This is a genomic window from Mesorhizobium sp. 113-3-3, from assembly GCF_016756495.1.
Lineage (GTDB): Bacteria > Pseudomonadota > Alphaproteobacteria > Rhizobiales > Rhizobiaceae > Mesorhizobium.
Genome location: NZ_AP023243.1, coordinates 4168221 through 4223582 on the forward strand (window position 1 = coordinate 4168221; position 55362 = coordinate 4223582).

A 55362-nucleotide genomic window follows, 5' to 3' on the forward strand; every position below is an offset into this window, starting at 1 on the left:
CGCCGGCATGGGCTTCGATCAAGGGCAGATAGGACAGGAATGTCGCGTCCGGCTCTCTCTTCAAATGCACGGCTGCCCAGGCCAGCATGGCAAAGGCCGTGCGGCGGACGAATTCGCGCTCATCGGCCGCGAATTCCGCGATCAGATCGCGCCAGAACGGCGTATCGACGAACAGGTCGGAGACGGTATCGACAACTTCCCATGAATCAAAGTCGCCGGCCCAGCGGCGGCAGTCCTCTCTGGTGATCTTCTTGGCCTCGCCGGTGAACGCAGCCAACAACCGGGCTTCGCGAATGCCGCTGGCCCACAGCGCCAGGGACCGCTCGTGATTGCGCTTCAGCTTGCGCGCCAAGGGCCGCAAATCCGTGTTGCCGACACCAAGCGCCGTTGCCGTGTTGATGCCGAACCGCGCCATGCCGGCGCGATTTTCCTCGGAGCCGATCGAACGCAGATGCGCGACGATGTCCTGCGCGGTCCAGCCTGGAGCGGGCAGGGACATGGCCGCCTACTTCTCCAGCCGCGCCAGCAGCGAGGACGTATCCCAGCGCTTGCCGCCCATGGCTTGCACGTCCTTGTAGAACTGGTCGACAAGCGCAGTCACCGGCAGTTTGGCGCCGTTGCGGTCGGCCTCAGCCAGGCAGATGCCGAGGTCCTTGCGCATCCAGTCGACGGCGAAACCGAAATCATACTTGCCGGCATTCATGGTCTTGTGGCGGTTCTCCATCTGCCAGGAGCCAGCCGCCCCCTTGGAAATCACCTCGATCACCTTCTCGATGTCGAGCCCGGCCTTCTTGCCGAAATGGATGCCTTCCGACAGGCCCTGCACCAGCCCGGCGATGCAGATCTGGTTGATCATCTTGGTGAGCTGACCGGCACCCGCCGAGCCCATCAGCCCGACCATGCGGGCATAGGCATCGATGATTGGCCTCGCCTTGTCGAAGGCAGCCTGGTCGCCGCCGACCATGACGGTCAGAACGCCGTTCTCGGCGCCGGCCTGGCCACCCGAGACCGGCGCGTCGAGAAACGAGAAGCCGCCGGCTTGCGCCGCTGCAGCCAGTTCGCGCGCGACTTCCGCCGAGGCCGTGGTGTTGTCGATGAAGACCGATTCTTTCTTCATCGATTTGAAGGCGCCTTCGGGACCTGTAGTCACCGAGCGCAGATCGTCGTCATTGCCGACGCAGGAGAAGACGAAGTCCTTGTCCCTGGCTGCCTCTGCCGGCGTGACAGCAAGGCTGCCGCCATGCTGGCCAACCCACTGCTCGGCCTTGGCCCTGGTGCGGTTGTAGACGGTGACGTCGTGGCCACCCTTGTTCTTCAAGTGACCGGCCATTGGATAGCCCATCACGCCAAGACCGAGAAATGCCACAGATGCCATGAGCTTGCCCTTCAGACGAAACGAAATTGCTGCGAAAGCTCTATGCGCTGCGCATAATTCGTCAAGACGCCTGTGGCGCGATCGACTGGTGCAGTGTGGGAACTCGTCAGCGTTTCAGATGGATGGTGATCCGGCGCTCGATCCATTCGATCGCATGGCGCAACAGCTCGACCATCACGAGGTACACCAGCGCGACCCAGATGTAGGCCTGGATGTCGAAGGAATTGGCGAAGGCGAGTTTTGCATTGCCCATCAGGTCGTAGACCGTGATGATGGCGACGATGGCGGAGGCCTTGACCATCAGGATCAGCTCGTTGCCGTAAGGCCGCAAGGCCACGACCAGGGCCTGCGGCAGGATGATCCTGCGCAGCGTCTGCAGCTTGTGGAGGCCGAGTGAGGCAGCGCCTTCCCATTGGCCCTTAGGTACGCTTTCGATGGCGCCGCGCAGGATTTCGGCCTGGTAGGCGGCGGTGTTGAGCGCAAAGGCGAAGACGCCGCAGTTGAAGGCGTCCTTGAAAAAGTCCCAGAGGCCGACCGACTGGAGTTCGACGCGGAACGAGCCCAATCCGTAATAGACCAGATAGGTTTGGACCAGCAGCGGCGTGCCTCGGAAGAAATAGACGTAGCAATAGGCGAGGCCGGACAGGATGCGGTTTCTGGACATACGCCCATAGGCGACAGGCACCGACAGGATAGCGCCGAGCACCATCGATATCGAAACCAACGCGAGCGTTACCCCAAGCCCTCGCAGATAGGCCGGTGCATATTTGGCGAAGAAGTCAGCATTCCAGGCAAAGACGAGATAGCTGACGATGCCGATGCCGAATAAAACCCATAAGCAGACCAGCGCATAACCGGCGATACGCCTGCGCGGCCAACCGCGCGCCCGCGGCGGGGGCCGTTCGACCAGGGTGGCTGTGGCGCTCATCGCTGAGCCTCCCGCCGGCCAAGCGAGCGCAGTATCGCGCTGCTTGCAAAGGACGACACTACGGCCAGGGCAAGAAAAACCAGTGCCGCAACACCATAGAAAAGAAATGCGTGCTTGGTGACCCGGGCAGCGGTGTAGGCATTGCGCAATGTCTCCGCGAGGCCAACGACAGACACCAGCGACGTGTCCTTCAGCAGGCTCAGCCAACAGTTCTCCAGTCCGGGAAACGCGATGCGCAGCAGCTGCGGCACGATCACCTTGCGCATTGTCTGCCCGTAGGAAAGACCGATGGCATAACCGCCCTCATACTGGCCTTTGGGGATGGCGCGGAAGGCCGAGAGGAAAACCTCGCTGGCATAGGACGAAAAAATCAGCGCCAGCACGATCATGCCGGCGACGAAGCTGTTGACGTCGATGGTCGCTTCGGGTCGAAAATAGTGGATGAGATGCTGTAGCAAGATCGGCACGCCGAAGAAGAACAGGAAGAGCGTCACCAGTTCAGGCAGGCCGCGAAAGACCGTGGTGTAGATGTTGGCGGCCAGGCGCAGCGAAGGTTCTTCGGACTGCTTGGCGAGTGCAATGAAAAAGCCGATCGTCAATCCGATGGGCAGGGTGGCAAGCGCAAGCGCAACGGTGATTAGTGCGCCATAAACAATATCGTCACTCCAGCCATCGGGTCCCCAACTGAGAAGTGTCCATATGCTTTGGGCTGGCATCGACAGGTCTTATCCCCACAGCGTTCCTAAGATGAATAGAAAGACGGCGGGGATTTCCCCGCCGTCTTGATCCTGTCTATCAGGACTCGGCGCCGTAGACGTCGAACTTGAAGTACTTGTCGTTGATTTCCTTGTATTTTCCATTCGCGCGGATGGCGTCGATGGCCTCATTGAGCTTGTTGACCAGGTCGGTCTCGCCTTTGCGCACGGCGATGCCGGCGCCCGGCCCGAAGATCTCGACCGGCTGCGGCGAGGGCTGGCCGAGAATCTTGCAGCAGGCGCCATCAGGCGAGTCCAGCCACTGCTGCAGCACGACGATATCGTCCTCGATAGCGTCGAGACGGCCATTGGCGAGATCTGCCTGCTCCTCGGGGCTGCTCGGATAACCCTTCACGGTGCTGTCGGTGTAGGTTTTCGAGGCATAGTTGAAATGGGTGGTCGTCGTGGCGACACCGATGGTCTTGCCGGCGAGATCTGCCTTGGTCACACCCTTCAGGGTCGAGTCTTTCGGCACGGCGAGTGCCGAGGGCGTGTTGTAGTATTTGTGGCTGAAGTCGACCTTTTCCTTGCGCTCCGGGGTGATCGACATCGAGGCGACGATGGCGTCGAACTTGCCGGCCTGGAGTGCAGGAATGATGCCGTCCCAATCCTGGGCGACGAAGGTGCACTTGACCTTCATCTGGTCGCAAAGCGCTTGGGCGATGTCGATGTCGAAGCCGACGAGCTTGCCGTCGGAGGTGAGGTTGTTGAACGGGGGATAGGCGCCTTCCGTGCCGATCCTCAGGGTCTTTTCCTGGGCCTGGGCTACGCCGAGCGTCAGCAGCGCAGCCGATGCGGCGAGCGCGATACGCAGTGCAATACGCATGATAGTCCTCTCTTTTTGGTCCCGGCCGTCGTTCCGAAACGGCTCTGTGGGGCGGTGCTTTTGACCGCCCGCTGAGGGCGATACTCCCACTCTTTCCAAGAAAAAAGCAACTGCAAAACCACCGAAATCGGCAATGGGGTTCTGCCGTTACGTTACATCTCAAGCAACGAGGCCGGTGGTGCGCTCGATGAAGTCGACTATCGATTTTGCGTCATCGAGGTCGAATGCCGGCAGGCTCTTGTCCGTGACGGCGAAATCGGCGGCGATGGCGACAATATTGGGATCACCTGCTGAAAGCGGCGTCCGGTCCTTCGCTTCCAGGCGCCGCGTTTCGATCTTGCGGTGGGATTCGCGCTTGTAGCCTTCGACCAGCACGATGTCGCATGGGGCGAGTCGCGAGAGGATGCTCTCCAGCGGCGGCTCATCCTCGCCGCGCAATTCGTGCATCAGCGCCCAGCGGTTGCCGGACACGATCGCAACCTCGGTGGCGCCGGCCTGCCGATGGCGGAAGCTGTCGGCGCCCGGCTTGTCGATGTCGAAATCATGGTGAGCGTGTTTGACCGTCGAGACCCTCCAGCCGCGCCGCACAAGTTCGGCGACCAGCTTTTCGGTCAAAGTGGTCTTGCCGGAGTTTTTCCAGCCGGTGATGCCGAAGATGTTCATGATGTCATGCTCTGCAACAGCCGCCCGGCCTCGGCAAGATCATCAGGCACATTGATGTTGAAGAATGGATCGAGACCCGCCGATTGCAGGACCGGGAATTCCACCTCGACATAACCAAGGCGCTCGATGAACGTCGAAACCCGCCTGTTGTCCTCATCGACCAGGAAATGCCGCAAGGCATCGCGGCATTCGGTCGGCCACAATGCGAAGGTCGGGTGCCGCCTGCCGGCCGAGGAGGCGATGGCAATCGAACCGGGATGGTCGCCAGCCGCCGCCGCCAGGCGGTCGACGAGATCGAGCGGCAGGAAAGGCGTGTCGCCGGCGGCCGTGACGACAGCCTTGCAAGGTGTGCTGGCCACGGCCCATTCGAGGCCTGTCAGAATCCCCGCAAGCGGCCCAGCGAAACCTTCAACGGTGTCGGCAAGCACGGGCAGCCCGAAACGGGAGAAGCGGTCGGGATCGCCATTGGCGCTCAGCGCCAGGGTTTCGATCTGCGGGCCAAAGCGCGACAGGACCTGGTCAAGCACGCTGCCGCCGCCGAGAGGAAACAGGCTTTTGTCGCCGCCTCCCATCCGCCTCGACTGGCCCCCAGCCAGGACTATCCCTGCAATATCTCGCTCCATGCATCGAGCCTGTACGCCAGCCGCCAGAAATCACAAGACCCGGCTAGATTCCATCCGGCGCCATGGCCGGCCCGGTTGTTTCGGCGACAATCCTTCGCCGGCCAACCACCCGTTCGCGATAGAGCGCATAGAGACCCGAACCGACGACGATCGTCGCGCCGACAATCATCGGCATGTCCGGTATGTCGCCGAAGACGATCAAGCCAAGCAGGATGGACCAGAGGAGCGCTGTGTAGCGGAACGGCGCGATGAAGGAGATTTCGCCCGAGCGCATCGCCATGATGATGAATTGATAGCCGATGAGCACGAGCACGGCAGCCAAAGCCAGAAGCGCCGTGCTTTTGCCGGTCATCGGCGTCCAGCCACCCATGGGCGACAACAGCACCGCGCCGACGACGGTCATCGCCAGCGCGGTGGCGGTCGAGACCAGCATCGTCGGTGTGGTTTGGGGGATGCGCTTGGTGGCGAGATCGCGCACGGTGCAGCAGGCGACGCTGGCCAGCGTCCAAAGGGAATAGATGGTGAAGCCGTCGAAACCCGGCCGCACGATGACCATCACGCCGGCAAAACCGGCGGCGATCGCGAGCCAGCGCCGCCAGCCGACCGCTTCGCCGAAAAACAGTGCTGCTCCCATCGTCACCGCCAGCGGCAGCGCCTGGAGAACGGCCGACACGCTGCCGATCGGCAAATGGGCAAGCACCACGAGAAATGACACGGTGGCGCCGGCTTCGCCCACGACACGGACTGCCACCAGCGGCTGCAGCATCAGGCGCGGCCGCGCAAGCGCGCCACGTTGCCAGGCCAGCAGGCCGACGAAGAGCGAGGCAAAGGCTCCCCTGATCAGCATGACCTGCGCCATGTTCATCGACTGCGACGAGTATTTGGTGATGGCGTCGTTGAGCGTGAAGCCGACCATCGCCACCACCATGAACAACGCGCCGCGAAGATTTGGGGAAATAGGCAAGACATCTACCGGTTGCTTGGACAACCAGCCTGTAACAGCCCGCGACGAAACAGCAATGGCAAAGGGCTGGGCCAGGACCGGGCGCATTCGTCATCGCCGGCGTGAAATCGATCCCGGATTCGGGTGCGAATCCGATAGGGAGGCGGATTCGCCTCCCGGAAGCTGTGCGGCCGTGGGATGTCTATTTCTTCGGCGTCAGGATCTCGGTGCCGTTGCCTTCCTTGCCGGCGATGGTCCAGAGGCCATGCAGCGAGCCGTCATCCTCGACCTTGTAAACAACAAGGCCGATGTCCTTGCCCATGACATAGCCGGCGGAGAACGCGTCGTCGTTGCGCATGCAGATGCCGTCCGAGGAAGAGCCGCCGGTTTCCCAGTGGATCGTGCAGGTGGTGCCGCTGGTCAGTGTGATGGTGGCTTCGCCGCCATAGGCCGATCCGTCGAAATTGGTGCCGGCGACGGTGTAGGTGCCACCGATCGACTGCGCCGCCGCGGGCAGGGCCGTGAAGCCAAGCAATGCCAGAGAAAGAATGAGTTTGCGCATGACGTTTCCCCCTATCAGCGAAAAACCGCTTTCAGGGGAAGGCTAGGCCGGAACAAGCCGGCCGTAAATCCGGCGACGGTTCGCGAAGAAGACTTTTTCTGGGGTGTGATCCGAAATACTCACTGTCCCCTGAGACTGCCGGCAATGGCGCCGACCAGCGGGTCATATTTCGCCTTCAGGGCCGGCGGGTATTCGATCCAGACCGTGCGGATGACGCCGTCCCTGCCGAACAGGCGCCGCTCGTAAAAGATCTTGCCATCCTTCACTCCCGACAGCACCGCCCAGTCCTTGCCGACCTTGCTGTAGGTGACCGTGTAGCCCGGTTCCTTGCTTGCCTTTTCGTCGGCGACAAAGCCTTTCGGCGTGTCGTCGTCGACGTTGAGGATGCCGGAGCAGATCAGGCTGGCGCCATCGGCACTCAGCCAAACCTGGCCGTCGCCATTTTCGGGCTCGGGCTGACGATCGGTGAAGATCTCATCGGGAAATGTGCAGACGGTGCCGAAGCGCGCGTTCACATAGGTGAAGGGCTTGGCGATTGCCGTTGTTGTAACGATGGTCGCCAAGGACATCGCTGCGGCCAGCGACGGTGAGCCGATCCGACAAACACGCAGCATGATGCCCCCTCGGCCCAAGTAACCAAAGACAGTCTTGCACCAAATCGGAGAAAAAATCAGCCGCCGGTGACGCTCATATGCCGGGACACCGCGGGACGGCTGGTGCGCCGGTCGATGATGAAATCATGGCCCTTCGGCTTGCGGCCGATGGCCTCGTCGATCGCGTCGGCGACAAGCTCGTTGCCTTCGGATGCACGCAACGGCGCGCGCAGGTCGGCGGCATCTTCCTGGCCGAGGCACATATAGAGCGTGCCGGTGCAGGTCAGCCTGACGCGGTTGCAGCTTTCGCAGAAATTATGCGTCATCGGCGTGATGAATCCGAGCTTTCCGCCGGTTTCTGCGACCTGGACATAGCGGGCAGGGCCGCCGGTCTTGAAGGGAATGTCGGTCAGCGTGAACTGGCGCTCCAGCGAAGCGCGCAGCAGCGACAGCGGCAGGTACTGGTCGGTGCGATCGGCGTCTATCTCGCCCATCGGCATGGTTTCGATGACGGTGAGATCCATGCCACGACCATGCGCCCAGCGCATCATGTCGGGCAGTTCGACGTCGTTGAAATCCTTCAGCGCCACCGCGTTGAGCTTGACCTTCAGCCCGGCCGCCTGAGCGGCATCGATGCCTTGCATGACCTTGTCGAGATGGCCCCAGCGGGTGATCTGGTGGAACTTGTCGGCGTCAAGCGTGTCGAGCGAGACGTTGATGCGCCTGACGCCGCAATCGGCGAGTTCGGCGGCGAAGCGCGACAGCTGCGAGCCGTTGGTGGTCAGCGTCAGTTCTTCCAGCGCACCGCTGTCGAGGTGGCGCGAAAGCTGGCGCACCAGATGCATGATGTTCTTGCGCACCAGCGGCTCGCCGCCGGTGAGGCGCAGCCTCTTGACGCCCTTTTCGATGAAGACGGTGCAGAGCCGGTCCAGCTCTTCCAGCGACAGCAGGTCCTTCTTCGGCAGGAAGGCCATGTCCTCGGCCATGCAATAGGTGCAGCGGAAATCGCAGCGGTCGGTGACCGACACTCTGAGATAGCTGATCGTGCGACCGAAGGGGTCGATCATGTTCATGTTCGAGCGTTTCCGTGGCCGTTAGCGGGCGCCGTTATATACAGCTATGTGATACGATCCAGCCCGCCATTCAAGATACCGCTTCTCGATCTTTGGTAACATCCCGGAGCCGACACGGCGTGTCGGTCGTCTATCAGGACTTTTCCCCTCTCGCGAAGCGGCGTAGGGAAGGGCAATCGATATGGGATCAACAGCATGACCGCGCCAAAAGAACTCAGGGTCTCCAAGGACCGCAAACTGCTGTCGGTCACCTTTCCCAACCACCAGCCATTCGAACTGCCGGCGGAGCTGTTGCGCGTCGCCTCGCCATCGGCCGAGGTGCAGGGTCACTCGCCCGACCAGCGTGTGACGGTTCCCGGCAAGCGCAATGTGGCCATCCTCAAGATCGAGCCGGTCGGCAACTATGCTGTGCGCATCACCTTTGACGATTTCCACGACACCGGCATTTTCACCTGGAACTATTTGCATACGCTCGGCCATGAGAGGGATGAGCGTTGGAATGCCTATCTGGCCGAGCTTGCGGAAAAAGGCTTGAGCCGCGATCGCTAGATCAGGATGACGTTTGGTTGGATCGTCACCCTGATCTAGCTTTTTTGTTGGAGCATGATCTTTTCCGAAAACCGGTTCCCACTTTTCGGGATCTTGCTCTGATCCCGCCGCTGTCGTCAAAACGTCATCGATGTGGGGTAGCGCCGGCAAAGGTTCGGAGACAAAGAAGATGCCGCTCATCACCACGGTCGAACAGCTCGAGGCGCTCTACGGCGTTCCTGGCGAAGCCTCACTGGTCAAGGAACTCGACCACGTCATTCCTGAATATGCCGCCTTCATTGAGGCCTCGCCCTTTGTCGCGCTTGCCACCAGCGGCCCGGAGGGGCTGGACTGTTCGCCGCGCGGCGATCTCGCCGGCTTCGTGCGCATCGTTGGTCCCAAGACATTGATGATGCCGGACCGGCGCGGCAACAATCGCGCCGATTCGCTGCGCAACATCATCCGGGATCCGCGCATCGGGCTGCTGTTCCTGGTTCCGGGCTCCGGCACGACGCTGCGCATCAATGGCCGGGCACATATCACCACGGATTCCGCGCTTTGCGCGTCCTTCATGGTCGACGGCAAGGCGGCGCGGTCGGTGACCGTCATCGACGTCGATTCGGTCTATTTCCAGTGCGCCCGCGCCATCGTCCGGTCGGAGCTCTGGAACCCGGCCAGGCATGTCGATCCGAAGTCGCTGCCGACGCCCGGAAAAATCCTCGAAATCACCAGCCGCAAGAACATCGACGGAGAAACCTACGACAAGGAATGGCCCGAGCGGGCGAAGAAAACAATGTGGTAGCCGGTTCGCCCTCCTGCGAATTGTGTCGCGGGGCTATTGTCCCAACGTGACGAACAGGACCGACCCCAATTTGTCGCCCATCTGCGCGATGATCATGGTGTCGTTGGAAGCCCAGGTGAAAGGCTGCTGGCCGCAACAGACTGTTGGGAAAAATCCTCCGCCGATGAGCAGCCGGGCCGGCTTGCCAGGCGCCTCGGCGAGAAACAGACCTCCGGGCATATCGGCGTTGGCTCTGTCATATGTGATATAGGCCAGCGCTGATCCGGTCGGCGACCATGCCACCCCGACGACGTTCTGGACAAGATCGACCGGCACGATCTCGCCGCTCGCCAGATCTATTACCCTGGCGTCGATGCCACTGGCAGTTCGCCCGAGCAACAACAGGAACTTCCCGTCGGCCGAAAAAGCCAGGCTCGCCGGCTGGCCCGCGTCGCTCATTGCCGCGACGCGCTTCGGCGTCGCTTCGCCGAGCTTCAACAGATATATGCCGGCCCTGTCGGCGTTGTCCTTGTCCGCGAGGCTGTAAGCCACTTGCTTGCCATCCGCCGAGACTGTCATCGCCCAGACCCGAAAACTGCTTTTGGAGGCGATTTCGAATGCGACGCGAGGATCGCCGCCACCGGCTTCGATCGTCATCAGGCTCGTCGAACCGCCTTGCTTGATGCCTCCGTCCGGAACGGCGTAGCGCACGAAAGCGATAGTGTCGCCGTCGATCCAATGGGCGAGAATGTCCAGGTTCGCCGGTCCTTTGCCGTCCAGAAAACTGCCGGCGAAGCCATCCTCGGTCAGGTTCCTGACGGTAAATGTCGCAGGATCGAACAGCCGGATGTCCGTATCGCGAAAGAACTCCAGCCCGTAAGTGTATGTCGGCATCAGCAGGTGGCTGCCCGCGGGGGACCAGAACATGTCAGCCGCTTCACCTGGGCTATTGTCGGGCGTGGATTGCATGCAGGCGACTTTTGCCCAGGATCCCATCTGGGACGGAGCCAGCAGACAGAACTCGCTGCCGTTGAGATGAAGCACCCGACTGCCATCCGGCGAAAGCAGCGCCGCCTTCTGACCGGCACTGGTCCACATGTCCTCGATGACCTTGGTGTCGAGGACGCGAAACTTCGCATAATCCTGTGCGGCAGCGCGGCCGCATAGAGCCGCAACGATGCCGAGTACAAGCATGGGCAAATTGCGCAGGGTCGGGGTCATTTCGATCGTCCCTCAGGCGAAACGCAAGAATCCCGCATAGTTCTGAGTTTTTCAACAGCCTTCGCGAGGGGATAGCGATGATCCTGCCGTTCACGCTTCCTTCAGCACCTCATAGATCTTGCGCATCTGATCGCCGATCATGTCGCATTGTTCCGGCGTCGACTGGCTCATCGCCTTCTCGATCAGCGCCATATGCACTTTCAGCGCCTGCATCAGCAGCGCCTCGCCGGCTTCGGTCAGGGCGAGCCGCAGGATGCGCTTGTCCTTCTCGTCGCCTTCGCGGCGCAGCAGGCCGCGCGTCTCCAACTGCGGCAACAGCATCGTGATGTTGGAGCGGCCGACGAGCAGCTTGCGGGCAAGGTCGTGCTGCGACATGCCGGGATGGCGGTAGAGGTTCATCAGCACGTCGAGCTGCGCTGGCTTCAGGTCAAGCGGCGCGAGTTTCACCGCCAGCGTGCGCTCCAGCACATGGCAGGCGCGCGCCACCGCGACCCAGTTGCGAAAACGCGGGTTGTCCCAGGGTAGCTCTTGTTTATTGTTCATCTTTGAACTATTATGTTCATGCTTGAACGTATGGATGGATTCTCACTATGGCATCAATCGGGCTGAAGGTCATCCGGAGCGTATTTGGTGCGGCCGAGCATATTGCGCCACGCATCACCGGGCGCGCGGCTTTCGAACTGTTCTGCCGCACGCCGAGCGCCAAGGCGCTGACCGACGGCGAGCGCCGCGCCATAGGCCGGGCCGCGGAGTTCATGACCGAGGCGCGCCATCACCGGCTGAAGACCAGGACCGGCTGCGTGATGGTGCACGAGTTCCGGCCGGAACCGGGCAGGGCCGCACTTGGCACCGTGCTGGTCGTCCATGGCTGGCGATCGCGCACCGAATATATGCGCGCCTTGATCGAGGGCTACCGCGCGGCCGGCTACAGGGTCGTCTCCCTGGACCTGCCGGGACACGGCCATTCGCAGGGCCGGCACCTGAACATGGTCAATGCGGTCGACGCGGTGCGCGTCGCCGGCGAATGGTTCGGCCCGTTTGTCGCGGCGGTGGGTCATTCCTTCGGCGGCGCCGTTGCCGCCAATGCCATTGCCGGTTCGGTCAAGGACATTCCGCCACTGGCGGCCGGACGTCTTGTGCTGATTGCAGCCCCAAGCTCCTTGCCGACGATCTTCGCCGATTTCAGCCGCATGCTCAATGTCGGGCCGCGTTCACAGGTCGCGATGGCGGATCGTGTCCAGCATTTGTCCGGACGGCCGCTGCATGAATTCACAGGCGACCGCCAGCTCGCCCAGGCGCCGGTGCCGACGCTGGTCATCCACGCGCCTGACGATCGCGAGGTATCGGCCGAGCACGCAAAGCGCTATGCCGGCGCCGGCGGCCATGTGCGGTTGCACTGGGCCGACGGGCTCGGCCACCGCCGCATCCTCGCCGACAAGGGCGTGGTCGCGAGCGCAGTCGCCTTCGTCGCGGAGCACCGCGAACCGTCCTTCCTGCATTGAGCTGCGGTCAGGCTATTTTCTTCTTCTCGCCGGGCTCGACCGGCAGTCCGGCCGCCTTCCAGGCGGTGTAGCCGCCAAGGATGTGCTTGACCGGCGACAGGCCCATATCCTGCGCCGTCTTGGTGGCGAGCGCCGAGCGCCAGCCGCCGGCGCAGAAGAACACAAAACTCTTGCCCGAGGCGAAGAACGGCTTGTGGTAGGGGCTTTCCGGATCGATCCAGAATTCCAGCATGCCGCGTGTGACATGTTTGGCGCCGGGAATCCTGCCGTCGCGCTCGACCTCGCGCGGGTCGCGCAGGTCGACGAAGATGGTGTCTTCGTCCTCGAGCAATCCTGCGGCTTCTTCAGGCGAAACCACTTCGATCTCGGCGTTGGCTTCATCCAGCAGTTCGCGATAACCCTTTTTCACCGACGTTCCTCCCGGCCTTGCTGGCAGGTCGGAATTTCGAGCACAACGGCCTGCGTTTGTCACGCTCTCTCGGGGCCTGCCAGCGTCTGCCAGGCAGCCATCGCGCCAGCGACGGTCGCCATAAGCGCGGAGCACGACGCGCCGTCGCGCGCCTGGATGGACATGCCGTGCTGCACCGTGGCGTAGAAGGTCGCCACGGCACCGCAGTCGAAGCCGGCCGGCAATTCACCCTCGGCCACGCCGCGCTCCAGGCGCTTGCGAAGGGCCGTGAGGTTTTCGGCGCGGCGGCGACGCAAATCGCTGCAGATGGCACCGCTGCTTGAATCCTCATGCAATGCGCCCAGCGCAATCAGGCATCCCTGTGGGCGATCGGTCTGCGAATAGGCCCTGGCTGTCCGCCGCAGGAAGTTCTCGATCGCCTGGCATGCCGTCGATGCCTCATCCAGGGCGGCCCAGATCTCCGTTCCTTCGGCTTGCGTGTAATATTCGGTCGCTTCGAGAAACAGCGCCTCCTTGCTGCCGAAGGCGGCATAGAGGCTGGGCGAACTGATACCCATCGCCGTCGTCAGCTCGGCGATCGACGTACCCTCATAGCCCTTGGCCCAATACAGCTCCATCGCGCGCCGCAGGGCGGCGGTTCGATCGAAGGTGCGGGGACGGCCTCTTTCCGACATGTTCTTCTTTTCTGTGTTGATCGATACATAAATGAGTTGACGCGGTCCAGCAAGGCTGCCAGATATTTATGTATCAATCACTACATAAATGGAGAAACAGATGTCTTCCAGCGATTTGAACGGCAAGGCGGTGCTCGTCACCGGCGGCAGCCGCGGCATTGGGGCGGCGATTGCGCGAAGGCTCGCGGCCGAGGGCGCAGATGTGGCGCTCACCTATGTGCATGGCGAGGAACAGGCCCGTTCGGTCGTCGCCGAGATAGAGGCCAAGGGCGGCCGCGCCATCGCCATCAAGGCGGACAACCGCGACGCCGAGGCGATAGACAGGGCCGTCGATGACGCCGTCGCGGCATTCGGACGGCTCGATATTCTGGTCAACAGTGCCGGCATCTGGCGTGCGGCGCCCATCGACACATTGTCGTTAGCCGACTTCGACGAGACCATGTCGGTCAATCTCAGAGCCCCTTTCATTGCCTCGAAGGCGGCAGCGGCGCATATGGGCGAGGGCGGCCGGATCATCTCGATCGGCAGCAATCTCGCCGAGCGCGTCACCGACACCAGCCTCGGCGCCTATTCGGCAAGCAAGGCGGCGCTGGTCGGCCTGACCAAGGCACTCGCACGCGACCTCGGTGCGCGCGGCATCACCGCCAATGTCGTCCATCCCGGCTCGACCGACACCGACATGAACCCGGCGGACGGACCGCATTCCGACCACCAGCGCCAGAAGATGGCGACGCCGCGATTCGGCAAGGCCGAGGATATCGCCGGCATGGTTGCCTGGCTTGCCGGCCCGGAGGGGCGTTTCGTCACCGGCGCCGCGTTGACCATCGATGGCGGCGCCAACGCCTGAATTCTGGGGCGTTCCTCAGGCTGGAGCGAAACACCCGCGCTCCAGCCGTCACGATCTTGTGAAACCGTTCTGCAACAGGCTTTCCAAAATTTATGAAAGCTTAACGAAATCGGTATGAATCGGTATAGTCGCGCCTTACATCCGCCATGCGGTGAGCGAGACGGTCTAGCGTGCGGAACGGGAACCGGTTGCGGCCGGAGCGGGTGATCCATGAAATTCCTCGGTAAAAAAGCAACCGCGATGCCGCTTGTGGCGATCGCGGCAACGCTCGCCCTCGGCGCGCCTCAGGCAAGTGCGCAAGGGCTGTTCGACATGCTGTTTGGCGGCGGCATCCGGCATGAGCCGGAAGGCGAGTTTCCGCCTCCGCCAAAGCACAAGCCCAAGCCGAAAGTCCCGGCTGGCGGCGGCACGAAGATCAGCAGCCCGTCCTACTACACCTACAAGGCAGACAAGCTCGTGCGCGTCGATTTCTCGACGCTGTCCGCCGCGCCCCAGCCGGCGGCGCCACAGGACGCGGCGTTCGTTCCGTCGGCCACCGGGGCTGCTTTCCACGATGCCATTGCCAGTCTCAGCGATTACGAACTCTACGCCGAGCCCGACATCGCCAAGGCGCTGATCGCCTATTACTCGGCCAATCCGGACTTCATCTGGGTGAACGGAACCAGCCTCAACAGCCGCGCCCAGGATGCGGTGCGGGTGCTGGGCGAGGCCGCGAGCTACGGGCTGACGCCCGCCGACTACACGGTCGATGTGCCGGCCACGACTGCGGCCTCGGTGGATGACGCGGCCAAGCTGAAGGAGCTCGTGCGCTTCGAGATGGCGCTGTCGGCGCGCGTGTTGCGCTACGCCCATGACGCCCAGAACGGCCGTGTCGAGCCCAACCGGATGACCGGCTACTATGATTTCCCGGCCAAGCCGCTCGACATGGTCGGCGTGCTGAAGACGCTGGCGCATACGCAGGAAGTGCGCACCTATCTCGAATCGCGGCATCCGCAGAATGCGGAATATCAGGCGCTGCGCGTCGAGCTGGAGGCCTTGCAGGCCAGTGCGGAAAACGAGATCGTCGTCGACCCCAAGCTGCTGCTGAAGCCGGGCGAGACCAGCCCCGAACTGCCAAAGCTGCTGTCGCTGATTGCGCGCAGTCTCGATGACGAGATGGGCGGCACCTATGGCGAGCTGCTGTCGCGGCTGGCGACCAGTGAAGTCTACGTCCCCGAGCTGGTGCCGCTGATCAAGGCGGTGCAGGTGAAGGAAGGCATGAAGGGCGACGGCGTCATCGGTCCGCGCACCGTCGCCTTGCTGGCCGGCACGTCGAAGGCCGACAGGCTGCTCAAGGTGCAGGTGGCGCTGGAGGAACTGCGCTGGCTGCCTTCCGATCTCGGCAGCCCGCGCGTCTTTATCAACCAGCCGGCGTTCACCGCGAGCTACATCGACAACGGCGAGGAGAAGCTGAAGACGCGCGTCGTCGTCGGTCGGGTCACCAACCAGACGGCGTTCTTCTACGACCAGATCAAGCAGGTCGACTTCCATCCCTATTGGGGCGTGCCGCAGTCGATCATCGTCAACGAGATGCTGCCCAGATTGCGCAACGATCCCGGCTATCTCGACCGGGCCGGCTACGAGGTGACGGATTCGCGCGGCAAGCGCATTCCCTCGTCGGCGGTCAATTGGGGCGCCTATGGCGCCAACATCCCCTACAGCGTGCGCCAGCAGCCGAGCGAGGCCAATGCGCTGGGTGAACTGAAGATCCTGTTCCCCAACAAGCACGCGATCTACATGCACGACACGCCGCAGAAATCGTTCTTCAAGCAGGACATGCGTGCGCTCAGCCACGGCTGCGTGCGCCTGCAGGACCCGCGCGGCATGGCGGCGGCGGTGCTTGGCACCTCGGTCGACTATGTCGCCGAGAAGCTGAAGCACGGCCATTCGACCGAGGATGTGACGCGCAAGATTCCGGTCTATGTCGCCTATTTCACCGCATGGCCCGACCTGTCCGGCAAGGTCGAGTATTTCAATGACGTCTACGATCGCGATACACGGCTGAAGCAGGCCCTGGACGCCACAGAAGCGGTTCGCTCGCCCTCGAGCTGATCGTTTAGAATTGCGACAATGGGCGACGGAAACCCGCCTCCCGACCGGCGATCAGCCAGTAGATCAATCCGGCGACGAGGCCGGCGGCGGCGATGATGCCGATATCGGCCCAGCGCTCCGGATCCATATCCTCCGTCGGAACCGGCCAGATCAGGAAGAAGCCGCCGGCGGCGGCAGCGGCGCCGAAAAACATGTGCATCAGGACATTGCGCAAGGAGAAGAACTCGGCGATCAGCGCGAAGATCAGCGTTTGCAACCCGGTCACGACAATCGTCAGGAAATAGACGAACATGCCGAGCGGCGGCACCACCAGGACAGCGATCGGGCTGACGCCCATCATGTCGAAATAGGCCGGTGCGTTGGGCAGGGAACTGAGCGCGGCATAGATCGCCACCACGGCGACCAGGCCGACCAGTATGGCGACCAGATAACCAGCGAGCATCATCAGGATGCGCTTCAACACATGCTTTGCCGTCGCCATGCCCATCCCCCCATGCGGCGCAGTCAACCGTTGCAGTCAGCCATCAAAGACGATCTGGCGCAAGGGGAGCGACCGAGCGGGCCCTTTTGCAGGCATTCGTGGATCGCGAGGCAGGGCTGATCAGGCGCCGCCACACAGATGCTGGGAGTCCGGCAAGGCCCAGGAACCTTTCGCAACCAGATCGATCGAATAATAGACCCGGCCACGGTCATCATCCCTAGGACAATCCCTGGGAATCGCGATCAGGCACATCTCGACGGGGTCGCCGACCTTCGAGGCGGCGAGGCCGGGTTCGCGATCATAGGAAACGGACCCGCCGCCATTGGTGAAGGTGGCGGCGCTGCCTGCGTCGGGCGTGGCCGTTTCCAGCGGATCGTCGCCAACCCGCGTGGTCAGCGTCTTGATATGGGTGGACGCGCATTGCCCGACTGCCGAGGGCAGGGGCTGATCCTTGTTGCCGGGGTTGCGCGCGGCAGCGTCAAGCGCCTTCTTGCCGATCAGGGCGATATTGTAGTCCTGCACCCAGGCCGGCGCATTGCCATAGGTCTGCAAGGCATTGTTCAGCGCGCTGACGATGCAGGCGGTATCGCTCTTGCAGGCGTTGCGGTCGGCGATCAGCCCGCGGGCGATCTTGCGCTTGTCGCCGCCGAAGGCCGGCTCGAAGCCCTTGTAGGCCTTGGCGACCAGCAGATCGATGGCCGACAGCTGCGGATCCGCGCAGATCGCCTTCTCCGCCGGCAGGCTCGCCTTGGCGCAGTCGAAGGACGGCCCGTCGGCCCGCGCCGAAGGTGCCGCAAGCATGCCGCCGGCCATGATGATGGCGAGGACGAGCATGACATCGGTACGAACGGAAAATCGCATGCTTGCCCCCAAGCCAACGCATTGCCCAAGGCGCTGCCCCACGCCAGACATGGATATCATACTCCAACAATGGACATTTTGCGGCATGTCCGGTCGGCCAAAAGCGGCGCCCGGACAAACGGGCTTCTTCGTCGAATGGAGGACGTCTTCCGGCGGCGCTATTTGGGCTCAGCCGTCACCGGATCATAGGTGATTTCGACCTTTGCCTTGTCCGACGTGTAGTAGGTGACGGTGTAGGCGTCCTTGTCCCAGTCGACCTCTTTCACATAGCGAAAGCCGTCGCGCTGCTCGACCTTGGCAAGGATCTCCGATAGCTTCTTGGCATTTTGTGGCGGCAGCGGCGCTTCATCCGCGGCAAAGGCCGGCCCGGCGGCGAGAAGAACGGCGACGCTGGTCGCCTGCAGAAATCTGGACATGGCTTTCCCTCAAGTTTCGACGCAAGGAAACGAGCTGGCGCGGTGGTTGGTTCCAGATGGGATGCCATGCGTGCCCGGCGAATGTTCGCACGAGCGGCTGTTTGCCGCGCCGTTACCAAGAGAGCGTCAACGGGCTAAGGCTGGAAAACCATTTGGGAAAATGGTGGGCGATGCAGGGATTGAACCTGCGACCCCACCCGTGTGAAGGGTGTGCTCTCCCGCTGAGCTAATCGCCCGCTCGTTGCCCGAAGGCCAAGCGAGCCGCGATATAAGGGAGGCCGGCCGGTTAAGTCAAGGCGCTGTCTGGCGTTCTTTCTGAGATCGGATTCTGCGCCATTTCGGGATCGTCCCGACGGTATTCTCGTTGCTGTCCGTTCAGTGTCCCGCGGCCTTGATCAGCCGCTCCGCCAGATCCACGGTCAGCGCGTCGAAATGCGAAATCACCGCCGAGGGCTCGAATTCACGGACATGCCGGTCGGTGTAGCCGAAATCGACTGCTACAACAGGAATGCCGGCGGCCTTGGCGGTGTCGATGTCGGTTTGCGAATCGCCGACCATCAGCGCGCGGTGCGGATCGCCGCCGGCGAGCTTGATGGTTTCGGTCAAGTGGCGCGGATCGGGCTTGCGGAAGGCGAACGTGTCCTGGCCGGCGATCGCCGCGAAATGCCTGGTCAGACCTAGCGCCTCGATCAGCGCCAGCGAGTTGGCCTCGTATTTGTTGGTGCAGATGGCCAGGAGATAGCCGGCCTTCTTGAAGCGCGCGATGGCCTCGATGACACCGGGGTAGGGGCGGGATTTGCCGGGAATGTTGTCGGTGTAGTGATCGAGGAACAGTTTGAGCAGCCGGTCATGCTCGGCGACGTCGAGTGAGCGCTGCTGGGCGGCGTGTGCCCGCTCTATCATCACGCGGCCGCCATGGCCGACGAAGCGCCTGAAGCCGGCCTCGTCGACGGCCGTGAGTTCGCTGGCGGCCAGGCTGTGGTTGAGGCTGTCGAGCAGGTCCGGCGCTGTGTCAATCAGCGTTCCGTCGAGGTCGAACACGATGATCGGGCGACTCATGATCCATCCTGCGCAGATTTGTGCATCGGCAGGCGATAGCGGCTGCGGCGCGCCAAGGCAAGCAGAGCGGTGGACAGGCGCCCAAGGGCTTTGACCCGACCGGCAAAAATGCTAGGAGCCCGCAACACTAAGTTTCATGCATGTCGTTTCCCCAAAACCGAGGTCACTTTTGGGCGACATGCAGAAGGTTCCCGGGGCAGCAAGCGGCATGGATGCAAGACAATTGAAGGTCGAGGCCGCGCGGGCCGCCCTTGCCCATGTCAGCGACGGCATGCGGCTCGGCATCGGCACCGGCACCACGGCGGAAGAATTCGTGCGGCTGCTCGCCGACAAGGTCGCCACCGGCATGACTGTCATCGGTGTGCCGACGTCGGAGCGCACCGCAGCACTGTGCCGTGAACTTGGCGTGCCGCTGTCGACACTGGAGGAAACGCCCGAGCTCGATCTCACCGTCGACGGCGCCGACGAGGTCGATCCGGAACTGACGCTGATCAAGGGCGGCGGCGGCGCGCTGCTGCGCGAAAAGATCGTGGCCGCGGCCTCGCAGCGCATGATCGTCATCGCCGACCGGTCGAAGATGGTCGAGACGCTCGGCCGTTTTCCGCTGCCGATCGAAGTTAACCAGTTCGGCCTGCGTGCCACCGAGATCGCCATAGCCAAGGCGGCTGCGGAACTCGGCCTTTCCGGTCCGATTACATTGAGGATGACGGGAGGCCAGGCTTTTGTTACAGACGGCGGCCATTTTATCCTCGATGCATCTTTTGGCCGCATTCCGGATACAAGAGCGCTTTCGAATGCTCTCCACGCCATTCCGGGCGTGGTCGAGCATGGTCTTTTCATCGGGCTGGCGTCAGCGGCCATCATCGCCGGCGGCGACGGTATCCAAACCGTCCATGCCGCCCGAAAACCAGGGAGTTCTACCGATCATGATGTTGCATAACCGGGTTCGCGGCCTTTGCGCCGTTCTGGCGGCTTCGGCCGTTTTCGCCTTCTCTTCGCCGGCGTTTTCGCAGGACGTGACGGAATCGCACCTGAAGGCGGCCCGCGCCGCGGTCGCGGCGATCCATGCGACCGACCCGTTCGACAACATCCTGCCGCAGGCGGCCGCCGCGCTCGAGTCGCAGCTCATCCAGAAGAACCCGGACATGCAGGAGCTGATCGGCAAGACGATCAGCGAGAAGGCGCTGGCGCTGGCCTCGCGCCGCGCCGATCTCGAGAAGGAAGCCGCCCTTGCCTATGCGAAGGTGTTTTCCGAAAAGGAACTCAACGACATCGCGGCCTTCTACAACTCCGACTCCGGCAAGAAGCTTCTCGACAGCGGCCCGACCGTGACGCGTGATCTCGTCAAGGCTGCGGACATCTGGCAGAACGGCCTTGGCCGCGACCTCGCCCAGCAGGTTGGCGAAACGCTGGCCGCGGCCGCCAAGGCAAAGGCGAAGGCAGCCCCTGCGCCCGCTGATGGTGCAGCTCCCGCCGACAATGCGGCTCCGGCGGATGGCGCTGCCCCGGCCGATGGTGCGGCTCCCGCCGACGGCACGCAGAACTGATCCTGCGTTTTCAAATGCGGCCTTGCGGCCATCTGTGAAGCCCGGCTTGTCCGGGCTTTTCTTTTGGCCTTTGGCGGCCTACCTGTCACTCGCATTTTCCGACGTTCAAGGAGCCGCCCCATGGCTGGTTATGACTACGATCTTTTCGTCATCGGCGGCGGCTCGGGCGGGGTGAGGGCGGCGCGCGTCGCCGCGGCACTCGGCAAGCGCGTCGGCATCGCCGAGGAATACCGCTTTGGCGGCACCTGCGTTATCCGCGGCTGCGTGCCGAAAAAACTCTATGTTTACGCCTCGCAATTTCCGGAGCATTTCGCCGATGCCGCCGGCTATGGCTGGACGGTGCCGGAAGCCAGTTTCAATTGGCAGACGCTGGTCGCCAACAAGGACCGCGAGATCAGCCGGCTGGAGGCGATCTACAAGAAGAATGTCGAGGGCGCAGGTGGCGAGACCTTCCATTCGCGGGCGATGATCGTCGATCCGCATATCATCCGTCTTCTTGGCGAGGACCGCACCGTCACGGCCGACCAGATCCTGATCGCCACCGGCGGCCGTCCGGCGGCGCATCCGGCACTTCCCGGTCATGAACACTGCATCTTCTCCAATGAGGCTTTCGACCTCAAGGAACTGCCGAAGGCGATCATGATTGAGGGCGGCGGCTATATCGCGGTCGAGTTCGCCAACATTTTCCATGGGCTCGGCGTCGACACCACGCTGGTCTATCGCGGCAAGGAGATCCTCAGCCGCTTCGACATGGATCTGCGCCGCACATTGCACGAGACCATGGAAAAGAAGGGGATCAAGATACTCTGCCACGCGGTGAGCGAAGAGGTGCGCAAGCGGCCGGACGGCCGCCTCGACGCCGTTCTCACCAACGGCCAGACGCTGACGGTGGATCAGGTGATGCTCGCCATCGGGCGCATTCCAAACACCGAGAATATGGGCCTGGAAGGCATCGGCCTCGAGATGACCCAGGCCGGTGCGATCAAGGTCGACGCGTACTCCCGCACCAACATCGACAGCATCTGGGCGATCGGCGACGTCACCAACCGCGTGCAGCTGACGCCGGTGGCGATCCACGAAGCGATGTGCTTCGTCGAGACGGCATTCAAGGGCAACCCGACTGCGCCCGATCACGAGACGATCGCAACTGCGGTCTTCTCACAACCGGAAATCGGCACGGTCGGCCTGTCGGAAGATGACGCCGTGAAGCGTTTCGCCGATGTCGAGATCTACCGCGCCAGCTTCCGGCCGATGCGGCATACGCTGTCGGGCCGCGACGAGAAGATGCTGATCAAGCTGGTGGTCGATGGCGCGACCCGCAAAGTGCTTGGCGCCCATATATTGGGGCCGGATGCCGGCGAAATGGCGCAGCTGCTCGGCATTCCGCTGAAGGCTGGGCTGACCAAGGATGATTTCGACCGCACGATGGCCGTGCACCCGACCGCCGCGGAAGAGCTCGTCACCATGTACAAGCCGACCTACCGCGTGAAAGACGGCCAGCGCGTCCAGTGACGGGCGTGGTTTGCTCCATGAAGGTCGACGAACCATCCACAGCGTGAGAGGCGGAAGTCGCCGCCGGCCATGGCCAGCGGCGGAGACGGCAGGCGCGGCTACAGCAATGTGCCGCGCAGGATGACCAGCGCCACCGAGAAATAGATCACCAGCCCGGTGACATCGACCAGCGTGGCGACGAACGGCGCCGATGCGCTGGCGGGGTCGAAACCGACCCGTTTCAGGGCAAAGGGCAGCATCGATCCCGAGAGGGAACCAAAGGTGACGATGCCGACCAGTGCCGCGCCGACCGTCGCGGCAATCAGCGGCCAGTGCGGGCCGTAGTCGTAGAAACCGAAATACTGCCACAGCGTGATGCGGCAGACGCCGACAACGCCAAGGATCGATCCCAGCACCAGGCCGGTCGGCAGCTCGCGCAAGGCAACGCGCCACCAGTCGCCCAGGCCGATCTCGCGCAGCGCCATCGCCCGGATGACCAGGGAGGTCGCCTGCGAGCCGGAATTGCCGCCGGAGCTCATGATCAGCGGGATAAAGAGCGTGAGCACGATCGCCTTTTCCAGCTCGCTCTCATAGCTCTGCATGGCGTTGGCGGTCAGCATTTCGCTGAGGAACAGCGCGCACAGCCAGCCGGCGCGCTTCTGGATCATGGCGAGGAAGCTCATCTTCATGTAGGGCTCGTCGAGCGCTTCCATGCCGCCGAAGCGGTGCACATCCTCCGTCGTCTCCTCTATCATCGTGTCGATGATGTCGTCGATCGTGACGATGCCGAGGATCTTGCCGTGGTCGACGACAGGCACGGCCAGCAAATCGTATTTGGAGATCGTCTGCGCCAGGGTTTCACGATCGGTCAGTGGGGTGACCGTCACCGGCACGCGATCCGGCGCCACCGACAGGATCGGGTCGTCCGGCTCACCGGTGATGAGCCGGCGCAGGCCGGTCGACCGCACCAGGAGATGCGTTTGCGGGTCGACGATGTAGATCGCGTAGACGGTCTCGCGCGTCCGCTCGACCTTTCTGATATAGTCGAGCGTGCGCCCGACGGTCCAGTCAGAGGGAACGCTGACGAACTCCGTCGTCATGATGGATGCGGCGCTGCCTTCGGGATAGCCCAGGATGGACAACAGGGTCGCGCGCAGCGACGGCGCCAGTGCGCCGAGCAGTTCGGAGCGTGCCGGCTCATCGAGCTCGCGCAGTATGTCGGCCGCACGGTCGACCGACATGGCGGTGAGCAGCTTGCTTGCCTTGGCGCGGGGCAGGGCCTCCGCGAGTTCGGGCGCACCGTCGAGTTCCGGCTGGTCGAATATCTCGACCAGCCGCTCGAAGGGGACCGCGCAAAGCAGGTCCGTCGCGGTTTCGCGCGATTCGTGGTTGAGCGCCTCGACCACGTCGGCGACATGGTCGTTGGCAAGGATGCGGGCGATGGCGACAGCCTCGTCGTCCGCTACGGGGGAAAAATCGTTCATGGTTCACTCCTTGCCGTCCGGCAGGACATGAACCATTGGAGGTCACGTCTAGGCGGACGGCGGTTGCGTTCGACTAATACTGTCGCCAGGCATGGCGCGGTGACCTTTCCGCTTGCGGGTTCGCGTTTGACTATCAGCAAGCCGGCGCAACATAGGAGCGCGCCTTGCCGAGTCAATCGCGGTGAGTGAGGAAAACGGCGCCTGACGGCTCCGATCGCGATACTGTGATCGCCGACTGCCGTGCTGCCCGGCAAGTCGCGGTGAAATCAACGTTATTTCTGCTTCAGCCGACGCGAGAAACGCAGCCATTTGTCCTCGACGGGCCGTGGCTGGCTCAGAATCGTGGTGAGTTCGACCGGCAGTGTCGGGACCAGCGGCTTCTTGGTCGCGACGCCTTCGGCGATCAACACGATCGAGTGGTAGAACTCGGTGCCGGCAGCCGATCGTGGCGCCACCGCTTCGTGCATGACGCTGATCACCGTCACATCGGGGCAGTTGTCCTTGATCGCCTGGTGGAAGGCGATCTTGCCTTCCGGGTCGAGGGCACCGGTTGCTTCGTCGAGGAACAGCAGCCCCGGCTGCTGCAGGATGATGCGGGCCACCACCAGCTTCTGTTTCTGGCCGCCCGACAGGACCTGATCCCAGCTTTTGCCTTCACGGCTTTCATTGGCCATGTGCTCGATGAAGTCGCCAAGGCCGGCCTTGTGCAGCGCGGCCGCGACCTGTGCATCGCTATGGTCGTGCTCCGAGCCCGGCAGGCAGACCAGCTGTTTCAGCGATACCTGCTGCAGTTTGACCTCCTGGGCGGCATAAAAACTTCTCACGCCGTCGGGGAAGACGATGGTGCCGCGGCCGTAAGGCCAGAGGCCGTTGATCGCCTTGATCAGAGAAGTCTTGCCGCAACCGGATTCGCCCTTGAGGAACGTCCACTCGCCGCGCCGGAAGCGCAGATTGGCGGCGCTGAGGAACGGCGTCGCGTCCTCGCCCTGGTGCGCCAGTTCGAGCTTCTGGATGGTCAGGCCGAAGACCGGGTTCTGGCTGGCATAGTGGAAGTCGGACTGACCGGTCTGGCTGTAGAACGCCTGCGGATGCTGGACGTTCTCGATCGCGTTCGCCAGTTCCGTGACACGCTGGCTGTTGGCGCGCAACGTGGCGATGGCGGGCATGACATGGATGAACCACGAGCACTGGCTGATCAGCTGGGCGACCATTTCGGAGCCGGTTATGTAGCCCTTGTAGTCCAGGCGATTGTGGATGAACGACACCAGACCGGGACCATAGGCGACGATCCGGGCGCCGAGGAAGTTGTAGATCAGCTCGAACGACGTGTAGCTGTTGTTGACGACATTGAGCTTGCCCCAGGTCTTGTCGATATCGACGTAGAGCTTGTCGTGCATCGACTTTTGCACATCCTCGCCATGCGAGGCGGCGACATGGAAGCTGCGGCGCAGGAACGTCGTCAGTTCGCTGCGGTAGCTGCCCTCGGCCTGCTGCATGCGGATATTGAGCCGCTCGAGCAAGCGGCCAAGCTTGACCGCGATCCAGGTGTTCAGCGGCACGTAAGTGGCGACAGCGAGGAAGGCCAGCGCCGCGCTGCCATAACTGCCAAGGAACTCCAGCCCTTTGACCTCGACCGAGGATCCGATCAGATTTTCGCCGATGAAATAGAGCGACGTCGCGACACCCAGAACGCCCATGGCGAGACCGATCGCCCCTCCCGTCATGTCCTTGATCGATTCCTGGATGCGCTGGTCGATGTTGTCGGGAGCCACGATACCGCCAGCCACCGAACCATGCTGGGCATGGAAATGGGTATGATTGCCGTCGAGCAGGGCCTGGTTGAACTGGCTGTTCAGCCAGCCGCGCCATTTGCGGTGGAGGGTTGCCGAGACAAGACCACGCACGCCGGTGAACCCGGCATCCTTAAGCACGACCAGCAGCACCAATATGCCGGCATTGGTCAGAATCGCCCGCAGCGGGCTGGTGTTGGCGGCATCGTGGAAAAAGGCAATCGAATTGCCCAACTCGCCCAGCGCCACGGCAAACCATACGCCGGCCTTGCTGGAAAGTGCCGTCAGCAGGGCGATGACGACGGTGAGTGTCCAGGCTTCCGTCCACCGATCCGAGAACCAGTAGGCCCTCATCAGGCCCCAGAAGCTGCGCATCGAGGATACCGGCGTTAATTGCGACGGCCCCGCGGCTCCGCGGTGTAGTCTATCCGGTACTGACTCCTGCGATCGTTTGCCGATCCGAATCACGATCCCGCCCAAACCTTTTTTGTTTTGTTACGGATAGTAACACCAATTGATCATTTTCCATTAATTTTTGTAGGGGGTCGGAGAGATTGAAGTACCGGACGTGTCGGGAAGGCAACAGAACAGGCCGTCAAAATGCAGCGCGGAAGCCGGCCGAAGTGTCATTTAACGTAATAATTTGAGATAGTTACCCGGTAGCGAAGCAGCAGGCCAAAACCTTCCCTTGGGGAAGGTTTCCGCACGATTTTGTGACTCGTTTTGGCTTGCCCGGCAGGCCGATTTTCTCATTGCGGCTAACCAAATTCCCGAAAACGGGCCGTCCTTTGATGCCTGATTCCTGCCGCTGTCGGCCTTGCCGGAGGCCGAGAAATGACCCTAAACGGTCTCTGCGGTGAGGCGTATTCGCCGATCATCACTTAACCGCCTTGAACCCGACATGCCTGACCATGGCGCCGGGATCGATCGGCTGGAGCGGCGTTGACAAATCCCGGGTTCGGGATTGAACCTTTCGAGGCGTTGTCGACACCCATGGTTGTCCAACGGGAGGCTTCCCCATGCTCACGCGCGCAACCGCATTCGCAGCTTTCAACCTCATCGCCTGGTTATCCCTCTTTGCCTGGGGATCCTTCGCGAATGCAGCCGAACAGAGCATTCCGGCCGGCGCCGAGGGCCAGATCGAGTTCAACGCACCGTCGGGCAACATTGGCTGCATCTACACGCCGAAAGGGGGCACGAGTACCTACGAGCCCAGGGATGGCGGCCCGGAACTAAGCTGCTCGCGCGTCGAGCCGAGTTACATCACCATCATCCTTGGCCCCAAGGGGCCGGCGACGCTGATCAAGAACCCCGGCGAACAGCCTTGCTGCAGCGATGTCACAAGGCTCGCCTACGGCAACAGCTGGAGCGCCGGGCCGTTTTCCTGCCAATCGTCAACGAAGGGTCTGGCCTGCGCGGCAATGAACGGCCATGGATTTTTCATCAGTAAGGCCAAGGTGACGGTGAAGTAGGCCTGTTCTTACCGCAGGCGATGGATCACCGGCCTCAGCCGACCTTGTCCAATTCGCCCCGAGCCTTCGCCGCCGCCACCTGGCGGATGGCATCCGCCAGCGTGTCGACGTCCTGAGCCCCCATCACGGCATATTTGCCTTCAAGCAGGAAGCACGGCACGCCCGATATGCCCATGCGCGACGCCGTGGCGATCTCGGTGCGCACCGCTTCGACATCGGCGTCGGTCGGCAAGAGCGTGGCGACCACGGACGCATCCATGCCGGCCTCGCGGGCGGCTTCGACCAACACGGCATGGTCGCCGATGTTGACCCCTTCCTCGAAATTCAACTGGAACAGGCGGCGGACCAGCCTGTTCTGCACGGCTTCCCCGGCAGCACCCGCCCAACGGATCAGGCGGTGGGCATCGAGCGTGTTCGGCGCCACCTTGATGGCATCGAAGGCAAAGGAAATGCCCTCTGCCTCGCCAAGCGGCTCGATACGGGCATGGATCTCGCGAATGCGCTCGTCGCTGCCGAACTTGGCCCGCATATACTCCCGGCGATTCTTGCCTTGCGACGGAATGGTCGGATCGAGCTGGAACGGCCGCCAGCGTATGTGCACATCGACATCCCCGGCCGCGGCAACCGCCTTGTCCAGCCGCTTCTGGCCAATAAAGCACCAGGGGCAGACGACATCCGACACCACGTCGACGGTTATGGCGGTCGCTTCGCTCATCTCGATCTCCGGATTTTCAGTTTGGTTTGCGCCACCATGTCGGCAGCTGATAGCCGAATATGGGCGTCTTCTTCGGATGTTCCAGATAATTCCAGTAAGCAAGCCACTGCTGCGTGTTGTACTGCATGGGCACCATGTAGTTGCCCGAGATCAGCAGCCGGTCGAGAACGCGAACGGCGGCGACGTAGTCCTCCTTCGAGCGGGCGCGCAGCATCGCTTCGATCGCCGCATCGACCGCCGGATCGGCAACGCCGGCGAGATTGAAAGAGCCTTCAGCCCTGGCCGCCTCGGAGCCCCAGCGCCCAAGCTGTTCGAAGCCTGGCGACAGTGAATTGTTGAAGCCGCTGGATCCGATCAGGGCCTCGAAATCGAAGCGCTGCTTGCGTGACTGGATCTGGTCGCCGTCGAGGCTGCGGATGCTGACGTTGATGCCGATCTTCTCCAGCGTGCGCTGATAGATGCCGGCCAGCCGCTCCTCGTCTTGCGAAGCGGTCAGGATCTCGAATGCGAAAGGTTTGCCGTCGGGATCGAGCATCGTACCGTCCTGCACGTGGTAACCGATGCTTTTCAGGAGATCGAAGGCTGCCTTCAACACCTTGCGATCCTGGCCCGAACCGTCGGTCACGGGCGGTTTCCAGGTGCCGTCCATGACGTCAGGCGGCACACGGCCGGGGTAGGGGGCGAGCAACGCCTTCTCCCTGTCGTCGGCAGGATGGCCGAGCGCGGAAAGCTCGGAGTTCTGCCAATAGCTCATCGTTCGGGTGTATTTGCCGCCGAACAGGTTCTTGTTCGCCCATTCGAAGTCGTAAAGCATGCCGAGCGCGCGCCGAACCACCGGATTGGAGAACTTCGGCAGCCTCGTGTTGAACAGGAAACCGCTCACCACCGGTGGAATGCCGGTGTCGAAGGTCTCGGAAACCACCTCGCCCCTGTGGAAGGCCGGGAAGTCCAGGTCGCGCTCCCGTTTGACCGGATCGCCGTCGTCGTCGATGGCGCAGAGGCCTTTCTTGAAAGCCTCGAGCTTGGCGTTGGCGTTGAGGAAATATTCGATGGTGATCTGGTCGTAATTGTCGAAGCCGCGCTTGGCCGGGACATCCTTGCCCCAATAATCGGGGTTGCGTTTGAACACGATGCGCTGGCCCGGCGCCACCTGGGCAATGGTGTAAGGTCCGCTGCCAATCAGCGGCTTCAGCGTTGTCTTGTCGAAAGTCTCCTTGTCGAAGGCATGTTTCGGCAGGATAGGCGTCAACGCGATGATCAGAGGCGTTTCACGATTGGCCTTGTCATTGAAGGTGAAGCGTACGCTGTGATCACCGGTCTTTTCAAGCTTGGCGATCAGGCTCATGCGTGCGTTGTAGGGCGGGCGGCCCTTGTCGGTGAAGACATCGTAGGTGAACAGCACATCCTCCGGCGTCACCGGCTCGCCATCCGACCACTTTGCATTGGGGTTGAGGTGGAATTCGATCGACTTGCGCTCGGCATCCATGTCCGCGCTGTCGGCGAGCAGGCCATAGAGACTGAAGGCTTCGTCGTAATTGCGCTGCATCAGCGGCTCGAAAACGAGGTTGCCGTAGGTCAGATCCATCATGCCGCGCGCCGTCGTGCGCAGGCTTTTCAGGATGAAGGGGTTGAGGTTGTCGAAGCTGCCGACGACACAATAGGTGATGTTGCCACCCTTCAGCGCATCGGGATTGACGTAGTCGAAATGGGTGTAGTCGGGCGGTAGCGCCGGCTCGCCCTGCATGGCGATGGCATGCTTCGGTTCCGACATGGCTGGTCGCAGCGAAAGGGTGAAAAGCGATATCGCGGTGATCAGCCAAACAAGAACGCGGCCCATGACCGTCTCCTTAACAGGTCGGCTTGATGATTCGGTGCGCACCCTAGCATGAGGCAGCTCGTTGCCGGCCAATCGTGTCATCAAGAATTACAAGTGAACGGGCTGGATTCGGCACCGCTTGCAGTGTAACACGCCGTCCGAAGTCATTCTGTTGCCTCATTTCGGCAACAGGTAGCTGGACCACACGGCGTAGAGAAGCCGGTTCCGGGATCATTTGAGAGGAAGTGCACGAGATGACGAGCCTGAACAGCAATGCGTACCGCCTTTCGGTCATGGCCGCGGGCGTGGTCGGCTTTCTGGGCGCGGGACTTCCCTCTGCTTCCGCACAGCAGCAGCAACAGATTCCACAGGGTTGGTTCAAGGCCTGCACCAAGCAGGAAGACGTCGATATCTGCAACGTCCAGAACATCGTCACTGCCGGCAACGGCCAGCTCGTCACCGGTGTCAGCCTGATCGAACTCAAAGGCAAGGTGAACCGCAAGGTGTTTCAGGTGACGGTCCCGACCGGCCGCCTGGTGCCTCCCGGTATCGGCCTGCAGATCGACACTGGCAAGGCGCAGAAGCTCGACTATGTCATCTGCTTCCCGGATCGTTGCGTGGCCGAAGTGCCGCTGACCGACCAACTGGTCGCCTCGTTCAAGAAGGGTCAGGGGATCACGCTGACCTCGATCAATTTCCAGAACCAGGCCAACCCGATCAAGATCGCGCTCCAGGGCTTCAGCGGCGCCTATGACGGCCCGCCGCTGCAGCAGTCGGACATCGAGGACCGGCAGAAGAAGCTGCAGGATTTCGTCGCCAAGAACAACCAGGACTTCGCCAAGAAGCTCAAGGACGAGCAGGACAAGGCCAAGACCGCCAACTGATCACCGGCTCGGCCACTGTGGAGGCAAAGAAAAAGCGGGGTCATGCCCCGCTTTTTTCGTGTCTGGCCCTGGCCTGGATTTTCCGGCTGGCCTGGATTTTCCGGGCGGCCGGCCGGAATGCCGCGAGGTCAGTGCCTTGACTGGCGTTTCGGCTCGTAGCGCCCATCCGGCCTCTTGTCGAACATCTCCTTGATCTGCGGGTGGCGGACCGGTTCGCCCGACCGATCCTCGAGCAGATTCTGCTCCGACACATAGGCGATGTATTCGGTTTCCGAATTCTCGGCGAGCAGATGGTAGAACGGCTGATCCTTGCGCGGCCGCACATCGGCGGGAATGGCTTCATACCATTCGTCGGTGTTGGCAAACTGCGGGTCGACGTCGAAAATGATGCCTCGAAACGGAAACAGCCGGTGGCGAACCACCTGTCCGATCGCAAATTTGGCTGTTTTCATCGTACTCACCACTGAATTCCTTGACTTTATTTGGCGCAGACTCCGAGTCAATTCAATCCCGAAGCGTCTGAGCGCCTTGAAGCTACGCAGAATGCCGCGCAAAGGTTTTGATTGACGTCGCGATGCCGCGATAAAATCCGCAAAATCGCTACTGCTGCCGCATGGGTTTTCGCAGGCCGCCCGCGAGTGCCGCAAAACCACTGCCGGGACGAAGCCCTTCGCGCATGAAGAAGGCGCGCAGCGGTGCAAAGACGCCGAGCACGCCGAGACCGGCGCCGCGTGCCATCTGCGCCGGCAGCATGTCGGAGAGCAGCGACATGTTGAGGAGGTTCACCGCGCTGCTGCGCGCCAGAATATCGGGCCGGCGCTTGAAATCGTAGGCGGCAAGGGCCTTGGCCGCGCCTGGATCTTCGCGATTTTCATTTGCGATTCCAACCAGATCGTCGATATCCCTGATGCCAAGGTTGAGGCCTTGCGCACCGATCGGCGGGAACACATGCGCGGCTTCCCCGACAAGCGCCACCCGGTCTCGCGCGAAACGCAGGGGCGTTACGGTCGAAAGCGGATAGATCTGGCGGCCCGGCTCCACCGTCACCCGACCCAGCATCGACTGCATCTGCTGCTCGACCCGCAGCGAGAGCGTTGCGTCATCCAGTGCCGCAAGTTCCTTGGCAGTCTCGGGCTTAACCACCCAGACGAGGCTTGAGCGATTGCCGGGCAACGGAACCTGCGTGAACGGACCGGTTTCCGTGTGGAACTCGGTCGAGGTGAAGGCATGTTCACGGCTATGGCCGAAATTGAGCACAAGCGCGGCCTGGGGATAGGCGTGTGAACCGGTCGAAATGCCCGCAGCCTCGCGCGCGGGCGACTGGCGTCCATCGGCGGCGACCGCCAGTGACACGCCGACCTCGCTGCCGTCGGCGAGGACGGCATGAGCCCGATCGGCATCGAGATGCCAGGTCCTCACCATCGACCTGCGCCATTCGATCCCGGAATGGGCGGCCACCTTGGCGGCAAGCGCGGGTCCAAGGACGCTGTTGGGCAGGTTCAGCCCGAACTGGTCCTCGTCGATCTCGCTGGCGCGGAAGGTGACGACGGGGCTGCGGATCAGCCGGCTCGTCGCGTCGACGATGCGCATGACTTTCAAGGGAGCGGCCTTGGGCCTGATGACTTCGAGAACCTCGAGCCGCTCAAGCACTTTCAGTGCAGGGTTCATCAGCGCCGTGGTGCGGCCATCTGGGGCCGATGCCTCAGGTCCGACCAGCGTCACCGGGAAGCCGGCATCGGCGAAAGCCAGCGCCGCGATCAGCCCTGCCGGCCCGGTGCCGGCAATCAGTATCGGCGCTGTTTCCTGATGCTCCAAGGTCGGGTTCCGGCTTGCGATGCGGGGCGGGCCACCAGGCCGGCCAGTCGATAAGCATATAGGTCAGTTCATGCGACTTGATCAACGCGGCGATTCGGCCCATTCGGGTATCATGACCGGCCACCAGGACGATTTCAGCCATCTCGACCGCGCCGGCCGCGCCACGGCTGACATCACGCGCAACCCACGTTTGACGGTCAATATCGTCGTCGGCGTAAGCATTCTGCTCGCCTGGCTGTTGTTGGCCACGATGGCGATTCGTGGCGCCGAGGCCGGGGGCAGCATGCCCGGCGACACTTTTCTGCGCGATCTGCCGCAGTTGCCGCTGCCCGATTTCCTGGAACGGTTCTTCGTGCTCTGCCTGTCGCCGGCGACGCTGGATGCCAGCGTCGTCCCGCGTGCCCTGGCGCTGATCCTGATGTGGTTCCTGATGGCGATCGCCGCAATGCTGCCATCCGCGGCACCGATGATCCGCACCTATTGCGAGATCGCCGATACGGCCCGGATCAAGGGCGAGCCGGTCGTCCATCCGCTGATGCTCGTTGCCGGCTATCTCGGCGTTTGGCTCGCCGCCTCGATGCTGTTTTCGGCACTAACGCTCTTCGTGCACGCATTCGCCGCGTCGGGTGAAATCTACGATCCGCTGCTTGGCATTGCCGGCGCGCTCGCACTGCTGGTCGCTGGCCTTTATCAGTTCAGCGGCCTCAAGGAAGCTTGCCTGACGAAATGCCGCAATCCGTTCTCGATCCTGTTTTCGAACTGGAGCACCAGACCGATCCGCGTCTTCCGGCTTGGCGCCGCGCAAGGCATCTGGTGCCTCGGCTGCTGCTGGGCGCTGATGCTGGTTATGTTCGCCGTCGGTGTGATGAACATCTTCTGGATGGCGCTGATCGGCCTGTTCACCCTGATCGAAAAACAGACCACGGGACGTCTTCCAACCCGGCTGGCCGGTGCGATACTGCTTGTCTGGGCAGCCGCGCTGCTAGTAATCTCGCTGTGAGTGGGGGAACTTCAATGACAGATCAGGGCTGGGCGATGAAAGGAGAGCTCGTACTCTCCTGCAATTGCACGGTTTTTTGCCCCTGCGTGCTGTCGCTTGGCAGTCACCCTCCGACCGAGGGCTATTGCCAGACCTGGGCGGGCTTCCGTATCGATGCCGGCCATTTCGGCGAAGTTGACCTGTCCGGCCTCAACCTTGGGCTGATCATGGAAATCCCCGGCTACATGAGCCGCGGCAACTGGACCGCCGGCCTCTTCATCGACAAACGCGCCTCGATCTACGCGGTCAAGGCCTTGACGAAGATCTTCACCGGCAAGGCCGGCGGAACCACATCGCTGCTGTCGATCCTGGTCGGAAAATTCCTGGGTGTCGAACAGGTGCCGATCACCTATGAGACACGGGACAAGACGCGTATCTTCCAGATACCGAAGATCATCGATGGCGCCGTCACCCCAATCGCGGGCAAGGATCGCGAGAAGGATACGGTGATCACCAATTCGGAATACTGGATTGCGCCGGAGATCATCGTGGCGAGGTCCGACAAGAGCAAGATGCGAGCCTTTGGCCGCAACTGGAATTTTGCCGGCCGCTCGGCCGAAATCTGCAAGCTGGATTGGCGGGGCCCGTGAGCAAGAACACATCGGCCAGGAACATGGCGGCACGGAAAGCCGCCAAGAAAATCACGGACCGGATTCCGCGACCGAAGAAGAAGGTCACCTGGCCGCAGGCGAGGGCGTTCTCGGTCCATCTGCTGACGGCGTCAGGCTCGTTCCTTGCCTTCCTGTCGCTGGTGGCGGCGAGTGAGGAACGCTGGACGGCGATGTTCTGGTGGCTCGGCCTGGCGCTGTTCGTCGACGGCATCGACGGACCCATCGCCAGGAAGCTCGAGGTCAAGGAAATCCTGCCGACCTGGTCGGGCGAACTGCTCGACAACATCATCGACTACGTGACCTATGTGCTGATCCCGGCCTTCGCGCTCTACCAGCGCGGCTTCATGGGCGAGGGCCTGTCGTTCCTGTCGGCGGCGATCATCGTCGTCTCCAGCGCGATCTATTATGCCGACACCGGCATGAAAACGAAGGAGAATTTCTTCAAGGGATTCCCTGTTGTCTGGAACATGGTGGTGTTCACGCTGTTCGTCATCGAACCGGGACAATGGGTGTCGTTCGCGGTGGTGGTGGTGGCCGGCATTCTGACGTTCGTCCCGATCAATTTCATTCATCCGGTGCGGGTCGTGCGGCTGCGGCCCATCAATCTCACAATGACCCTTCTGTGGTGCGCCTTCGGTGCGCTTGCCCTTGCCCAGGCGGCGCTCGCCGCCTTCTACGACCAGATCGGCGTCCTGGGCGAACAGGTCAGCACTTTCATCAAGATCGGCATCACCATTACCGGGCTCTACCTGGCCTGCATCGGTGGCATCATGCAGTTCTTTCCAAATCTCGGCGCCAAAAAGGCCTGATCAGCCGCTCCCAGAGGAATCCCAATCCATGTCCAAAGCCATCCGCATCCACGCCCATGGCGGCCCGGAAGTTCTGACCTATGAGGACACCGAACCCGGCCGGCCTGGTTCCGGACAGATCCTGGTCCGGCATACGGCCATCGGCCTCAACTTCATCGATGTCTATCATCGCTCCGGTCTCTATCCGCCGCCCGGCGGTTTTCCGCTCATTCCCGGCAGCGAAGCCGCCGGCGTCGTGCTGGAAGTCGGTGAGGGCGTCGACTGGCTGAAGCCGGGTGATCGGATCGCCTATTCGACTGGTGTCGGTGCCTATGCCGAGCAACGCGTCATCGCCGCCAGCCTCGTGGTCAAGATTCCAGAGGGCATCAGCGACGAGCAGGCGGCCGCGATGATGCTGAAAGGCATGACATCAGAATATTTGCTGCGCCGGACCTTCAAGGTGAAGGCGGGCGACACGATCCTGTTCCATGCGGCGGCCGGCGGCGTCGGGCTCATTCTGGGCCAGTGGGCGAAGCATCTGGGCGCAACCGTCATCGGCACGGCAAGCTCGACCGACAAGATCGAGCTCGCCAAGGCGCATGGTTTCGACCATGTCATCAATTACAGGGAGCAGGACTTCGTCGCCGGCGTCACGGCCATCACCGGCGGCAAGAAATGCGACGTCGTTTACGATTCGGTGGGCAATGACACGTTCCCGGCCTCGCTCGACTGCCTGAAGCCGCTCGGCATGTTCGTCAGTTTCGGTCAGTCATCGGGACCGATCCCGCCCTTCTCGATGTCGTTGCTGGCGCAGAAAGGCTCGCTGTTCGTCACCAGGCCGACGCTGTTCGTCTACAACGCAAAACGCGAGGACCTCGATGCCTCCGCGGCCGCGCTGTTCGAGGTGGTGCTGAGCGGCGCCGTCAAGATCCAGATCAACCAGCGCTATGCGCTGAAGGATGCGGGCAAGGCGCATGCCGACCTTGAGGGTCGCAGGACCACGGGGACGACCATTCTCATCCCTTAGTCCCGCCAGGCTTGCTATCCCTTGAATTTCCGCTGAAATTCTTGAAGCTCTTTCAAGACGCGTGCCGCTTTCCGTTGAGAGCCGGCGGCGCCTACCATGCTTGCGGGAACACAGAACATATCTGGTGAACCAGATGGGAGGCACTGTGAGTGCAAATCATGATGGGGCGAACCTGCTCGAGGTTCGCGGCCTGACCAAGATATTCGGCACGTTGACGGCGTGCGACCATATCGACCTCAACATCGCCAAAGGTGAAATCCACGCGCTGCTCGGCGAGAACGGCGCCGGCAAGTCGACGCTGGTCAAGATGCTGTTCGGCTCGCTGGAGCCCAATTCCGGCGAGATTTTCTGGAACGGCCAGGCGGTGCGGATCACCAGCCCGGGCGCTGCCAAGAAACTCGGCATCGGCATGGTGTTCCAGCATTTTTCACTGTTCGAGGCGCTGACCGCGGCCGAGAACATCGCGCTTTCCCTGGACGACGGCTCGCCGATCAGCAGCATCGCCGCGAAGGCGAGGGCGCTTTCCTACAGCTATGGCCTGCCGCTCGATCCGGACTCGCTTGTCGGCGATCTATCGGTCGGCGAACGCCAGCGCATCGAGATCATCCGCTGCCTGCTGCAGACGCCGCAACTCATCATCCTTGACGAGCCGACCTCGGTGCTGACGCCGCAGGAAGCCGACAAGCTGTTCGAGACGCTGGAGCGGCTGCGCTCGGAAGGCAAATCGATCCTCTACATTTCGCACCGGCTGGAAGAGGTCAAACGCATCTGCGACCGTGCCACCGTGTTGCGGCATGGCAAGGTGGTCGGTCACTGCAACCCGCGCGAGGAGACCGCCTCCTCGCTCGCCCGCATGATGGTCGGCAACGAGGTTCAGGCCGTGGTGCGGGCGCCGGTGGCGGGGATCGAAACCGCACAGCCGCTGCTCGAAATCCGAGGTCTCACCCGCAAACCGGCGACGCCGTTCTCCATTCCGCTCAAGAACATCAGCCTCAATGTCCGCGCCGGCGAGGTGATCGGCATTGCCGGTGTCGCCGGCAACGGCCAGGGCGAATTCTTCGAATCCGTCTCCGGCGAAGTGTTGCAACAGGATGCCGCCTCGGTGCGCATCCGCGGCAAGGATGCCGGCGGCCTCACCATCACCGGACGGCGCCTGCTGGGCGCCGCCTTCGTGCCGGAAGAGCGCCTCGGCCATGGTGCCGCACCGCGCATGAAACTCTCGGAAAACCTGCTTCTGTCGCGCCATGCCACCGACGGCAAGGCTTTTGTCGGCGCCGGCGGGATGGTCAAGAGCGGCGCCATCTACGCTGCCTCCCAACGTATCATCGAGGCGATGGACGTGCGCAAGAGCGCGCCGGATCCGGAAGCGGCGGCACTGTCCGGCGGAAACCTGCAGAAATTCATCGTCGGCCGCGAACTCGACCGGCGGCCAAGCGTCATGGTGGTGAACCAGCCGACCTGGGGCGTCGACGCCGGCGCCGCCGCCCATATCCGGCAGGCGCTGATCGAGCTGTCGCGCAGCGGATCGGCGGTGCTGGTGATCAGCCAGGATCTCGACGAGCTGTTCGAAATATCGGACGCGATCGCGGTCATGCACAATGGCGAACTGTCCAAGCCGATGCCGATCGCCGAAGCGACCTTCGAGAAGGTCGGCCTGCTGATGGGCGGCGCCGAACCCGGCCACGCCGAACACACGCTGGAGACGGCATGATGCGCCTCGAACTCGTCAAACGCCCGCAGCGCTCCGCGCTGTTTTCGGCCCTGTCGCCGTTCATCGCCTTCGCGCTGACGATCATCGCCGGGGCCATCATGTTCGCGCTGCTCGGGGTCAACCCGTTGACCGCGTTCCGGATCTATTTCGTCGAACCGGTCAGCCAGGTCTGGCAGCTGCATGAGCTGGCGATCAAGGCGGCGCCGCTGATCCTGATCGCGGTCGGCCTGTCGGTCTGCTACAAGGCCAACATCTGGAACATCGGCGCCGAGGGCCAGTTCGTCTTCGGCGCCATCTTCGGCTCCGCCATTCCGGTGCTGTTTCCGCAGTTCGAAGGGCCGCTGGTGCTGCCGCTGATGCTTTTGCTCGGCATGGTCGGCGGCGCGGCCTATGCGGCGATCCCCGCGTTTCTGAAGACCCGTTTCAACACCAACGAGATCCTGACCAGCCTCATGCTGGTCTATGTGGCCCAGCTCTTCCTCGACTGGCTGGTGCGCGGCCCCTGGCGCGATCCGCAGGGCCATGGTTTCCCACAGACGATCCAGTTCGGCGACTCCGCCGTGCTGCCTGAGTTGATGCCGGATGCCGGACGCGCCAACTGGGGCTTTGTCTTTGCGCTGGTTGCCGCGGTGCTAATCTCGATCCTGATGGGCAGCATGCTCAAGGGCTTCGAGGTGCGCGTGCTGGGCTCCAGCCCGCGGGCAGGGCGCTTCGCCGGCTTCGGCCTCAACCGAATGGTGTTCTTCGCCTTCCTGCTGTCGGGTGCGCTGGCCGGCCTTGCCGGCATTTCGGAAGTCTCCGGCGCCATCGGGCAATTGCAGCCGGTGATCTCGCCCGGTTACGGCTTCACCGCCATCATCGTGGCGTTCCTCGGCCGCCTCAATCCGCTCGGCATCATCGCCGCCGGCCTCGTACTGGCGTTGACCTATCTCGGCGGTGAGGCGGTGCAAAGCGCGCTCGGCATTTCCGACAAGGTGGCGCGGGTGTTCCAGGGCATGCTTTTGTTCTTCGTGCTCGGCTGCGACACGCTCATCCACTACCGCATCCGCCTGATCGGCCTGGCGCTGACGAAACAAGAAGGCGCGGCAAAGCTCGAAGCCGCGCCGAAGTTGAAGGAAGCCCGCTGATGGACATCACCGTCAACATCCTCCTGACCATCGCAACCGCCGCCACGCCGCTGTTGATCGCGGCGATCGGCGAACTGGTGGTCGAGCGCTCCGGCGTGCTCAATCTCGGTGTCGAAGGCATGATGATAATGGGCGCGGTCGGCGGCTTCGGGGCCGGCTATCTGACCGGCTCGCCCTGGATCGGCCTTTTGGCGGCGATCGCCATGGGGGCGGTGTTCTCACTGCTGTTTGCCGTCATGACGCTGTCGCTGGCCACCAACCAGGTGGCGACCGGCCTGTCGCTGACGCTGCTCGGCCTCGGCCTCTCCGGCATGATCGGCACCAGCTTCGTCGGCCAGCCCGGTGTCAGGCTGCCCAATCTCGACATTCCCGGCCTGAGCTCCATCCCGGTCGTGGGCAAGCTGCTGTTCGGCCAGGATCCGGTGTTCTACATCTCGATCGCGCTGACCGCCGCCGTCATGTGGTTCCTGTTCAAGACGCGCACCGGCCTCACGCTGCGCTCGATCGGCGACAGCCACACCTCGGCGCATGCGCTCGGCATCAAGGTCATCCGCTACCGCTATCTGGCGGTGATCTTCGGCGGCGCCTGCGCCGGTCTGGCCGGCGGCCATCTGTCGCTGGTCTACACGCCGCAATGGGTCGAGAACATGACCGCGGGCCGCGGCTGGATCGCGCTGGCGCTCGTGGTGTTCGCGTCGTGGCGGCCGTGGCGGGTGCTGGCTGGCGCCTACATCTTCGGCGCGGTGTGGATAGGCCAGCTTCATGCACAGGCTTTTGGCATTCCGGTGCCCTCGCAGATGCTTTCTTCTCTGCCCTATCTGGCAACCGTCGTGGTTCTCGTTCTAATCTCGCGCAACAAGCGTCTGACGATGATGAACACGCCGGCATCCCTGGGGCAGCCATTCGTTCCGGATCGTTGACAAAAACAAAAAGACGGGAAGCTCCAAGGCTTAACACAGAGAGGTAACACGATGAAAAAACTGCTTATTGCCCTGATGACGACGACAGCGGCATTGTCGCTGGCCGCGTCCGCGGAGGCTGCCGACAAGTTGAAGGCCTGCTGGGTCTATACCGGCCCGATCGGCGATTTCGGCTATTCCTACCAGCACGACCAGGGCCGGCTCGAGGTTGAGAAGGCGCTCGGCGACAAGGTCGAGACTGCCTATCTGGAGAATGTCTCCGAGGGTCCCGACGCCGACCGTGCTTTCGAGCGCCTGGCGCGCGAAGGCTGCAAGCTCATCTTCGGCACCTCGTTCGGCTTCATGGATGCCGAAGTGAAGGTCGCCAAGAAGTTTCCGAAAGTGATGTTCGAGCACGCCACCGGCTACAAGACCGGTGACAATCTCGGCATCTACAATGCCCGCTTCTATGAAGGCCGTTACGTGCTCGGCCAGATCGCCGCCAAGGAATCGAAATCCGGCGTCGCCGGCTACATCGTCTCTTTCCCGATTCCCGAAGTGGTGATGGGCATCAACTCCTTCATGCTCGGCGCGCAGTCGATCAACCCGAACTTCAAGGCCAAGATCGTCTGGGTCAATTCGTGGTTCGATCCGGGCAAGGAAGCCGACGCCGCCAAGGCGCTGTTCGACCAGGGCGCCGACATCATCGTCCAGCACACCGATTCGACCGCCGCGCTGCAGGTGGCCGAGGAGCGCAAGTTGCACGGCTTCGGCCAGTCGTCCGACATGATCAAGTTCGCGCCGAATGCGCAGCTGACCTCGTTGACCGACGAATGGGGGCCCTACTACATCAGCCGCGTGCAGGCAGCCATCGACGGCACCTGGAAGCCGGACAATGTCTGGCTCGGCATCAAGGACGGCGCGGTCAAGCTCGCGCCCTACACCAACATGCCCGACGACGTGAAGGCGATGGCCGAGGCGACCGAGAAGAAGATCGCCGGCGGCTGGAACCCCTTCACCGGACCGATCGCCAAGCAGGACGGGTCGGCGTGGCTGAAGGACGGTGAAGTGGCCGACGACGGCACGCTGCTCGGCATGAACTTCTACGTGAAGGGCGTCGACGACAAGCTGCCGCAGTAAACTGCGCACCCGAATAGGAAAGGGCGCCGCGAGGCGCCCTTTCCATTTGTCTGGAGAAACCGACTGAAGGCTCAGACAGCCGAACCGTAGAGGTCATAGGCGTCGGCACGGTCGATCTTGACGGTGACGATGTCGCCTTGGCGCAGCGGACGGCGCGACTGGATGTGGACCGAGCCGTCGATCTCCGGCGCATCATATTTGGTGCGGCCCTTTGCCGAGGTGCCGTGCGCCTCGTCGATCAGCACCGGCAGGCGCTTACCGACTTTCTTTGCGAGCTGCGTCGCCGAAATCTTCTGCTGGCGCTGCATGAAGCGGTGCCAGCGTGCTTCCTTGATGTCCTGCGGCACCTGCTCGAGGCCGAGATCGTTGGAACGGGCGCCCTTGACCGGTTCGTATTTGAAGCAGCCGGCGCGATCGATCTTGGCCTCGTCCAGCCAGTCGAGCAGCATCTCGAAATCCTCGTCCGTCTCGCCAGGGAAGCCGACGATGAAGGTCGAGCGGATGGCAAGGTCAGGGCACACGTCGCGCCAGCCGCGAATGCGCTCCAGTGTCTTTTCGCCATGCGCCGGCCGGCGCATGTTCTTCAGCACCTGTGGCGAAGCATGCTGGAACGGGATGTCGAGATAGGGGAGGATTTTTCCTTCGGCCATCAGCGGGATGACATCGGCGACATGCGGGTAGGGGTAAACATAGTGCATACGCACCCAGATGCCGAGCTTGCCCAGTTCCTCCGACAGATCGAGGAATTTCGCACGCACTTCACGGTCGCCGAACATCGACGTCTGGTACTTGATGTCGATGCCGTAGGCGCTCGTGTCCTGCGAGATGACGAGCAGTTCCTTGACGCCGGCCTTGGCCAGTTTTTCGGCCTCGCGCAGCACATCTGCCGCCGGGCGCGAAACGAGGTCGCCACGCAGTGCGGGGATGATGCAGAAGGTGCAGCGGTTGTTGCAGCCTTCCGAGATCTTGAGATAGGCATAGTGGCGCGGTGTCAGCTTGACACCCTGCGGCGGCAGCAGGTCGATATAGGGATCGTGCGAGGGAGGGGCTGCCTCATGCACGGCTGCCATGACGCTCTCATAGGCCTGCGGCCCGGTGATCGCCAGCACGTTGGGGTGCTTCTCGCGGATGACGTCCGGCTCGGCGCCGAGGCAGCCGGTGACGATGACCCTGCCGTTTTCCGAGAGCGCCGAACCGATGGCGTTCAGCGACTCGTCGCGGGCGGAATCCAGGAAACCGCAGGTGTTGACCACGACGAGATCGGCGCCGTCATGCTTGCGGGCGATCTCATAGCCTTCGGCGCGCAGGCGCGTGATGATGCGCTCTGAATCCACGAGCGCCTTCGGGCATCCAAGGCTGACGAAACTGACGCGAGGGGCGGACATAGGCAAGTTTCCAATGGGGGCACGGGCCGAAACGCTGGTCCGGCCTCAAATCGCTGTAAATGTCGGTCTGTGGCGCATGGCAGGAGCCAATACGCGCGGCGCAATAGCACGGGTTGGCCAATCAAGCAAACCGGCGGACAGGCTGGTCCACGCCATCAGGGGGCTTAGTGGCCTCCGGATCCGAACCAGGGCGCCAGGAAAGCGAAGTGCTCGGGGAATTGCTGCACGGCCCCGTCAAGCAGCATCTTGACCGCGACATAGAGGATGATTGCCAGGCCGATATAGGCAATCCAGCGGTATTTGTGCAGCAGGCGCGCGACGAACGACGCGGCAAAGCCCATCAAGGCGATCGACAGGGCCAGTCCGATGATCAGCACCGTCGGATGGTTCATGGCCGCGCCGGCCACGGCCAGGACATTGTCAAGCGACATCGACACGTCGGCAATGACGATCTGCCAGGCGGCCTGGGAGAAGGTCTTGCCGGATCCCTTGCCGCCAATGACCCCGTCCTTGTCGAAATCGCCATTCGACAGCGCTTCGGTCGCGTTGCGCTCGTCATCGTGGCTGACGCGCAATTCGCGCCACATCTTCCAGCACACCCACAGCAAAAGCAGGCCGCCGGCGATCAGCAGCATTGGGCCGATGGTCAGCAGCCATTGCGTGATCAGGGCGAAGAAAATGCGCAGCACGGTGGCCGCCGCGATGCCGACGAGGATGGCACGCTTGCGCTGGGCGGCCGGCAGGCCGGCCGCGGCGAGGCCGATGACGATGGCATTGTCGCCCGCGAGCGCAAGGTCGATGGCGATGACCTGGAGAAGAGCCGATAAGCCCGCGGCGGTAAATATTTCCATCGACCTGGAAGCCCTTCGCCGAGTGTTCGTTGTCGAATGTCCAGACGGGCCTAAAGGCATGGTCCGCTGGCGTCAAGACGCAGCGACAGACAACACTGGAAAACCACTTTCGTGGCAGGGGTATAACAGGGGATTCTCAGCCGCGGCCGGCTCGTGGGCCGAAGCCAAACCAAGTCCGCGAAAAACTAATCGTAGAGATTGTACTTCGCCCAGTCGGCTTCCGGAATTTCGTCGCCGATCCGGTAGCGCAGCTGCAGGACGTCCATATGGTCCGGCCCGGTCTGGCACTTGAATTTCAGCCGATACCACTGTCCCTTGCTGCGGAACGCCGCACCCGGACTCCTGATCGCATCAGCGCTCATCTCGGGCGTCGCGAAGGCGTAGGCGACGACCCGGTCGGCCTTGAACTTGCGGTCATCGTGCGTGATCCTGTCCAGGACTTCGGCATCGCAGCGCTGTTCGAGGCGTGTCTGCGGATCAAGTTTCATCAGCCCGGCACGCAAAGCATTGTCCATTGCGCTGGCCGGGAAAGCCAGCGTCAGCGACGCAATGGCCATCATGCATAGTGTCTTCATGGGCGGGACAAGCAGCATGTTTTGTCTGAAAAATCAACCAAGAGGGCCGCTTCATGCTCGGCAAGCCCCGGCATTCAGGGGGTCGACGCAATCAAAATCTCGTGTCGGACATCATCGAGCGGGGTCTGCGGCCAACGGATCAGCGAGGCGCGGCCGGCATCGGTGAGATCGTAGAGGCCGCGGTCGACGCGCGCAAACCAGCCATAGACATTGTGCTGCAGGATCTTCGGCGCGATCGGCGTCAAGGCCTTGAGATCGCGCGGCCGTTTGGGGCCGTCGATAAGCGCGGCGGCGCAGGTGAGAGCGCTCTGGCGGTAGGCGGTCATGATCGGATTGCGCGACCCTCCACCGGCGACGGGATCGCCGCGGCGGCGCTGATGCTCGTCGACAAGGCGGGATCGCCGCCGTGCGTTCCTGCGCGGCTCGGGCGCGGCGGGACTGACAAGCACCTCGACCTTGTCATTGGCTGTCACGCCAAGCACGCCGAAACCAAGGCGGCGGCAGAGATTGCGGAACCGGGCATCGCTTTCACGCCCCTTGCCCCGCGCCGACATGCGCGCCGCCAGCCAGACTTCGTCGCAAGCCGCCGCACGGTCGACGCATTGCAGCACGAGTTCCAGATTGAACTGCAACTTCAATTCGCAGATGACGACCACCGGCGGCTCGCCGTCGCGCAGCGCGACGATGTCGCAGCCGCCGATTTCGCCCTTCACGACGAAGTCTAGACTTTCGAGGAACCGCTTCACCGGCGCGTAGAGTGAGGTCTCGTTCATGCCTTGAGGCTTAGCCGATTCGACGCAAAAAAGCCTTCCAGCTTCGGCGCGGGGCACCCAAAGGTCTCAAGAATGGAATTTTTCGAGGAAGGCCAGCAGCACGGTGTTGAACCGCCCGGGCCGCTGCAGCGGCGCGAAATGGCTGACGCCGGGCAGGATGACCAATTCCGATGCCGGGATGCTGCTTGCGAGATAACTCGCGTGCTCGTGTCTGATGAACTCGTCATGCTCGCTTTGAACGATTGCCACGGGCACGCGCGTGCCTGCCAGGTCGGCGGCGGTGTAGTTGGGTTCGGTTTTCATCATCAGGCCGACGGCTTTGACGAATGCGTCGAACTGATCCGGCGTCGCCGACAATGCGGCATAGTCCCTGGCGTGCCGGGCAAAACAGCGATCGATGACGGGACTGGGCTCGAATTCCCTGGTGCCGCTCGGGTCCATGTTGCAGCCGAAGAAGAACACGCCGGTGACGCGGTCGGCGGCTTTCATGCCAAGGATCAAGGCAACGCAGGCGCCGTCGCTCCAACCCACCATAGCCGCCTGCTTCAGGTGCAGCGTGTCCATCACGGCCAGGACATCGGAAGCCATCAGCTCGTATTTGTACGGCCGTTCGTCGCGGCTGCTGCGCCCGTGGCCGCGGCTGTCGATCACCACGACCCTATAGCCGGCCTTGGCCAGCGCGGGGACCTGAAATCCCCAATTGCCGCTGTGGCCAAGGCCGCCATGCAGCAAGATCACGGGAAGGCCGGCGCCAAAGCTGGCGTACCAGATTCTTGCGCCTTCATGCTCCACATGGCCTTCGTCCCTTGCGGCCGGCAGGGGTGTCGCGCCATGCGCTTCGAATTTCGCTAGGTCGTCGTCGTGATGGTCCATGCCGGGAAAGCCTCGAGGCGAACGCGCAGGACCTGCAATTATTGCCGGCATCAGCCGAAACCAAGCCGCGACGGAACGTCTGCTGCCACTTGGCGACACCACCAATCCGAGCGGCAAAAATCCTGCGCCGCCGGTGCCGGCCGTCAGGCTTTGGTGCTCGGCACCGGACGGTTCGATCGTTTCTCGTCCGGCATGAGCGGATAGTTGACTTGCCCGAAATAGCTGGCGGGGATCGGATCATCGACGCCGTATTTTTCCGGCACCTTGTCGCCGGTGGCATTGTAAGTGCCGAAGACCATGTCGAGGACAGGCAATTGCCCGGCGAAGTTCTTGTCGTATGCCTCGCGCTGGTTGGCGTGGTGCCAGCGATGGAACTGCGGGCTGGCGATCAGCCACTTCAAGGGGCCGAACGGAATCCGCAGGTTCGAATGAACAAGCAGCGTGTGCCAGAAGTAGATGACCGAAAAGACGGCGATCGAGGCTTCGGAGAAGCCGAGAAAAAAGATCGGCGTCAGCGACAATGCCTTGGTCAGGATGGCGTCGAAGGGGTGGGAGTGGAAAGCGCCGAGCCAGTCCAGTTCCTCGATGCCGTGGTGCACCGCGTGGAATTTCCAAAGCGCGGGGATTTCGTGGAAGGCCCGGTGTGCCCAGTAGACGCCGATGTCGGTGATCAGGATGATTTCGGGAACCTGCAGCCAGACGGGCTGGCCGCCGACGGCCTGCGAAATTGATTGCGGAACGAGGATTGCGGCGGCTTCGAGTGTGTTGGCCGCGATCACAACGATGACCGCTTTTATGATGAGGCCATTGAACAGCACATAGATCAGGTCGACACCCAGGCCCTTGCGTAGGGCCTTCTGGGGCCGCTCGGCGAACAGATGTTCGAACGGAATGAAGATCAACGCGCAGATCAACAGCCCCTTTATGCCAAATAAATCCATTCGCCCGCCTCTGTCGCCCGCCTTTGGCCAGCACCACTCACGTCCCAGCTTCCGGACAGAACCACATTTCTCCTTTCCAAAGGCTTGATGCCGGCGTCCGAGCCGCACGCATGGCCGGGCGATGGGATCGTGGCGCTTGTCACAGTGTCACACCGGCGTCGCAACCGGGCGATATGTGGGCAAGGCGCGGTCGACAAACGCAGCGCGTGCCGCGCGTCCTCCCAGGACTAACCCCTCCGGTACCCTGCCGGTGGGGTTTTCTATTTCCATCTTGGCAGTCGCGAAATGTCCTTGCCACCGCGGCCTAGGGTCAGCACAGGACACCCCGCCATGGACGTTATGGCCGAGAGCTTGACCAACCGGACTTCCGTCCTTGAGGTGACCTGCCACCATAAAGGTGGCAGGTTCCGACCTGGACTATTTCACTGGAATCATCAGGTGCGCATAGGGCGTGTCGGGGAACATGACATATGGCTGTGTCTGATCCGGCTCGTGGGGATACAACGCCATTATGGTCGGGGCGTTCATGACCATTACGTGTGGGCCATCGTGTACCCATTTGCCGTCTGCGGGCGGCCTTGGGGCATAGGGATCGGCATTGCTCGCCGCATCGCCCCCCTTCAGCATGTAGGCGAAAGCGACCTTGCCTTCGGGCGGCGCGCTCTTGGACATGATCGCGTGCATCCACGCCATCCCGTTCTCATCTGTGCACATGGGATCGTCTGTGGGAGTGCCAGGGTCGTCAGGGATGCAAGTGAAGCCGTTCGTGCCTTTTCTGAGCGTCTTCATCTCCCAGTTCACGACAGCGGCGTTTTTGCCGACTGCCTCAGGTGCTGCCGAAATCGCATTCTCAATCAGTTGCTCATCGGTTTTGTCGGCTGCCACAGCGGCAGATACCCAAGCGACGGCAATAGATGCCAAAAACACACGGCTTGAATGGATGCGCATTGCTTACTCCCCTCGCGAGCGTCAGGGTGATCTGCGCGTCACAACGGTCAGCTCCCGCTCTTTGGAGTTGGCTGCTGCCCCATGCCTAGTGCGCGCCATTGAAGACCCTACTCCTATTCATGCACGAAACCTAATATGGCGATGCGAACGCATTAGCGGGTAGCTAATAAGAGGAGATATTCTCCGCAATCGGTAAGTTTCGGCGGCCATTGCCTGCCATGGTCCTTCAGCTGACGCACTCAGTCATCGTGTGGCCGGATCGAACGCCGCGACCAGTTCGCGGATCAGCGCCTGAATCCGCGCGGTCTTGTAAAGATCGGCATGAGCGACGAGCCAGACGTCGAAATCGGCCGAGCGGTCGGGCATGATCCGCACCAGCTCCGGCTCGGCGTCGGCGCGATAGCAGGGCAGTTCGGCAACGCCGATGCCGGCCGCCGTCGCCTCGACAAGGGTGACGGATGATGATGTGCGGAACACCACCTTGCCGGCGCCGGCCGGCTCTCCGCAAAGGGCGGAAGGCATCGTCGGCGCCACCGGCTGCTGGTACTCGACGAGATCGTGGCCCGCGAACCTGTTGCCGGAGGCTGGCGTGCCTCGCGCGGCGAGATAGGCACGGGAGGCATAGATTCCGGTTTTGAGCGTGGCGAGGCGGCGTACGATCAGATCGGGCGCGTCGGGCCGGATGGTGCGGATGGCGATGTCGGCCTCGCGCCGGGTCAGGCTGGCGACGTCCTGCGAGGTCAGGCAGACGACCTCGATGCCGGGATGTTCGGCGCGCATGCGGGCGATGGCCGGAATGACGAACCGCTTGCCGAGCGAGTCGGTCGTGGCCACCCGCACAGAGCCGATCAGCCGCTCGTCGATGCCCATTACCCGTCGCTCCATCTGGGCGACGGACCGCTCGATCGCTTCGGCCGGCTCGACCAGCGCTTCGCCGGCCGGCGTCAGCACATAAAGCGACGGCGTGCGAAGGAACAGCCGCGCGCCGAGTTCTTCCTCCAACGCGGCCAGCCGTCGGCCGACCGTCGCCTGATCGACACGCATCCGCCGGGCGGCGCCGCGCAGCGTGCCCGCACGCGCAATTTCCAGGAAGAAGCGCGCATTGTCCCAGTTCATCGTGACCTCCCGGCGAAGCGAAGCGCGTGATGCATCCTTGCATCAGAGAAAGGCGGATATACTGCTTTATCGCATCGCATGGATTCCTAGATTTGGGCCTGCAGGAGATGTCCGATGACAGGATGCGATATACTGGAAGGCAACCACGCCGGTGCCTCCGGTCCCGATGACGAAGCAATCGCAGAGAGGCGGCGCAGGTTCACCCTGTGGCTCGTAGCCGGCGGCATGTTCATGGCGGTGCTCGACGCCACGATCGTCAACGTCGCTCTGCCCGCAATGCGCGCCGATCTCGATGCGACAGTCAGCGACCTCGCCTGGATCGTCGATGCCTACACGCTGAGCATGGCGGCGCTCATCCTCGCCGGAGGTGTTCTCGCGGATCGCTGGGGCGCGAAGCGCGTCTATCTCGCGGGGCTGGCCCTGTTCGTCGTCGCTTCCGCCTTGTGTGGCGCCGCCGGCACGGTCGCATGGCTTGTCGCGACCCGGCTGACGCAGGGCGTCGGGGCCGCCCTGTTCCTGCCGGCGTCGCTGGCCGTCGTGCGGGGAACCTTCGACGATGCCGACGAACGGGCGGGCGCGATCGCGACATGGGCCGGCATCGCCTCGGCCGCGGCGGCGATCGGGCCCGCGGCCGGAGGGTTGCTGGTTGGCAGCCTTGGCTGGCGCAGCGTCTTCCTCGTCAACGTGCCGGCGGGTTTGCTGGCATTTGGCCTGACGATTCGGATCGTGCGGCTCCGATCGACGCAGCGGATGAAGAGGTTCGACTGGGGCGGGCAACTCACCAGCATCGTCATGCTCGGCGCCCTCTGCTTCGCCGCGATCGAATTGCCGGAACGGGGCGGAGGTTCGTCCGTGGTCCGGCTTGCGGCGGCCATCGCCGTCGCCGCCGCACTGTGCTGGTTCCTGATCGAGCGCCGCTCCCGCGATCCGATGGTCCCGCTCGTGTGGTTCCGCAACCCGGCCTTTCTTGCGGCCAACCTTGTGGGTTGCCTTGTCTATGTCGGCTATTTCGGAATGCTGTTCATCCTCAGCCTTTATCTGCACGGCGATTACGGGCTCGACGCCGGCCGAACCGGGCTTGCCTTGCTGCCGGTCGCGGCGAGCCTTTCGGTCGGCAATGTGATCGCGGGCAGGCTCCGGGCGAAAATGTCGCCGCAGCACCTCATCGCGGGCAGCCTTCTCCTCGCAGCCCTTTTCGCGCCCTTGGCGGCCTGGCTGCTGATCGCTCATGCGTCATGGCCGGCTATCGTCGGGACGCTTGCCATCTTCGGTGTGGGCACGTCCGCTTCCGTGCCGCCGGTGATCGCCACCGTTCTCGAGCAGGTTCCCGAGGCAGCGTCGGGCGTGGCATCCGGCCTGCTGAACGCACTGCGCCAGACCGGGAGCCTGCTCGGCGTCGCTGCCGCGAGCGCCGCCTCGACGCTGACGCCAAACCTGCCCGCTGCGCTATGGATCGTCGCGGTGATGGCTGCGGCTGTCTACGCTGTCGCCGCAGGTTCGGCGATCGGCTGGATCCGCGCGCCCGCAAGACCGTGACCGGGTCGGCGCTTATGCTGGCGACAGGGCGATCGATAGCGCACTATAGAAGGCAGTCGGCGGCATATGGCGGAGGGAGTGGGATTCGAACCCACGGTGAACTTGCGCCCACGCCGGTTTTCAAGACCGGTGCCTTAAACCGCTCGGCCATCCCTCCAAGTAATTGCAATCATTGCGCTTTTCTCAATTCGCGAGAGGCCCGAGAATGCCTTTGCTACGCTGTTTGCAACTATCTGCCTTTTCGCTCGCTGCTTATAGCGGCCTGCAACGCGACGTCAACTTGCTCTGCTACGTCGGCCTGCATTCCTGGCATGACATGCGGGCAGCGGTCCAGCATGATCCCGATGTTGGAATGGCCCAAGTGCTCGCTTGCAATCCTCGGATGAACGCCGGCTGAAAGCATCTGTGTCGCGTGCGTGTGCCGAAGGAATCGGATGTGGGGCAGGGAGGTCTTGCCAAGGACGCGGACGCACTCATGGGTGAGACTGTCAGCGTCCGAGCGAATGCCGATGCGCAAATGGCCCTGCCGCGCCCTGTGTGCCTTGAGTTCGGCGACAGTGCCGGCAGAGAGCGCTACCGTCCTGGCTCGGCCGCTCTTCGGCTCGTTGTATCGGACCCCATCGTCGGTTTGCTTTGCGAGAGGGGACTGGGCAGTGGTGGCCGCAGGGCTTAGCCGATTTGGGGCTTCCTTCGGGGCAAGCCGGATATTGCTTTCGTCGGCCCACGATCATCGTCAGGGGCGGCCTCGGCTTTTGAACCCTGCGCAGCTTTGATCACGGCCTTGCGGCTGTTGCCGCATTTTAGGATCAACTCCCAGACCAGATCCGCAGTCAAACCGTTCTCTGAAGCGAAAGATTCGACCTGATGGTCGTGAATAGCATCATGCCAGGCCTTATAGCCGCCCATTTGGGCCTCCGCTCTAGGCGCCGCACGGCAAAGATATGCGCTCCTGCTAATACAAGGAACATGCGAACGAAGGACGTAAGGGCCTGGAGAACTCTTGCGGGAGCGGACGAGGGGTCTGAATACGGCCATCCCATGTCGGGAAAGCCAGATCCTTCTCATCCTTGCCCCTGCCGAGCTTTGGACGGTGCTCGGCCAGTTTCTTCCGATGCCGCGAAGTTCGACGACCTAGCGCGAGGTAGGGCGATCGCCACGCGGGAACAATCTTTGCTCGCTGAAGTTCTGAACCTGCCTTGGTTTTGATCCCCGTGGGCCAAGGCCAGGAAGCTGCCTCCATCAGCTTCCAATCAGCCCGCCTCGGACGGGGGCAAAACTGTCTGGGGCGGGCTTCGGTGCAGCGTTGTCCCCAAAGCGGGCATGGTTTTCCACTGTTAACTCTTTCGATCGAGTTTTCTTGCTGGAGCTTCGCCGACTCGTTTATTAGAAACCCCTTATGGAGAGACGGCACGCAATCCGAAGAGTCACGGATGGGCTCTGGGAGGTCTACGAGATAGACAACAACAAGGTTGTGCGTGTGGGTGGCGTGCCCTTGACAAACTTGTTGGATGAAGACGCGCTCGACGCGTTGGAGCTGATTAGGGATGGCTTCCTGACCCCGGGCCAGGTCAGAAGGACAAAGCCCTGAAGCAAGATGCCAGTTCCGCACGACTAGTCGGGCGTCGGCGGTTGCAATCCCAGACGCAAACGCTGATCTTCAGCGAAAGCGACGGCATCGGACTCACGTTCAAAGGCCCTGGAATAGGTGTTGCCGTCCGTTCTTACGATCCTAACAACCCATTCGCCTAAGGATTGGCTGATTTGTACAGTTGGGGGCGACGGTTTGGTGTCAGCCATGCCCCTGCTTTAAAAACTGACGGATTTCGGAATGTCTCACGAAGTTCGTCGCCCCCTATTAGCTCCCTTTAATATAATGACATAGATGGTTGGGATTCTGCTAGCCGTCTCCGACCTTGGCCACGCTGGCTTCGTTGACCCCTCCTATAAGCCGATACTTATGCGATATCCTGCATCCCAGACGACGAGGCGCGGCTGGTGTGTCCTCCGCCGACCCGCGCAGCAGGGGCGCCACAATCTTGCCCGGTTCCGGCCACAATCGGTTAATACCGTGATAAACAATTCCTGCGCACAAAGGATCGGGGTTCAGGGCGCCGTTGGTTTCGTCGAGTGAGTGCTTTGGCTCCTCTGCTGTACAAAACGACGGCGTCTTGATTGAGACTATAGGGGATTTCGGGATAATGCAGGCTTCGGCGCGCCCGCGTCTTCGTCGCGCTTCCACGCTTACGCTATTGGCGGCGTCGGCTGCCTTGCTGGCGGCTTGCGCGTCGCAGCCTGAGCCGAAGGCGATGGTGAATTCCAAGCCTCGCTCCAAGGAATATTTCGCCGAGACCGAATATGGCGTAAAGGCGAGCCCGCGCGCTGCCTTCATGCGGCGCGGCGGCGGCCGCGACCAGCTCGGCAAGCCCTATCAGGTGCGCGGCAAGTGGTACTATCCCAAGGAAGACAAGCGCTACGCCAAGGTGGGCCTGGCTTCGTGGTACGGCGACGCCTTCCATGGCCGGCTGACTGCCAATGGCGAAGTGTATGACACGGCGCAACTGACGGCCGCGCATCCGACGATGCCGCTGCCGAGTTATGCCCGTGTCACCAATCTCGAAACCGGCAGTTCGGTCATCGTGCGCGTCAACGACCGCGGGCCATATCACGAGGGCCGCATCATCGACGTCTCGGAACGCGCGGCGCAGATGCTCGACTACGCCAAGGTCGGTACCGCGAAGGTCAAGGTCGAATATGTCGGCCGCGCGCCGCTCGACGGCAATGACGACCAGTATCTGATGGCCTCCTACCATCCGGGCAACCGGATTCCGGATCCGTCGGACGGCTTGCCGACCGGCGTCATGGTGGCCATGAACGGACCGTCGCCAAGCGTGCCGGTGGGCGCGGCCGCCGTACCGTTCCCGGGTCAGCTGACGAATTCCGGCGAGGCCGCGCAACCATCTTTGTCGGCGCAGGCGCCGGCCTTCGGCGACCTGGCACTGCCCGACTTCGGGCCGATCGTGCCGGAGCGCCCGGATATCGGCCTGCCGCCGCAGTCGCCGTTCGCGGTTGCGTCACTGTCCTATGCGGATGAGCGCGTTCAGCGCGCCGATGTCTTTGCCGCGCTGGACGAAAGCGGCATGTCGCCCGCCGACATCCTGCGGTCGTGGAAAAAGTCCAATCCGCAGGCGTCGCCGTCCAGCGCCGACTATGTCGCTGCCGGCACGTTCGACGACGCAGCCGAAGCCAAGCGCGTGGCAGCGGCACTTCAGCCCTTCGGCAGGACGGAAATTCAGCGTTCCGATCTCGACGGCAATGACTGGTATGCTGTCAATCTCTATCCCAATGGCCATGGCGGCCTGGACGAATTGCTGCAGGCGGCATGGTCGCACGGCGCACCCGATGCGCTGGCTGTGCGCAACTGATCTATTTTGCCCGGGCGGTTGATCCGGCGGAAAAAACCCTGATAGCTTGGCTGTGCCAAAACCGGCAAACGGGTCGAGATTTCATGCAGTTGCGCGCCTTTCCGCCATTTGCCGGCTTTCTGGGGCTGGCTTTGCTGCTGCTTTGCCTCGCACCAGCCCAGGCGCAGCTTTTCGAGACCAAGGCCACACAGGCCTTCATGATAGATGCCGACACCGGCACGGTGCTGTTCTCGAAAGACGCCGACAAGCCGATCCCGCCGGCCTCGATGGCCAAGTTGATGACCATGGAAGTGGTTTTCAACGCCATCAAATCCGGGCGTCTCAAGCTCGACGACACGTTCGTGGTGAGCGAAAACGCCTGGCGCAAGGGCGGCGCGCCGTCGGGCACATCGACGATGTTTGCCAAGCTCAAATCGGCGATCCGGCTCGAGGACCTGATTCAGGGCGTGACCGTGCAAGCTGCCAATGACGGCTGCATCGTCATCGCCGAAGGCATGGCCGGATCCGAGGACAATTTTGCGGCGCAAATGACCGAGCGCGCCCGCCAGATCGGGCTCAAAACATCGACCTTCGTCAATTCGACCGGCCTGCCGGCCGACGGCCAGCAGACGACGGTGCGCGAACTGGCGCAGCTGGCCTTGCATCTGTGGCGCGATTATCCGGATTTCTATCGCTACTACGGGCTGAAGGATTTCACCTGGAACAAGATCTCGCAGAAGAACCGCAACCCGCTGCTGGCCATGGACATCGGCGCCGATGGCCTGGCTGTCGGTGCGAGCGAGGGCTCGGGCTTTGGCATCGTCGCATCGGCCAGCCACAACGGCACGCGGGTGATCATGGCGATGAGCGGATTGGCCAACGACAAGGAGCGTGCCGAGGAGGCGCGCAAGCTGCTCGACTGGGGCGCGCGCTCCTTCGAGAAGACCGAGATCTTCGCCAAGGACGAGGTGGTCGGCGAGGCCCAGGTTTTTGGCGGCGCGAAATCCGGCGTAACTCTGAAGGCAAAGGGGCCGATCGACATCTTCCTGCCGATCACCAACCGCGACAAGCTGACGGCCAGGATCGTCTACACCGGCCCGGTTGCGGCACCCGTCGAGGAGGGCCAGCCGGTGGGCGCGCTACGCGTCTGGATCGGCGACACGCTAAGCCAGGAGACGCCGCTTTTCGCCGCTGAATCGATCAGCGTGGGCACGCTGCCGCAGCGCGCGCTCGATGCCGTCAAGGAACTGGCGATCGGTTGGCTGCGATAGCGCCGACGGCATGGACGTTTTCCCGAACGCGGACTATCTAGAGCGCAACAATCCACATGAACAAAGGCCCTTTCGATTGGCGCGCGGATTTTTCATCACCTTCGAAGGCGGCGAGGGCGCAGGCAAGTCGACGCAGATCGAGCGGCTGGCGCGGAAGATGCGCGCCAAGAAGTATGATGTCCTGCTGACGCGCGAACCCGGCGGCTCGCCGGGCGCCGAAGCGATCCGGCATGTCCTGCTTTCGGGTGCAGCCGAGCCATTTGGACCGAAGATGGAAGCGCTGCTCTTCGCCGCCGCGCGTTCCGACCATGTCGAGCAGGTCATCCGGCCGGCGGTCGAGCGCGGCTCGATCGTGCTCTGCGACCGTTTCCTGGATTCCTCACGCGTCTACCAGGGGGTCACCGGCGGGATCGACCCGGCGTTCATGGCCACGCTGGAACAGGTCGCCATCAACGGCTTGATGCCCGACATGACGCTGATCTTCGATATCGATCCGGCCGAGGGCCTCAGGCGTGCGACGCTGCGGCGCGGCAGCGATGCCGGCGCCGACCGCTTCGAAAAGGAGACGCTGGCCATCCATCAGGCCCGGCGCGAGGCTTTCCTGGCGATCGCCACGGCCGAGCCGGAACGCTGCATCGTCGTCGACGCTTCCGCCGATCCCAATACGGTGGAGGACGTCGTCACCGCCGCCGTGTTCGCGGCGCTGGAGGCGAGGGCGCCGGCGCGCAACAGGCAGGCAGCACCGGTATGATCTTCGAACGCATCGCGCCGGAACAGCATGACACGCTGGACGGCGTTCCCGAACCATCCGAAACGCCGCGCCTGGTCGGACACGGGCAGGCGGCCGAGATGCTCGCCGCCGCCTATCGATCGGGAAAGCTGCCGCATGCGCTGATCTTCGCCGGGCCGGTCGGCATCGGCAAGGCGACGCTGGCCTTCCATCTGGCGCATCACCTCTTGAAGCACCCAGCCTTCGAGCAGGCGCCGGAAAGCCTTGCCAACCCCGATCCGGCCTCGCCGCTGTTTCGGCAGATCGCGACCGGGGCGCATCCGGGCGTGCTGCACCTGACCCGCCCTATGAACGACAAGACCAAGAGCTTCAAGACCGTCGTCACCGTCGACGAG

General features: G+C 62.6%; 58 protein-coding genes and 2 tRNA genes (2 of these 60 running past the window's edge). 23 read left to right on the forward strand and 37 right to left on the reverse strand.

Annotated features, from left to right (window positions below):
- From JG746_RS20265 to moaA, 11 genes are all read right to left on the reverse strand, one after another.
- Positions 1-499 carry the 5' portion of a DNA alkylation repair protein gene (locus JG746_RS20265; protein WP_202354400.1) on the reverse strand. Its footprint begins 206 nt before the window's first position, so the window shows 499 of its 705 coding nt (coding positions 1-499); it begins with the start codon at positions 497-499; its stop codon lies beyond the left edge, outside the window.
- 6 nt (positions 500-505) lie between these two features.
- The gene (locus JG746_RS20270; RefSeq protein ID WP_202354401.1) at positions 506-1375 is read right to left on the reverse strand and encodes an NAD(P)-dependent oxidoreductase; all 870 of its coding nucleotides are present in this window, start codon (positions 1373-1375) and stop codon (positions 506-508) included.
- Positions 1376-1481: 106 nt separating this feature from the next.
- Positions 1482-2303, reverse strand: a complete 822-nt coding sequence (locus JG746_RS20275; protein WP_202354402.1) for an ABC transporter permease — start codon at positions 2301-2303, stop codon at positions 1482-1484.
- Positions 2300-3019, reverse strand: a complete 720-nt coding sequence (locus JG746_RS20280; protein ID WP_202354403.1) for an ABC transporter permease — start codon at positions 3017-3019, stop codon at positions 2300-2302. Before JG746_RS20280 ends, JG746_RS20275 begins: the two co-directional genes overlap by 4 nt.
- 79 nt (positions 3020-3098) lie before the next feature.
- Positions 3099-3884, reverse strand: a complete 786-nt coding sequence (locus JG746_RS20285; protein ID WP_202354404.1) for an ABC transporter substrate-binding protein — start codon at positions 3882-3884, stop codon at positions 3099-3101.
- Between the two features lie 159 nt (positions 3885-4043).
- Positions 4044-4547, reverse strand: a complete 504-nt coding sequence (gene mobB / locus JG746_RS20290; protein WP_202354405.1) for a molybdopterin-guanine dinucleotide biosynthesis protein B — start codon at positions 4545-4547, stop codon at positions 4044-4046.
- Positions 4544-5170, reverse strand: a complete 627-nt coding sequence (gene mobA / locus JG746_RS20295; protein WP_202354406.1) for a molybdenum cofactor guanylyltransferase MobA — start codon at positions 5168-5170, stop codon at positions 4544-4546. Before mobA ends, mobB begins: the two co-directional genes overlap by 4 nt.
- A 43-nt stretch (positions 5171-5213) precedes the next feature.
- Positions 5214-6134: a DMT family transporter gene (locus JG746_RS20300; RefSeq protein ID WP_202354407.1), complete on the reverse strand. Its 921-nt coding sequence runs from the start codon at positions 6132-6134 to the stop codon at positions 5214-5216.
- A gap of 181 nt (positions 6135-6315) precedes the next feature.
- On the reverse strand, positions 6316-6675 hold the full coding sequence (locus tag JG746_RS20305; protein WP_096445990.1) for a hypothetical protein: 360 nt from the start codon (positions 6673-6675) through the stop codon (positions 6316-6318).
- 119 nt (positions 6676-6794) lie between these two features.
- Positions 6795-7289, reverse strand: a complete 495-nt coding sequence (locus tag JG746_RS20310) for a hypothetical protein (protein WP_202354408.1) — start codon at positions 7287-7289, stop codon at positions 6795-6797.
- 56 nt (positions 7290-7345) lie between these two features.
- Positions 7346-8341, reverse strand: coding sequence for a GTP 3',8-cyclase MoaA (gene moaA / locus JG746_RS20315; RefSeq protein WP_202354409.1), 996 nt, complete (start codon positions 8339-8341; stop codon positions 7346-7348).
- A 195-nt stretch (positions 8342-8536) separates the two neighbouring features.
- Here moaA and JG746_RS20320 point away from each other — a divergent pair, with 195 nt between their 5' ends.
- Both JG746_RS20320 and JG746_RS20325 read left to right on the forward strand, forming a co-directional pair.
- Complete coding sequence (locus tag JG746_RS20320) at positions 8537-8890, forward strand: gamma-butyrobetaine hydroxylase-like domain-containing protein (RefSeq protein WP_069093416.1); 354 nt, start codon at positions 8537-8539, stop codon at positions 8888-8890.
- Between the two features lie 169 nt (positions 8891-9059).
- Positions 9060-9671 carry a pyridoxamine 5'-phosphate oxidase family protein gene (locus JG746_RS20325; RefSeq protein ID WP_202354410.1) on the forward strand — a complete coding sequence of 204 codons (612 nt, stop codon included), beginning with the start codon at positions 9060-9062 and terminating at the stop codon, positions 9669-9671.
- Between the two features lie 33 nt (positions 9672-9704).
- Here JG746_RS20325 and JG746_RS20330 read toward each other — a convergent pair whose 3' ends face one another.
- Both JG746_RS20330 and JG746_RS20335 read right to left on the reverse strand, forming a co-directional pair.
- Positions 9705-10871, reverse strand: coding sequence for a TolB family protein (locus JG746_RS20330; protein WP_202354411.1), 1167 nt, complete (start codon positions 10869-10871; stop codon positions 9705-9707).
- Between the two features lie 90 nt (positions 10872-10961).
- A complete protein-coding gene (locus JG746_RS20335) occupies positions 10962-11414 on the reverse strand; it encodes a MarR family winged helix-turn-helix transcriptional regulator (protein ID WP_172350540.1) in 453 nt (150 codons plus the stop codon).
- A 47-nt stretch (positions 11415-11461) separates the two neighbouring features.
- On the opposite strand from JG746_RS20335, the gene JG746_RS20340 reads away from it, so the two are divergent.
- A complete protein-coding gene (locus JG746_RS20340; RefSeq protein WP_202354412.1) occupies positions 11462-12373 on the forward strand; it encodes an alpha/beta hydrolase in 912 nt (303 codons plus the stop codon).
- Positions 12374-12380: 7 nt separating this feature from the next.
- Here JG746_RS20340 and JG746_RS20345 read toward each other — a convergent pair whose 3' ends face one another.
- Positions 12381-12782: a rhodanese-like domain-containing protein gene (locus tag JG746_RS20345; protein WP_202354413.1), complete on the reverse strand. Its 402-nt coding sequence runs from the start codon at positions 12780-12782 to the stop codon at positions 12381-12383.
- 59 nt (positions 12783-12841) lie between these two features.
- On the reverse strand, positions 12842-13456 hold the full coding sequence (locus JG746_RS20350) for a TetR/AcrR family transcriptional regulator (protein ID WP_202354414.1): 615 nt from the start codon (positions 13454-13456) through the stop codon (positions 12842-12844).
- Between the two features lie 100 nt (positions 13457-13556).
- On the opposite strand from JG746_RS20350, the gene JG746_RS20355 reads away from it, so the two are divergent.
- The gene (locus JG746_RS20355; protein ID WP_202354415.1) at positions 13557-14303 is read left to right on the forward strand and encodes a 3-oxoacyl-ACP reductase family protein; all 747 of its coding nucleotides are present in this window, start codon (positions 13557-13559) and stop codon (positions 14301-14303) included.
- Positions 14304-14513: 210 nt separating this feature from the next.
- Entirely contained in the window at positions 14514-16394 is a 1881-nt protein-coding gene (locus JG746_RS20360; protein ID WP_202354416.1) for a L,D-transpeptidase family protein, read from the forward strand.
- Positions 16395-16398: 4 nt separating this feature from the next.
- On the opposite strand, the gene JG746_RS20365 is transcribed toward JG746_RS20360, so the two are convergent.
- The 5 genes from JG746_RS20365 to JG746_RS20385 all read right to left on the reverse strand — a co-directional run bounded on the left by JG746_RS20365 (position 16399) and on the right by JG746_RS20385 (position 19211).
- Positions 16399-16881 (reverse strand): hypothetical protein, encoded by a 483-nt coding sequence (locus JG746_RS20365; RefSeq protein ID WP_202354417.1) that lies wholly within the window; start codon positions 16879-16881, stop codon positions 16399-16401.
- Between the two features lie 114 nt (positions 16882-16995).
- Positions 16996-17736 (reverse strand): lysozyme inhibitor LprI family protein, encoded by a 741-nt coding sequence (locus JG746_RS20370; RefSeq protein WP_202354418.1) that lies wholly within the window; start codon positions 17734-17736, stop codon positions 16996-16998.
- Between the two features lie 158 nt (positions 17737-17894).
- The gene (locus tag JG746_RS20375; RefSeq protein WP_202354419.1) at positions 17895-18152 is read right to left on the reverse strand and encodes a PepSY domain-containing protein; all 258 of its coding nucleotides are present in this window, start codon (positions 18150-18152) and stop codon (positions 17895-17897) included.
- 161 nt (positions 18153-18313) lie between these two features.
- Positions 18314-18388 (reverse strand) — tRNA-Val (locus JG746_RS20380).
- 139 nt (positions 18389-18527) lie between these two features.
- Positions 18528-19211: a phosphoglycolate phosphatase gene (locus tag JG746_RS20385; RefSeq protein ID WP_202354420.1), complete on the reverse strand. Its 684-nt coding sequence runs from the start codon at positions 19209-19211 to the stop codon at positions 18528-18530.
- 208 nt (positions 19212-19419) lie between these two features.
- Here JG746_RS20385 and rpiA point away from each other — a divergent pair, with 208 nt between their 5' ends.
- From rpiA to gor, 3 genes are all read left to right on the forward strand, one after another.
- A complete protein-coding gene (gene rpiA / locus JG746_RS20390) occupies positions 19420-20151 on the forward strand; it encodes a ribose-5-phosphate isomerase RpiA (RefSeq protein ID WP_202354421.1) in 732 nt (243 codons plus the stop codon).
- The gene (locus JG746_RS20395; protein WP_202354422.1) at positions 20138-20758 is read left to right on the forward strand and encodes a DUF2059 domain-containing protein; all 621 of its coding nucleotides are present in this window, start codon (positions 20138-20140) and stop codon (positions 20756-20758) included. The genes rpiA and JG746_RS20395 overlap by 14 nt, the downstream gene beginning before the upstream one ends.
- Positions 20759-20878: 120 nt before the next feature.
- Positions 20879-22270, forward strand: coding sequence for a glutathione-disulfide reductase (gor, locus tag JG746_RS20400; RefSeq protein ID WP_202354423.1), 1392 nt, complete (start codon positions 20879-20881; stop codon positions 22268-22270).
- Positions 22271-22368: 98 nt separating this feature from the next.
- On the opposite strand, the gene mgtE is transcribed toward gor, so the two are convergent.
- Together mgtE and JG746_RS20410 are read right to left on the reverse strand one after the other, a co-directional pair.
- Complete coding sequence (mgtE, locus tag JG746_RS20405; RefSeq protein ID WP_202354424.1) at positions 22369-23733, reverse strand: magnesium transporter; 1365 nt, start codon at positions 23731-23733, stop codon at positions 22369-22371.
- A gap of 272 nt (positions 23734-24005) precedes the next feature.
- Positions 24006-25898, reverse strand: a complete 1893-nt coding sequence (locus JG746_RS20410) for an ABC transporter ATP-binding protein/permease (RefSeq protein ID WP_202354425.1) — start codon at positions 25896-25898, stop codon at positions 24006-24008.
- A 644-nt stretch (positions 25899-26542) separates the two neighbouring features.
- On the opposite strand from JG746_RS20410, the gene JG746_RS20415 reads away from it, so the two are divergent.
- Positions 26543-26995, forward strand: a complete 453-nt coding sequence (locus tag JG746_RS20415; protein WP_202354426.1) for a hypothetical protein — start codon at positions 26543-26545, stop codon at positions 26993-26995.
- 34 nt (positions 26996-27029) lie between these two features.
- Here JG746_RS20415 and JG746_RS20420 read toward each other — a convergent pair whose 3' ends face one another.
- Together JG746_RS20420 and JG746_RS20425 are read right to left on the reverse strand one after the other, a co-directional pair.
- Complete coding sequence (locus tag JG746_RS20420; protein WP_202354427.1) at positions 27030-27710, reverse strand: DsbA family oxidoreductase; 681 nt, start codon at positions 27708-27710, stop codon at positions 27030-27032.
- 16 nt (positions 27711-27726) lie between these two features.
- Entirely contained in the window at positions 27727-29547 is a 1821-nt protein-coding gene (locus tag JG746_RS20425) for an extracellular solute-binding protein (protein ID WP_202354428.1), read from the reverse strand.
- A 233-nt stretch (positions 29548-29780) separates the two neighbouring features.
- Between JG746_RS20425 and JG746_RS20430 the strand changes: the two genes are divergently transcribed.
- Positions 29781-30410, forward strand: a complete 630-nt coding sequence (locus tag JG746_RS20430; RefSeq protein WP_135864814.1) for an invasion associated locus B family protein — start codon at positions 29781-29783, stop codon at positions 30408-30410.
- A gap of 128 nt (positions 30411-30538) precedes the next feature.
- Here JG746_RS20430 and hspQ read toward each other — a convergent pair whose 3' ends face one another.
- Entirely contained in the window at positions 30539-30862 is a 324-nt protein-coding gene (gene hspQ / locus JG746_RS20435; RefSeq protein WP_019858091.1) for a heat shock protein HspQ, read from the reverse strand.
- A gap of 148 nt (positions 30863-31010) precedes the next feature.
- Complete coding sequence (locus JG746_RS20440; RefSeq protein ID WP_202354429.1) at positions 31011-32225, reverse strand: UbiH/UbiF family hydroxylase; 1215 nt, start codon at positions 32223-32225, stop codon at positions 31011-31013.
- Between the two features lie 70 nt (positions 32226-32295).
- Between JG746_RS20440 and JG746_RS20445 the strand changes: the two genes are divergently transcribed.
- The 8 genes from JG746_RS20445 (at position 32296) to JG746_RS20480 (ending at position 40567) form a co-directional block, all read left to right on the forward strand.
- Entirely contained in the window at positions 32296-33225 is a 930-nt protein-coding gene (locus JG746_RS20445; RefSeq protein WP_202354430.1) for a DUF2182 domain-containing protein, read from the forward strand.
- Positions 33226-33239: 14 nt separating this feature from the next.
- Positions 33240-33854: a DUF1326 domain-containing protein gene (locus tag JG746_RS20450; protein ID WP_095788751.1), complete on the forward strand. Its 615-nt coding sequence runs from the start codon at positions 33240-33242 to the stop codon at positions 33852-33854.
- A 23-nt stretch (positions 33855-33877) separates the two neighbouring features.
- Entirely contained in the window at positions 33878-34684 is an 807-nt protein-coding gene (pcsA, locus tag JG746_RS20455; RefSeq protein WP_202359413.1) for a phosphatidylcholine synthase, read from the forward strand.
- A 28-nt stretch (positions 34685-34712) separates the two neighbouring features.
- A complete protein-coding gene (locus JG746_RS20460) occupies positions 34713-35690 on the forward strand; it encodes a quinone oxidoreductase family protein (RefSeq protein ID WP_202354431.1) in 978 nt (325 codons plus the stop codon).
- Positions 35691-35823: 133 nt separating this feature from the next.
- Entirely contained in the window at positions 35824-37401 is a 1578-nt protein-coding gene (locus tag JG746_RS20465; protein WP_202359414.1) for an ABC transporter ATP-binding protein, read from the forward strand.
- On the forward strand, positions 37398-38528 hold the full coding sequence (locus JG746_RS20470; RefSeq protein ID WP_202354432.1) for an ABC transporter permease: 1131 nt from the start codon (positions 37398-37400) through the stop codon (positions 38526-38528). Before JG746_RS20465 ends, JG746_RS20470 begins: the two co-directional genes overlap by 4 nt.
- On the forward strand, positions 38528-39448 hold the full coding sequence (locus JG746_RS20475; RefSeq protein ID WP_202354433.1) for an ABC transporter permease: 921 nt from the start codon (positions 38528-38530) through the stop codon (positions 39446-39448). The genes JG746_RS20470 and JG746_RS20475 overlap by 1 nt, the downstream gene beginning before the upstream one ends.
- Positions 39449-39499: 51 nt before the next feature.
- Complete coding sequence (locus tag JG746_RS20480) at positions 39500-40567, forward strand: BMP family ABC transporter substrate-binding protein (protein WP_069092151.1); 1068 nt, start codon at positions 39500-39502, stop codon at positions 40565-40567.
- Between the two features lie 71 nt (positions 40568-40638).
- On the opposite strand, the gene rimO is transcribed toward JG746_RS20480, so the two are convergent.
- The 8 genes from rimO to JG746_RS20520 all read right to left on the reverse strand — a co-directional run bounded on the left by rimO (position 40639) and on the right by JG746_RS20520 (position 48029).
- Entirely contained in the window at positions 40639-41952 is a 1314-nt protein-coding gene (gene rimO / locus JG746_RS20485; RefSeq protein ID WP_202354434.1) for a 30S ribosomal protein S12 methylthiotransferase RimO, read from the reverse strand.
- 164 nt (positions 41953-42116) lie between these two features.
- The gene (locus tag JG746_RS20490; RefSeq protein ID WP_202354435.1) at positions 42117-42803 is read right to left on the reverse strand and encodes a TerC family protein; all 687 of its coding nucleotides are present in this window, start codon (positions 42801-42803) and stop codon (positions 42117-42119) included.
- A gap of 185 nt (positions 42804-42988) precedes the next feature.
- Positions 42989-43396, reverse strand: a complete 408-nt coding sequence (locus JG746_RS20495; protein ID WP_010909428.1) for a DUF930 domain-containing protein — start codon at positions 43394-43396, stop codon at positions 42989-42991.
- Positions 43397-43452: 56 nt separating this feature from the next.
- Positions 43453-44151, reverse strand: a complete 699-nt coding sequence (locus tag JG746_RS20500) for a DUF2161 domain-containing phosphodiesterase (RefSeq protein ID WP_202354436.1) — start codon at positions 44149-44151, stop codon at positions 43453-43455.
- Between the two features lie 66 nt (positions 44152-44217).
- Complete coding sequence (locus JG746_RS20505; RefSeq protein ID WP_202354437.1) at positions 44218-45024, reverse strand: alpha/beta fold hydrolase; 807 nt, start codon at positions 45022-45024, stop codon at positions 44218-44220.
- Positions 45025-45167: 143 nt separating this feature from the next.
- Complete coding sequence (locus tag JG746_RS20510) at positions 45168-45965, reverse strand: sterol desaturase family protein (RefSeq protein WP_202354438.1); 798 nt, start codon at positions 45963-45965, stop codon at positions 45168-45170.
- A 417-nt stretch (positions 45966-46382) separates the two neighbouring features.
- On the reverse strand, positions 46383-46913 hold the full coding sequence (locus JG746_RS20515) for a hypothetical protein (protein ID WP_069092147.1): 531 nt from the start codon (positions 46911-46913) through the stop codon (positions 46383-46385).
- 243 nt (positions 46914-47156) lie between these two features.
- Complete coding sequence (locus tag JG746_RS20520) at positions 47157-48029, reverse strand: LysR family transcriptional regulator (protein ID WP_202354439.1); 873 nt, start codon at positions 48027-48029, stop codon at positions 47157-47159.
- 114 nt (positions 48030-48143) lie between these two features.
- On the opposite strand from JG746_RS20520, the gene JG746_RS20525 reads away from it, so the two are divergent.
- Positions 48144-49565, forward strand: a complete 1422-nt coding sequence (locus JG746_RS20525) for an MFS transporter (RefSeq protein WP_202354440.1) — start codon at positions 48144-48146, stop codon at positions 49563-49565.
- A gap of 67 nt (positions 49566-49632) precedes the next feature.
- Here the strand turns inward: JG746_RS20525 and JG746_RS20530 are convergent.
- From JG746_RS20530 to JG746_RS37210, 3 genes are all read right to left on the reverse strand, one after another.
- Positions 49633-49722: transfer RNA gene (locus JG746_RS20530), tRNA-Ser, on the reverse strand.
- Between the two features lie 512 nt (positions 49723-50234).
- Positions 50235-50471: a hypothetical protein gene (locus JG746_RS20535; protein WP_202354441.1), complete on the reverse strand. Its 237-nt coding sequence runs from the start codon at positions 50469-50471 to the stop codon at positions 50235-50237.
- 991 nt (positions 50472-51462) lie between these two features.
- Positions 51463-51885 (reverse strand): hypothetical protein, encoded by a 423-nt coding sequence (locus JG746_RS37210; RefSeq protein ID WP_244730961.1) that lies wholly within the window; start codon positions 51883-51885, stop codon positions 51463-51465.
- Here JG746_RS37210 and JG746_RS20540 point away from each other — a divergent pair.
- From JG746_RS20540 to JG746_RS20555, 4 genes are all read left to right on the forward strand, one after another.
- On the forward strand, positions 51875-52987 hold the full coding sequence (locus JG746_RS20540) for a septal ring lytic transglycosylase RlpA family protein (protein ID WP_274609306.1): 1113 nt from the start codon (positions 51875-51877) through the stop codon (positions 52985-52987). The two genes, JG746_RS37210 and JG746_RS20540, sit on opposite strands and share 11 nt — an antisense overlap.
- An 83-nt stretch (positions 52988-53070) precedes the next feature.
- A complete protein-coding gene (locus tag JG746_RS20545) occupies positions 53071-54237 on the forward strand; it encodes a D-alanyl-D-alanine carboxypeptidase family protein (protein ID WP_202354443.1) in 1167 nt (388 codons plus the stop codon).
- A gap of 76 nt (positions 54238-54313) precedes the next feature.
- On the forward strand, positions 54314-54988 hold the full coding sequence (gene tmk, locus JG746_RS20550; RefSeq protein WP_202354444.1) for a dTMP kinase: 675 nt from the start codon (positions 54314-54316) through the stop codon (positions 54986-54988).
- A protein-coding gene (locus JG746_RS20555; protein ID WP_202354445.1) for a DNA polymerase III subunit delta' crosses the window boundary here: on the forward strand, positions 54985-55362 show its beginning. It continues 672 nt past the right edge of the window; only the first 378 of its 1050 coding nucleotides appear in the window; its start codon is at positions 54985-54987; its stop codon lies off the right edge, out of view. Before tmk ends, JG746_RS20555 begins: the two co-directional genes overlap by 4 nt.

What these genes read in the sequence shown, in the direction of transcription:
- JG746_RS20270 (WP_202354401.1), bottom strand. Translation starts at nt 1,375, where the DNA reads ATGGCATCTGTGGCATTTCTCGGTCTTGGCGTGATGGGCTATCCAATG.
- JG746_RS20275 (WP_202354402.1), bottom strand. Translation starts at nt 2,303, where the DNA reads ATGAGCGCCACAGCCACCCTGGTCGAACGGCCCCCGCCGCGGGCGCGC.
- JG746_RS20280 (WP_202354403.1), bottom strand. Translation starts at nt 3,019, where the DNA reads ATGCCAGCCCAAAGCATATGGACACTTCTCAGTTGGGGACCCGATGGC.
- JG746_RS20285 (WP_202354404.1), bottom strand. Translation starts at nt 3,884, where the DNA reads ATGCGTATTGCACTGCGTATCGCGCTCGCCGCATCGGCTGCGCTGCTG.
- mobB (WP_202354405.1), bottom strand. Translation starts at nt 4,547, where the DNA reads ATGAACATCTTCGGCATCACCGGCTGGAAAAACTCCGGCAAGACCACT.
- mobA (WP_202354406.1), bottom strand. Translation starts at nt 5,170, where the DNA reads ATGGAGCGAGATATTGCAGGGATAGTCCTGGCTGGGGGCCAGTCGAGG.
- JG746_RS20305 (WP_096445990.1), bottom strand. Translation starts at nt 6,675, where the DNA reads ATGCGCAAACTCATTCTTTCTCTGGCATTGCTTGGCTTCACGGCCCTG.
- JG746_RS20310 (WP_202354408.1), bottom strand. Translation starts at nt 7,289, where the DNA reads ATGCTGCGTGTTTGTCGGATCGGCTCACCGTCGCTGGCCGCAGCGATG.
- moaA (WP_202354409.1), bottom strand. Translation starts at nt 8,341, where the DNA reads ATGAACATGATCGACCCCTTCGGTCGCACGATCAGCTATCTCAGAGTG.
- JG746_RS20320 (WP_069093416.1), top strand. Translation starts at nt 8,537, where the DNA reads ATGACCGCGCCAAAAGAACTCAGGGTCTCCAAGGACCGCAAACTGCTG.
- JG746_RS20325 (WP_202354410.1), top strand. Translation starts at nt 9,060, where the DNA reads ATGCCGCTCATCACCACGGTCGAACAGCTCGAGGCGCTCTACGGCGTT.
- JG746_RS20330 (WP_202354411.1), bottom strand. Translation starts at nt 10,871, where the DNA reads ATGACCCCGACCCTGCGCAATTTGCCCATGCTTGTACTCGGCATCGTT.
- JG746_RS20335 (WP_172350540.1), bottom strand. Translation starts at nt 11,414, where the DNA reads ATGAACAATAAACAAGAGCTACCCTGGGACAACCCGCGTTTTCGCAAC.
- JG746_RS20340 (WP_202354412.1), top strand. Translation starts at nt 11,462, where the DNA reads ATGGCATCAATCGGGCTGAAGGTCATCCGGAGCGTATTTGGTGCGGCC.
- JG746_RS20350 (WP_202354414.1), bottom strand. Translation starts at nt 13,456, where the DNA reads ATGTCGGAAAGAGGCCGTCCCCGCACCTTCGATCGAACCGCCGCCCTG.
- JG746_RS20355 (WP_202354415.1), top strand. Translation starts at nt 13,557, where the DNA reads ATGTCTTCCAGCGATTTGAACGGCAAGGCGGTGCTCGTCACCGGCGGC.
- JG746_RS20360 (WP_202354416.1), top strand. Translation starts at nt 14,514, where the DNA reads ATGAAATTCCTCGGTAAAAAAGCAACCGCGATGCCGCTTGTGGCGATC.
- JG746_RS20365 (WP_202354417.1), bottom strand. Translation starts at nt 16,881, where the DNA reads ATGGGCATGGCGACGGCAAAGCATGTGTTGAAGCGCATCCTGATGATG.
- JG746_RS20370 (WP_202354418.1), bottom strand. Translation starts at nt 17,736, where the DNA reads ATGCGATTTTCCGTTCGTACCGATGTCATGCTCGTCCTCGCCATCATC.
- JG746_RS20375 (WP_202354419.1), bottom strand. Translation starts at nt 18,152, where the DNA reads ATGTCCAGATTTCTGCAGGCGACCAGCGTCGCCGTTCTTCTCGCCGCC.
- JG746_RS20385 (WP_202354420.1), bottom strand. Translation starts at nt 19,211, where the DNA reads ATGAGTCGCCCGATCATCGTGTTCGACCTCGACGGAACGCTGATTGAC.
- rpiA (WP_202354421.1), top strand. Translation starts at nt 19,420, where the DNA reads ATGGATGCAAGACAATTGAAGGTCGAGGCCGCGCGGGCCGCCCTTGCC.
- JG746_RS20395 (WP_202354422.1), top strand. Translation starts at nt 20,138, where the DNA reads ATGATGTTGCATAACCGGGTTCGCGGCCTTTGCGCCGTTCTGGCGGCT.
- gor (WP_202354423.1), top strand. Translation starts at nt 20,879, where the DNA reads ATGGCTGGTTATGACTACGATCTTTTCGTCATCGGCGGCGGCTCGGGC.
- mgtE (WP_202354424.1), bottom strand. Translation starts at nt 23,733, where the DNA reads ATGAACGATTTTTCCCCCGTAGCGGACGACGAGGCTGTCGCCATCGCC.
- JG746_RS20410 (WP_202354425.1), bottom strand. Translation starts at nt 25,898, where the DNA reads ATGCGCAGCTTCTGGGGCCTGATGAGGGCCTACTGGTTCTCGGATCGG.
- JG746_RS20415 (WP_202354426.1), top strand. Translation starts at nt 26,543, where the DNA reads ATGCTCACGCGCGCAACCGCATTCGCAGCTTTCAACCTCATCGCCTGG.
- JG746_RS20420 (WP_202354427.1), bottom strand. Translation starts at nt 27,710, where the DNA reads ATGAGCGAAGCGACCGCCATAACCGTCGACGTGGTGTCGGATGTCGTC.
- JG746_RS20425 (WP_202354428.1), bottom strand. Translation starts at nt 29,547, where the DNA reads ATGGGCCGCGTTCTTGTTTGGCTGATCACCGCGATATCGCTTTTCACC.
- JG746_RS20430 (WP_135864814.1), top strand. Translation starts at nt 29,781, where the DNA reads ATGACGAGCCTGAACAGCAATGCGTACCGCCTTTCGGTCATGGCCGCG.
- hspQ (WP_019858091.1), bottom strand. Translation starts at nt 30,862, where the DNA reads ATGAAAACAGCCAAATTTGCGATCGGACAGGTGGTTCGCCACCGGCTG.
- JG746_RS20445 (WP_202354430.1), top strand. Translation starts at nt 32,296, where the DNA reads ATGCGACTTGATCAACGCGGCGATTCGGCCCATTCGGGTATCATGACC.
- JG746_RS20450 (WP_095788751.1), top strand. Translation starts at nt 33,240, where the DNA reads ATGACAGATCAGGGCTGGGCGATGAAAGGAGAGCTCGTACTCTCCTGC.
- pcsA (WP_202359413.1), top strand. Translation starts at nt 33,878, where the DNA reads ATGGCGGCACGGAAAGCCGCCAAGAAAATCACGGACCGGATTCCGCGA.
- JG746_RS20460 (WP_202354431.1), top strand. Translation starts at nt 34,713, where the DNA reads ATGTCCAAAGCCATCCGCATCCACGCCCATGGCGGCCCGGAAGTTCTG.
- JG746_RS20465 (WP_202359414.1), top strand. Translation starts at nt 35,824, where the DNA reads ATGGGAGGCACTGTGAGTGCAAATCATGATGGGGCGAACCTGCTCGAG.
- JG746_RS20470 (WP_202354432.1), top strand. Translation starts at nt 37,398, where the DNA reads ATGATGCGCCTCGAACTCGTCAAACGCCCGCAGCGCTCCGCGCTGTTT.
- JG746_RS20475 (WP_202354433.1), top strand. Translation starts at nt 38,528, where the DNA reads ATGGACATCACCGTCAACATCCTCCTGACCATCGCAACCGCCGCCACG.
- JG746_RS20480 (WP_069092151.1), top strand. Translation starts at nt 39,500, where the DNA reads ATGAAAAAACTGCTTATTGCCCTGATGACGACGACAGCGGCATTGTCG.
- rimO (WP_202354434.1), bottom strand. Translation starts at nt 41,952, where the DNA reads ATGTCCGCCCCTCGCGTCAGTTTCGTCAGCCTTGGATGCCCGAAGGCG.
- JG746_RS20490 (WP_202354435.1), bottom strand. Translation starts at nt 42,803, where the DNA reads ATGGAAATATTTACCGCCGCGGGCTTATCGGCTCTTCTCCAGGTCATC.
- JG746_RS20495 (WP_010909428.1), bottom strand. Translation starts at nt 43,396, where the DNA reads ATGCTGCTTGTCCCGCCCATGAAGACACTATGCATGATGGCCATTGCG.
- JG746_RS20500 (WP_202354436.1), bottom strand. Translation starts at nt 44,151, where the DNA reads ATGAACGAGACCTCACTCTACGCGCCGGTGAAGCGGTTCCTCGAAAGT.
- JG746_RS20505 (WP_202354437.1), bottom strand. Translation starts at nt 45,024, where the DNA reads ATGGACCATCACGACGACGACCTAGCGAAATTCGAAGCGCATGGCGCG.
- JG746_RS20510 (WP_202354438.1), bottom strand. Translation starts at nt 45,965, where the DNA reads ATGGATTTATTTGGCATAAAGGGGCTGTTGATCTGCGCGTTGATCTTC.
- JG746_RS20515 (WP_069092147.1), bottom strand. Translation starts at nt 46,913, where the DNA reads ATGCGCATCCATTCAAGCCGTGTGTTTTTGGCATCTATTGCCGTCGCT.
- JG746_RS20520 (WP_202354439.1), bottom strand. Translation starts at nt 48,029, where the DNA reads ATGAACTGGGACAATGCGCGCTTCTTCCTGGAAATTGCGCGTGCGGGC.
- JG746_RS20525 (WP_202354440.1), top strand. Translation starts at nt 48,144, where the DNA reads ATGACAGGATGCGATATACTGGAAGGCAACCACGCCGGTGCCTCCGGT.
- JG746_RS20535 (WP_202354441.1), bottom strand. Translation starts at nt 50,471, where the DNA reads ATGGGCGGCTATAAGGCCTGGCATGATGCTATTCACGACCATCAGGTC.
- JG746_RS20545 (WP_202354443.1), top strand. Translation starts at nt 53,071, where the DNA reads ATGCAGTTGCGCGCCTTTCCGCCATTTGCCGGCTTTCTGGGGCTGGCT.